This is a genomic window from Pseudomonas sp. FW305-96, assembly GCF_058783825.1.
The window spans coordinates 1-57,671 of record NZ_JBYSYW010000021.1 but is presented as its reverse complement, the minus strand read 5'-3'; the positions used below and the strand labels follow the sequence as shown (position 1 = coordinate 57,671).

General features: G+C 63.5%; 48 protein-coding genes and 2 tRNA genes (1 of these 50 running past the window's edge). 18 read left to right on the top strand and 32 right to left on the bottom strand.

Translation table 11 applies throughout. The features are described 5' to 3' along the window. On the top strand, positions 1-619 hold the 3' portion of the coding sequence (locus tag AC3WL2_RS16605; RefSeq protein WP_102683199.1) for an oxygenase MpaB family protein. It extends 251 nt beyond the left edge of the window; the window shows 619 of its 870 coding nt (coding positions 252-870); the start codon falls outside the window, past its left edge; its stop codon occupies positions 617-619. Positions 620-698: 79 nt separating this feature from the next. Continuing rightward, positions 699-3,635 carry a DUF748 domain-containing protein gene (locus tag AC3WL2_RS16600; protein WP_102683198.1) on the top strand — a complete coding sequence of 979 codons (2,937 nt, stop codon included), beginning with the start codon at positions 699-701 and terminating at the stop codon, positions 3,633-3,635. A 115-nt stretch (positions 3,636-3,750) separates the two neighbouring features. Here AC3WL2_RS16600 and AC3WL2_RS16595 read toward each other — a convergent pair whose 3' ends face one another. After that, on the bottom strand, positions 3,751-4,164 hold the full coding sequence (locus AC3WL2_RS16595) for a VOC family protein (RefSeq protein ID WP_046854071.1): 414 nt from the start codon (positions 4,162-4,164) through the stop codon (positions 3,751-3,753). A 60-nt stretch (positions 4,165-4,224) separates the two neighbouring features. On the opposite strand from AC3WL2_RS16595, the gene AC3WL2_RS16590 reads away from it, so the two are divergent. Next, positions 4,225-4,527, top strand: a complete 303-nt coding sequence (locus AC3WL2_RS16590; protein ID WP_102683197.1) for a heme-binding protein — start codon at positions 4,225-4,227, stop codon at positions 4,525-4,527. A gap of 95 nt (positions 4,528-4,622) precedes the next feature. Here the strand turns inward: AC3WL2_RS16590 and AC3WL2_RS16585 are convergent, their stop codons facing one another. The 16 genes from AC3WL2_RS16585 to rlmE form a co-directional block, all read right to left on the bottom strand. Then, entirely contained in the window at positions 4,623-4,973 is a 351-nt protein-coding gene (locus tag AC3WL2_RS16585; RefSeq protein ID WP_102683196.1) for a BON domain-containing protein, read from the bottom strand. A 260-nt stretch (positions 4,974-5,233) separates the two neighbouring features. Further along, positions 5,234-7,339 carry a polyribonucleotide nucleotidyltransferase gene (gene pnp / locus AC3WL2_RS16580; protein ID WP_023629334.1) on the bottom strand — a complete coding sequence of 702 codons (2,106 nt, stop codon included), beginning with the start codon at positions 7,337-7,339 and terminating at the stop codon, positions 5,234-5,236. A 248-nt stretch (positions 7,340-7,587) separates the two neighbouring features. Continuing rightward, positions 7,588-7,857: a 30S ribosomal protein S15 gene (gene rpsO, locus AC3WL2_RS16575; protein WP_023629335.1), complete on the bottom strand. Its 270-nt coding sequence runs from the start codon at positions 7,855-7,857 to the stop codon at positions 7,588-7,590. 150 nt (positions 7,858-8,007) lie between these two features. Continuing rightward, entirely contained in the window at positions 8,008-8,925 is a 918-nt protein-coding gene (gene truB / locus AC3WL2_RS16570; RefSeq protein ID WP_046854068.1) for a tRNA pseudouridine(55) synthase TruB, read from the bottom strand. A 3-nt stretch (positions 8,926-8,928) separates the two neighbouring features. Beyond that, positions 8,929-9,327 carry a 30S ribosome-binding factor RbfA gene (gene rbfA / locus AC3WL2_RS16565; protein ID WP_023629337.1) on the bottom strand — a complete coding sequence of 133 codons (399 nt, stop codon included), beginning with the start codon at positions 9,325-9,327 and terminating at the stop codon, positions 8,929-8,931. Positions 9,328-9,444: 117 nt separating this feature from the next. Continuing rightward, positions 9,445-11,976 (bottom strand): translation initiation factor IF-2, encoded by a 2,532-nt coding sequence (infB, locus tag AC3WL2_RS16560; RefSeq protein ID WP_102683195.1) that lies wholly within the window; start codon positions 11,974-11,976, stop codon positions 9,445-9,447. Between the two features lie 27 nt (positions 11,977-12,003). Next, positions 12,004-13,485, bottom strand: coding sequence for a transcription termination factor NusA (gene nusA, locus AC3WL2_RS16555; protein WP_038706865.1), 1,482 nt, complete (start codon positions 13,483-13,485; stop codon positions 12,004-12,006). Between the two features lie 59 nt (positions 13,486-13,544). Then, a complete protein-coding gene (gene rimP, locus AC3WL2_RS16550; protein WP_038707604.1) occupies positions 13,545-14,003 on the bottom strand; it encodes a ribosome maturation factor RimP in 459 nt (152 codons plus the stop codon). Between the two features lie 130 nt (positions 14,004-14,133). Beyond that, a tRNA-Met gene (locus AC3WL2_RS16545) sits at positions 14,134-14,210 on the bottom strand. Positions 14,211-14,308: 98 nt separating this feature from the next. Further along, positions 14,309-14,394 (bottom strand) — tRNA-Leu (locus tag AC3WL2_RS16540). Positions 14,395-14,414: 20 nt separating this feature from the next. Then, positions 14,415-14,807: a preprotein translocase subunit SecG gene (gene secG / locus AC3WL2_RS16535; RefSeq protein WP_046854066.1), complete on the bottom strand. Its 393-nt coding sequence runs from the start codon at positions 14,805-14,807 to the stop codon at positions 14,415-14,417. A 3-nt stretch (positions 14,808-14,810) separates the two neighbouring features. Further along, positions 14,811-15,566: a triose-phosphate isomerase gene (tpiA, locus tag AC3WL2_RS16530; protein WP_102683194.1), complete on the bottom strand. Its 756-nt coding sequence runs from the start codon at positions 15,564-15,566 to the stop codon at positions 14,811-14,813. Between the two features lie 66 nt (positions 15,567-15,632). After that, complete coding sequence (gene glmM / locus AC3WL2_RS16525; protein WP_102683193.1) at positions 15,633-16,973, bottom strand: phosphoglucosamine mutase; 1,341 nt, start codon at positions 16,971-16,973, stop codon at positions 15,633-15,635. Positions 16,974-16,989: 16 nt separating this feature from the next. Continuing rightward, positions 16,990-17,841 carry a dihydropteroate synthase gene (gene folP, locus AC3WL2_RS16520; RefSeq protein ID WP_102683192.1) on the bottom strand — a complete coding sequence of 284 codons (852 nt, stop codon included), beginning with the start codon at positions 17,839-17,841 and terminating at the stop codon, positions 16,990-16,992. A gap of 8 nt (positions 17,842-17,849) precedes the next feature. Further along, entirely contained in the window at positions 17,850-19,757 is a 1,908-nt protein-coding gene (gene ftsH / locus AC3WL2_RS16515; RefSeq protein ID WP_038706866.1) for an ATP-dependent zinc metalloprotease FtsH, read from the bottom strand. Between the two features lie 203 nt (positions 19,758-19,960). Further along, the gene (rlmE, locus tag AC3WL2_RS16510) at positions 19,961-20,587 is read right to left on the bottom strand and encodes a 23S rRNA (uridine(2552)-2'-O)-methyltransferase RlmE (RefSeq protein ID WP_011532133.1); all 627 of its coding nucleotides are present in this window, start codon (positions 20,585-20,587) and stop codon (positions 19,961-19,963) included. 102 nt (positions 20,588-20,689) lie between these two features. On the opposite strand from rlmE, the gene AC3WL2_RS16505 reads away from it, so the two are divergent. After that, positions 20,690-20,998: a YhbY family RNA-binding protein gene (locus tag AC3WL2_RS16505; RefSeq protein WP_102683191.1), complete on the top strand. Its 309-nt coding sequence runs from the start codon at positions 20,690-20,692 to the stop codon at positions 20,996-20,998. A 24-nt stretch (positions 20,999-21,022) separates the two neighbouring features. On the opposite strand, the gene AC3WL2_RS16500 is transcribed toward AC3WL2_RS16505, so the two are convergent. The 8 genes from AC3WL2_RS16500 to grpE all read right to left on the bottom strand — a co-directional run bounded on the left by AC3WL2_RS16500 (position 21,023) and on the right by grpE (position 31,345). Then, positions 21,023-21,460, bottom strand: a complete 438-nt coding sequence (locus AC3WL2_RS16500; protein WP_102683190.1) for an MFS transporter — start codon at positions 21,458-21,460, stop codon at positions 21,023-21,025. Beyond that, positions 21,438-21,920, bottom strand: coding sequence for a transcription elongation factor GreA (greA, locus tag AC3WL2_RS16495; protein WP_011532131.1), 483 nt, complete (start codon positions 21,918-21,920; stop codon positions 21,438-21,440). The genes AC3WL2_RS16500 and greA overlap by 23 nt, the downstream gene beginning before the upstream one ends. Beyond that, the gene (carB, locus tag AC3WL2_RS16490; protein WP_102683189.1) at positions 21,917-25,138 is read right to left on the bottom strand and encodes a carbamoyl-phosphate synthase large subunit; all 3,222 of its coding nucleotides are present in this window, start codon (positions 25,136-25,138) and stop codon (positions 21,917-21,919) included. The genes greA and carB overlap by 4 nt, the downstream gene beginning before the upstream one ends. A gap of 105 nt (positions 25,139-25,243) precedes the next feature. Further along, entirely contained in the window at positions 25,244-26,380 is a 1,137-nt protein-coding gene (gene carA, locus AC3WL2_RS16485; protein ID WP_102683188.1) for a glutamine-hydrolyzing carbamoyl-phosphate synthase small subunit, read from the bottom strand. 226 nt (positions 26,381-26,606) lie between these two features. Continuing rightward, complete coding sequence (gene dapB / locus AC3WL2_RS16480) at positions 26,607-27,413, bottom strand: 4-hydroxy-tetrahydrodipicolinate reductase (protein ID WP_102683187.1); 807 nt, start codon at positions 27,411-27,413, stop codon at positions 26,607-26,609. A gap of 13 nt (positions 27,414-27,426) precedes the next feature. Next, positions 27,427-28,551, bottom strand: a complete 1,125-nt coding sequence (gene dnaJ, locus AC3WL2_RS16475) for a molecular chaperone DnaJ (RefSeq protein ID WP_102683186.1) — start codon at positions 28,549-28,551, stop codon at positions 27,427-27,429. Positions 28,552-28,763: 212 nt separating this feature from the next. Next, a complete protein-coding gene (dnaK, locus tag AC3WL2_RS16470) occupies positions 28,764-30,689 on the bottom strand; it encodes a molecular chaperone DnaK (protein ID WP_102683185.1) in 1,926 nt (641 codons plus the stop codon). 101 nt (positions 30,690-30,790) lie between these two features. After that, complete coding sequence (gene grpE / locus AC3WL2_RS16465) at positions 30,791-31,345, bottom strand: nucleotide exchange factor GrpE (RefSeq protein ID WP_050706997.1); 555 nt, start codon at positions 31,343-31,345, stop codon at positions 30,791-30,793. A gap of 182 nt (positions 31,346-31,527) precedes the next feature. Between grpE and recN the strand changes: the two genes are divergently transcribed. Then, positions 31,528-33,201, top strand: a complete 1,674-nt coding sequence (gene recN, locus AC3WL2_RS16460) for a DNA repair protein RecN (RefSeq protein ID WP_102683184.1) — start codon at positions 31,528-31,530, stop codon at positions 33,199-33,201. A 198-nt stretch (positions 33,202-33,399) separates the two neighbouring features. On the opposite strand, the gene fur is transcribed toward recN, so the two are convergent. Further along, positions 33,400-33,804, bottom strand: coding sequence for a ferric iron uptake transcriptional regulator (gene fur, locus AC3WL2_RS16455; protein WP_028691268.1), 405 nt, complete (start codon positions 33,802-33,804; stop codon positions 33,400-33,402). A gap of 97 nt (positions 33,805-33,901) precedes the next feature. Here fur and AC3WL2_RS16450 point away from each other — a divergent pair, with 97 nt between their 5' ends. Continuing rightward, positions 33,902-34,420 carry an outer membrane protein assembly factor BamE gene (locus AC3WL2_RS16450; RefSeq protein WP_046854057.1) on the top strand — a complete coding sequence of 173 codons (519 nt, stop codon included), beginning with the start codon at positions 33,902-33,904 and terminating at the stop codon, positions 34,418-34,420. An 88-nt stretch (positions 34,421-34,508) separates the two neighbouring features. Here the strand turns inward: AC3WL2_RS16450 and AC3WL2_RS16445 are convergent, their stop codons facing one another. Continuing rightward, complete coding sequence (locus AC3WL2_RS16445) at positions 34,509-34,943, bottom strand: type II toxin-antitoxin system RatA family toxin (RefSeq protein WP_102683183.1); 435 nt, start codon at positions 34,941-34,943, stop codon at positions 34,509-34,511. Between the two features lie 161 nt (positions 34,944-35,104). Here AC3WL2_RS16445 and smpB point away from each other — a divergent pair, with 161 nt between their 5' ends. After that, positions 35,105-35,587: an SsrA-binding protein SmpB gene (gene smpB, locus AC3WL2_RS16440; RefSeq protein ID WP_023629355.1), complete on the top strand. Its 483-nt coding sequence runs from the start codon at positions 35,105-35,107 to the stop codon at positions 35,585-35,587. Positions 35,588-35,705: 118 nt separating this feature from the next. Here the strand turns inward: smpB and AC3WL2_RS16435 are convergent, their stop codons facing one another. Next, positions 35,706-36,473 (bottom strand): FCD domain-containing protein, encoded by a 768-nt coding sequence (locus tag AC3WL2_RS16435; protein WP_102683182.1) that lies wholly within the window; start codon positions 36,471-36,473, stop codon positions 35,706-35,708. 260 nt (positions 36,474-36,733) lie between these two features. Here AC3WL2_RS16435 and AC3WL2_RS16430 point away from each other — a divergent pair, with 260 nt between their 5' ends. From AC3WL2_RS16430 to AC3WL2_RS16380, 11 genes are all read left to right on the top strand, one after another. Next, a complete protein-coding gene (locus AC3WL2_RS16430; RefSeq protein ID WP_102683181.1) occupies positions 36,734-38,404 on the top strand; it encodes a lactate permease LctP family transporter in 1,671 nt (556 codons plus the stop codon). A 63-nt stretch (positions 38,405-38,467) separates the two neighbouring features. Further along, entirely contained in the window at positions 38,468-39,613 is a 1,146-nt protein-coding gene (gene lldD, locus AC3WL2_RS16425) for an FMN-dependent L-lactate dehydrogenase LldD (RefSeq protein ID WP_102683180.1), read from the top strand. Positions 39,614-39,684: 71 nt separating this feature from the next. Continuing rightward, on the top strand, positions 39,685-42,495 hold the full coding sequence (locus AC3WL2_RS16420; RefSeq protein ID WP_102683179.1) for an FAD-binding and (Fe-S)-binding domain-containing protein: 2,811 nt from the start codon (positions 39,685-39,687) through the stop codon (positions 42,493-42,495). Positions 42,496-42,751: 256 nt separating this feature from the next. After that, positions 42,752-43,630, top strand: a complete 879-nt coding sequence (prmA, locus tag AC3WL2_RS16415; protein WP_102683178.1) for a 50S ribosomal protein L11 methyltransferase — start codon at positions 42,752-42,754, stop codon at positions 43,628-43,630. A gap of 43 nt (positions 43,631-43,673) precedes the next feature. After that, complete coding sequence (locus tag AC3WL2_RS16410) at positions 43,674-44,993, top strand: DUF3426 domain-containing protein (protein WP_102683177.1); 1,320 nt, start codon at positions 43,674-43,676, stop codon at positions 44,991-44,993. 205 nt (positions 44,994-45,198) lie between these two features. Then, positions 45,199-46,212, top strand: coding sequence for a tRNA dihydrouridine synthase DusB (gene dusB / locus AC3WL2_RS16405; RefSeq protein WP_102683176.1), 1,014 nt, complete (start codon positions 45,199-45,201; stop codon positions 46,210-46,212). Next, positions 46,209-46,529, top strand: a complete 321-nt coding sequence (fis, locus tag AC3WL2_RS16400; protein WP_011535876.1) for a DNA-binding transcriptional regulator Fis — start codon at positions 46,209-46,211, stop codon at positions 46,527-46,529. The genes dusB and fis overlap by 4 nt, the downstream gene beginning before the upstream one ends. A 78-nt stretch (positions 46,530-46,607) precedes the next feature. Further along, positions 46,608-48,215 carry a bifunctional phosphoribosylaminoimidazolecarboxamide formyltransferase/IMP cyclohydrolase gene (gene purH, locus AC3WL2_RS16395; RefSeq protein ID WP_023630842.1) on the top strand — a complete coding sequence of 536 codons (1,608 nt, stop codon included), beginning with the start codon at positions 46,608-46,610 and terminating at the stop codon, positions 48,213-48,215. Between the two features lie 181 nt (positions 48,216-48,396). Further along, positions 48,397-49,689: a phosphoribosylamine--glycine ligase gene (purD, locus tag AC3WL2_RS16390; protein ID WP_038706875.1), complete on the top strand. Its 1,293-nt coding sequence runs from the start codon at positions 48,397-48,399 to the stop codon at positions 49,687-49,689. Positions 49,690-49,825: 136 nt separating this feature from the next. Next, positions 49,826-52,600, top strand: a complete 2,775-nt coding sequence (locus AC3WL2_RS16385) for a hybrid sensor histidine kinase/response regulator (protein ID WP_102683175.1) — start codon at positions 49,826-49,828, stop codon at positions 52,598-52,600. Between the two features lie 129 nt (positions 52,601-52,729). Beyond that, a complete protein-coding gene (locus AC3WL2_RS16380) occupies positions 52,730-53,326 on the top strand; it encodes a MarC family protein (RefSeq protein WP_023633040.1) in 597 nt (198 codons plus the stop codon). 12 nt (positions 53,327-53,338) lie between these two features. On the opposite strand, the gene cobJ is transcribed toward AC3WL2_RS16380, so the two are convergent. From cobJ to cobG, 4 genes are all read right to left on the bottom strand, one after another. Continuing rightward, positions 53,339-55,039 (bottom strand): precorrin-3B C(17)-methyltransferase, encoded by a 1,701-nt coding sequence (gene cobJ / locus AC3WL2_RS16375; protein WP_102683174.1) that lies wholly within the window; start codon positions 55,037-55,039, stop codon positions 53,339-53,341. Then, positions 55,027-55,761, bottom strand: coding sequence for a precorrin-2 C(20)-methyltransferase (locus AC3WL2_RS16370; protein ID WP_102683173.1), 735 nt, complete (start codon positions 55,759-55,761; stop codon positions 55,027-55,029). Before AC3WL2_RS16370 ends, cobJ begins: the two co-directional genes overlap by 13 nt. Beyond that, complete coding sequence (locus tag AC3WL2_RS16365) at positions 55,758-56,384, bottom strand: precorrin-8X methylmutase (RefSeq protein ID WP_046854044.1); 627 nt, start codon at positions 56,382-56,384, stop codon at positions 55,758-55,760. Before AC3WL2_RS16365 ends, AC3WL2_RS16370 begins: the two co-directional genes overlap by 4 nt. Beyond that, the coding region (cobG, locus tag AC3WL2_RS16360) for a precorrin-3B synthase (RefSeq protein WP_256583141.1) at positions 56,377-57,671 on the bottom strand (1,295 nt) is incomplete at its 5' end. The genes AC3WL2_RS16365 and cobG, both read right to left, overlap by 8 nt.

Genomic DNA, 57,671 nt, shown 5'->3' with positions numbered 1-57,671 from the left:
CCGCCTGCGGCGCACCAGCCAGTTCATCTCCGGCACCACCTTCGGTTCGACCCGTGATGCCGAGTGGCTGATCGACAAGGTCCGCACCATCCACCTCAAGGTGGTCGGCACCGCCGCCGATGGCCGCCCCTACGCCGCCAGCGACCCCGACCTGCTGACCTGGGTGCATGTGGCTGAAGTCAGCAGCTTCCTCGCCGCCCACCTGCGCTACCGCAATCCTGGCCTGGCGCGTAGCGCGCAGGACGCCTACTACAACGAGATAGCCCTGATCGCCGAGCGCCTGGGCGCGCGCGACGTGCCCCGCTCCTGTGCCGAGGTGGATGCCTACCTGCAGCGCATGCGCCCGCAGTTGCGGTGCGATGCGCGCAGCCTCGAGGTGGTCGATATCCTGCTCAAGGCCCCGTCCCCCAGCCGTCTGGCCGAACCAGTAGGCAAGCTGATGCTCAAGGCCGGCATCGACCTGTTGCCGGACTGGGCCAGCGCAATGCTCGGCCTGCACCAGGGCGCGGTAGAGCGGCACATGATCCGCCTGGGCCTGAGCAACACCGCGCCAGTGCTGCGCTGGGCCATGCGCAATGGCTCGGCCCAGCGCGCCAGGCGGCGCATGGGCGTCGAATGAGGTATTTTGGTCCGTTCATCGGAACCGATTTAACGTGCCATACTCCAAGCACTCCAGCCTGATACAGACGAAGCGACACATGCCCAAAGGATTGACCCGCGCCCTCGGCGCACTCGTGGCCCTCGTGGCCCTGTACAGCCTGCTCGGCTTTTTCATTCTCCCCGGCATCGCCCTGCGCATCGCCAACCAGCAATTGGCGCAGTACGCCACGGTGCCGGCACACCTGCAGCGCATCGAGCTCAATCCGTTCAGCCTCGAGCTGACCCTGTGGGGCCTGCAGATCGGCGAGCCAGGCAAGGAGCAGGTCGGCTTCGAGCGCCTCTACGCCAACCTGTCCCTCGACAGCCTGTGGACCAAGGCCGTGCGCCTGGACGCGGTGGAGCTGGACAAGCCGCGCACCGAGCTGCTGTTCGCCAAGGACGGCAGCCTCAACCTGGCCCAGCTGTTCAAGCTCCCGCCCAGCGAGCCCAAGGCCGAGGAACCGCCAAGCGACCCGTTCCCGCTGCGCATCGCCAGCATCAAGCTGAGCGAGGGCTACCTGCACTTCCAGGACCTGCGCCCGAGCGAGCCGATCGAGTTTCTCTACGACTCGATGAACCTGGAACTCAAGAACCTCAGCACCCTCCCCGACGACAACGCCGACATGACCCTGGTGGCCAACGGCCCGGCGGGTGGGCGCATCGACTGGACCGGCACTCTCAGCCTGACGCCGATCGCTTCCGAGGGCACGCTGAAAGTCACCGACGGCAAGATGAAGCTCTTCTGGCCTTACGTGCGCGACGCCGTGCCGCTGGTGCTGGAAGACGGCATGGTCAGTCTCGACACCCACTACAAGCTCAACCTTTCCAAGGAAACCGAACTGCTGCTGGACAACACTTCGGTGCGGGTCGCGCCCTTCGCCATAAAGGCCCCGGATGGTCGCCCACTGGCGCGCCTGGCCAGCCTGGAGGTGAGTGAAACCTCCATCGACCTGGCCAAGCAACTGGTAACCATCGGCAAGATCCGCAGCGACAAGCTGGAAACCTGGGCAGCCCTGGAGAAGGACGGCCAGCTCGACTGGCAGAAGCTGTTCGCCAGCCAGCCGGCCAAGGCCACGCCAAAGGAAAAGGCCGAGCCCGCCGCCGCCGAGCCAACCCCGGAAGAACAGGCTGCCAAAGAGCCGAGCAAGCCCTGGCAGGTCCTGCTCAAGGACGTGCAGGCGCGCAACTACATGGTCCACCTGGCAGACCGTAGCCAGAAAGAGCCCGTGGCCCTGGATGTCGGCCCGCTCAACCTCGACCTGCAGAATTTCGACAGCCTCAACCAGTCGCCCTTCACCCTCAAGCTCGACACTGGCGTGGGCAAGCAGGGCAAGCTGCAGGCCGCAGGCCAGGTCAACCTGGCACCGGTCTCGGCCAAGCTCGACGTTGCCACCCGCGATATAGACCTGCGGGTGGCGCAGGCCTACATCAGCCCGTTCATCCGCCTGGAACTGCGCAGCGGCATGCTTTCCAGCGACCTCAAGGTCGATCTGAAGAGTACCGAGCCACTGGCCTTCAGCATTACCGGCAAGGCCCAGGCCAACCAGTTGCATACACTGGACACCATCAAGAACCGCGACTTCGTCAAATGGCAGCAGGTCAACGTCGATGGCCTGTCGTACGTGCACGGCGACGCCCTGTCCATCGACAAGGTGACACTGCTGCAGCCCTACGCACGCTTTATCATCAACGAAGACCGCACCACCAACGTCGACGACCTGCTGATCCCGCAACCCGCTGACAAGCCTGCCACGGCCCCGAGCAAGCCCGCCGCTGCCGGTAGCGGCAAGGAACTGGGCATCCGCATCGGCCAGATCAGCATCAACGACGGCTCGGCCAACTTCGCCGACCTGACCCTGACGCCTAACTTCGCCACCGCGGTACAGCAGCTCAACGGCCAGATCGGCACCATCGACAACCGCAAGCCGCTCCCGGCCAAGGTCGATATCAAAGGCAAGGTGGACCGTTACGCGCCTGTGACCATCAAGGGTGCGCTCAACCCGTTCAACCCACTGGCCAGCCTCGACATTGCCACCAGCTTCAAGCGTGTCGAGCTGACAACCCTGACGCCCTACTCCGGCAAGTTCGCCGGTATGCGCATCCGCAAGGGCCGGTTGAACCTCGATCTGCATTACCTGATCACCAACGGCCAGCTCAAGGCCGAGAACAAGGTGGTGATCGAGCAACTGCAGCTGGGCGAGAAGGTCGACAGCCCGGATGCCGTGGACCTGCCGATCCGCCTGGCGGTGGCCTTGCTCAAGGATACCGAAGGCAGGATTTCCATCGAGCTGCCGGTGTCGGGCGACCTCAACAACCCACAGTTCAGCGTGATGCCGATCGTCTGGCAGACCCTGCGCAACCTGGTGCTGCGCGCGGCGCAGGCGCCGTTCAAGCTGCTTGGCGGGCTGGTCGCCGGTGGCGGCGCGGAAGATCTGGGCAATGTCTCGTTCGCGCCGGGCTCCAGCGACCTCACCCCCGACGTGCAAACATCCCTGGACAAGCTCGCCTCGGCCCTCAAGGAACGCCCCGAGCTGCGCCTGGAAATCGAAGGCACGGCGGCCCAGAGCAGTGACGGCCCGTTGATCGCCCAGCAGCGCCTGGAGCGTGAATACCAGGCCACCTGGTACAAGATCCTCCAGCGTCGGGGCGACAAGGTGCCGGCCAATGCTTCGCTGCTGGTGGTGGACGACAGCGACAAGCCGGCGATGCTCGAGGGCATCTACCGTACCCGCCTGAAACAGCAGCCCCCGGCTGAATGGCAGGACCTGGGCCGTGACGAGCGCAGCGCCAAGCTGCGCGAGGCGGTCATCAAGTCTTGGGCGGAAAGCGCCGTGTTGCTGCGCAACCTGGGCCAGGAGCGGGCCAGCAGCATCAAGGACTACCTGGTGGACAAGGGCCAGCTGGAAGATGACCGCGTGTACTTCATCGACACCAACCTCGGCCAGGCCGAGAGCGATGGCCGCGTGGTGACGCCGATGCACCTGGATGCCGAGTAAACCTTCTCCACCGAGTCGCCCTCATCGCCGGCAAGCCGGCTCCCACAGATACAGCACCGGACCTCTGTGGGAGCCGGCTTGCCGGCGATGAGGCCAGCGCAGGCGATCAATACCATCAGGCCAGCCGCTGCCCCGATACCGCCGGGTGATACAGCGGCTGCACCTTGTTCCCCGCCGGGTCCAGCAAATGGAAGCTGCGCGCGCCATCGCCGTGATTGAACGGGCGGTCCAGCAGCGTCACGCCATGGGCCTTGAAGTACTGGTACCAGGCTTCCAACTCCTCCACGCTGTCGACGATGAAACCATAGTGATCCAGGGTCTGCAGCCCGTTGGCCGCGCCTGCGCCGCGCCCGAGCGACAGGTTGTCGTTGCCGCAGGTGAGGTAGACCAGGTCTTCGTTGGCACGGTTGAGCACCTCCATGCCCAGCACATCCACGTAGAAGCGCTCGCACTCCTCCAGGTTGGGGACCAGCAGGGCGATGTGCCGCAGGCCATTAAGACGGCCTGGGCGGGCAGGTAGATCGGACATGAGCGCGGCTCCTTTTTTGTATACAATTCATAATAGAATTTAAAACAAAAGGAACGTCATGTGTACTGCCTATTTATCAAGACGCGCGTGAAACCCGGCACCGCCGATGCCTTCCTGGCAGCCATCAATGCCAACGCCGCAGCGTCGGTCGCCACCGAGCCGGGTTGCCTGGTATTCGATGTCTCGCAGGATCGGGAGAATGCCGATGTCATCTACCTGTACGAGATCTACCAGGACGATGAGGCGTACGAGGTGCATACCCGGACCGCGCATTTTCGGGACAGCCGCCCCTTGGTGGAGCCGCTGATCGAAGAGCAGGTGTGTTTCGAGAGCGATGTGATCGCCCGGAACCCGGTGAACTGAAGCCGCTTTCCTGAATGCCAATAGAAAAGCCCCGGCGATTGCCGGGGCTTTTGCTTGAAGGGGTGGCCAAATCCTTTTGGCCGACGGGACAATCCTTATTCGGCTTTCAGGCCATCAGCCGAGACGGCCTGTACGCCCTTGATCTTCTTGGCGATGGCAACCGCCATTTCCTTCTGCGCATCGGTAATGGCCACGTCCGAGGACAGGGACACTACGCCTTTGTTGGTTTCAACCTTGATGTCACTGCCCGGCACGCCTTTCTCGGTCATCAGGTCAGCCTTCACCTTGGTGGTGATCCAGGTGTCGGAAGTGGCTTCCTTGGCTTTGGTCACCTCACCGGCCGCAAGCGTCATCGGGGCCTGGGTGGACTGGGCAGCGAAAGCCGCATTAGCCATGGTCAGGGTCAGAGCGGTAGCAGTAGCGGCAGCAATGGCGAACTTCTTCATGTGGGTCACTCCTGTTTTTTCGAAAGGTCTGCGCCTTGGTTCCTGGCGTCAGGTAGGAAGGTAGTTGCAGGGGCTGTGCCAGTTTTAGAACGCCCTATAAAACCTTTAAAATCAATGAGTTAAGCAAATCGAAAAGAAGCCGTTACCGTGCATTTTGCAATCCCCGTAAAAAAGCCACGTGCAAGATGCATGCTCTCAACTATTTTGTGGCAGGCATAAAAAAAGGACCCCGAAGGGTCCTTCCTTTAGCCTCGAAAGGCTTAGACGCCCGATGCCTTGGCAGCGGCAACGTCCTTGATCGACAGCTTGATACGGCCGCGGTTGTCCACGTCCAGTACCAGTACTTCGACTTCCTGGCCTTCTTTCAGCACGTCGGTGACCTTCTCGACGCGAGCATCGCTCAGCATGGAGATGTGCACCAGGCCGTCCTTGCCCGGCAGGATGTTGACGAAGGCACCGAAGTCAACGATGCGCTCGACCTTGCCGACGTAGATCTTGCCGATCTCGGCTTCGGCGGTGATGCCCAGGATGCGCTGCTTGGCAGCGTCCGCGGCTTCCTTGGTTTCGCCGAAGATCTTGATCGAGCCGTCGTCTTCGATGTCGATCGAAGCCTTGGTCTCTTCGCAGATGGCGCGAATGGTGGCGCCGCCTTTGCCGATGACGTCACGGATCTTGTCGGTGTCGATCTTCATCGCGATCATGGTCGGCGCGTTGGCCGACAGCTCGGTACGCGACTCGCCGATGATCTGGTTCATCTGGCCGAGGATGTTCAGGCGCGCTTCCAGGGCCTGGCCCAGGGCGATTTCCATGATCTCTTCGGTGATGCCGTTGATCTTGATGTCCATCTGCAGCGCGGTGACGCCTTTGGCGGTACCGGCTACCTTGAAGTCCATGTCGCCGAGGTGGTCTTCGTCACCCAGGATGTCGGTCAGTACGGCGAACTTCTCGCCTTCCTTGACCAGGCCCATGGCGATACCGGCAACCGGCGCCTTCATCGGCACGCCCGCGTCCATCAGCGCCAGGGAGGCACCGCAGACCGAAGCCATGGAGCTGGAGCCGTTCGACTCGGTGATTTCCGATACCACGCGGATGGTGTACGGGAACACGTCAGCGGCCGGCAGCATGGCCTGTACCGAACGACGGGCCAGACGGCCGTGGCCGATTTCACGACGGCCAGCACCGCCCATGCGACCACACTCACCTACCGAGAACGGCGGGAAGTTGTAGTGCAGCATGAAGGGGTCTTTCTTCTCGCCTTCGAGGGTGTCCAGCAGCTGGGCGTCACGGGCGGTACCCAGGGTCGCGACGACCAGGGCCTGGGTTTCGCCACGGGTGAACAGGGCCGAACCGTGGGTCTTCGGCAGAACGCCGACTTCGATGTTCAGCGGGCGCACGGTCTTGGTGTCGCGACCGTCGATACGTGGCTTGCCGTTGACGATGTTTTCGCGAACGGTGCGGTATTCGATCTCGCCGAAGATGTCTTTGACTTCACCAGCCGATGGCTGGCCTTCTTCACCGGAGAACTTGGCGATCGCCTGATCGCGCAGCTCGCCCAGGCGCGCGTAGCGGTCGGCCTTGACGGTGATGGTGTAGCCCTGCGACACCGCTTCGCCGAACTCGGCGCGGATGGCGTTGAACAGTTCGGTGTTGGCAACGGCAGGTTTCCAGTCCCAGGTCGGCTTGGCGGCTTCGGCAGCCAGCTCTTTGACAGCCTTGATCACGGCCTGGAACTCGTCGTGGGCGAACAGCACGGCGCCCAGCATCTGGTCTTCGGTCAGCTCTTTGGCTTCCGATTCAACCATCAGTACGGCCGACTCGGTACCGGCAACGACCATGTCCAGGCTCGAGGCGGCCTGCTGCTCGTAGGTCGGGTTCAGCAGGTAGCCGGTGCTTTCGTGGAAGGCAACGCGGGCGGCGCCGATCGGGCCTTCGAACGGAATGCCCGAGATGGCCAGGGCAGCCGAGGTACCGATCATCGCAGCGATGTCCGGATCGGTCTTCTTGCTGGTGGAAACCACGGTGCAGACAACCTGCACTTCGTTCATGAAACCTTCAGGGAACAGCGGGCGGATCGGGCGGTCGATCAGGCGCGAAGTCAGGGTTTCTTTTTCGGATGGGCGGCCTTCACGCTTGAAGAAACCACCTGGGATCTTGCCAGCGGCGTAGGTCTTTTCCTGGTAGTGCACGGACAGCGGGAAGAAGCCCTTGCTCGGATCGGCATGCTTGGCACCGACCACGGTCACCAGCACGGTGACATCGTTGTCGACGGTGACCAGCACGGCGCCGGTGGCCTGACGGGCAATGCGGCCCGTTTCGAGGGTAACGGTCGATTGACCGAACTGGAATTGCTTGATTACCGGGTTCACGGTTTCCTACCTTTTTCAGTGGCTCTTGGGGGAACTGGTTCTTGCGAATTCTTGGGCAGAACGGGGAATCGGCCCCATTGACCGTCCAGATACAACACGAGGCTGGGAGCCTGGCGCCGGGCGGATAAACCGCTCGGCACACCAGGCTGCCAACCTCGCAGATCGCGCGGCGTGTCCGACGGCGACGCTGGCAGGCAGCGTTGCCGAAGAATGCGACACACCATGCAACACCACTGGCCAGGCCGCTATTAGCGACGCAGGCCCAGGCGACCGATCAGGGCGCTGTAACGAGTGGTGTCTTTACCCTTCAGGTAATCCAGCAGCTTACGACGCTGGTTGACCATACGGATCAGACCACGACGGGAGTGGTGGTCTTTTTCGTTGGCCTTGAAGTGGCCTTGCAGCTTGTTGATGTTGAAGGTCAGCAGGGCAACCTGTACTTCCGGGCTACCGGTGTCGCCGGCGGCTTGCTGATAGTCTGCAACGATCTGAGCTTTTTCTTCGACGCTGAGGGCCATTTGGCTTCTCCTGATAAACGGATCCCGCAAGCGGGGTCCAATAGGCCAGGGACTGGATCCCTGTATTAATAAAAAGAGTAATGACCGTGCCTACTGACAGCCATCCTCGAATCCGCAGGGCAAAGCGTTGACCTCGCCCTGTGGTATCGGTCATTCCGACCGAATCAGTCGACGCGGCGCAATGCGCCCGTCTTCGCTCACCTCACCGATACCGATGAAGCGGGCATTGTGATCCTGTACGCGGACCATGCCGAATTGCGGCGCGTCCGGCGCACGTACTGCCTGGCCATGTAGCCAATAGAACGCGCTGTGCTCGGACAATACCACCAATGGCCAGTCCTGCAAGCCGCTGTCCGAGGGCATCAGGAAGCGATCGAGCGCTTCGTTGCCACCTTCGGCGTGAGCCTGTTCCAGCTCTTCGAGCGTGACAGTCTGGGCCAGCTCGAAGGGGCCGGCCTGGGTGCGGCGTAGCTCGGCGACGTAGGCACCACAGCCCAACGCCTCGCCCATATCCTCCACCAGGGTGCGGATATAGGTGCCCTTGCTGCAGCCAACCGACAGGCGTGCCCGGGTGCCTTCGCACTCCAGCAGGTCCAGCCGGCCAATAGTAACAGAACGCGCCTCGCGCTCCACTACCTCTCCTGCGCGCGCCAGTTTGTACAGCGGCTGGCCGTCGCGTTTGAGGGCCGAGTACATCGGCGGCACCTGCTGGATTTCACCGCGAAAACGCGGGATGACCGCTTCGATGTCGGCGCGACCAACGGTCACGTCGCGGGTCTTCAGCACTTCGCCTTCGGCGTCCCCGGTGGTGGTGGTCTGGCCCATCTGCATCACTGTCTCGTAGCCCTTGTCGGAATCGAGCAGGTACTGCGAGAACTTGGTGGCCTCGCCAAAGCACAGCGGCAGCACGCCGGTGGCCAGCGGGTCGAGGCTGCCGGTGTGGCCGGCCTTCTCGGCGTTGAGCAGCCAGCGGACCTTCTGCAGGGCAGCGTTGGAGGTGAACCCCAGCGGCTTGTCGAGCAGGATGATGCCGCTGACGTTGCGGCGGATACGTTTGACCTGGGCCACCGCTTACTCCTTGGTGTCCGGCGCGTCGGCATCCTGGTGCTGGCGGTCTTCGGCCACCGCACGTTCGATCAGTGCCGACAGATGCACACCGCGGCTCACGCTTTCATCGAAGTGGAAATGCAGCTGCGGCACACTGCGCAGTTGCATCGAGCGCCCCAGGTGCAGACGCAGGAAGCTGGCGGCGCTGTTCAAGGCCTTGAGCGACTGCTTGACGGCGTCCGGGGTTTCTTCGCCCATGACGGTGATGAACACCTTGGCATGGCCGAGGTCACGGCTGACGTCGACGGCGGTGATGGTCACCAGGCCGACACGCGGGTCTTTGACTTCACGGCGGATCAGTTCTGCAAGCTCACGCTGCATCTGATCACCGATACGTTGGGTACGGCTGTATTCTTTTGCCATTCTTGCTACCTGTATCTTAAAGCGGCAAACGCCCGGTCAAGCTCGAAGCCTGACCGGGCGCTACCTTCAGAGGTTCAGGCAACCGCCCTGGGGCGGGGCCTGCACCACGCTCGGCCCTTACAGGGTACGAGCCACCTGGACTTTCTCGAACACTTCGATCTTGTCGCCGACCTTGACGTCGTTGTAGCTCTTGACGCCAATACCGCACTCCATGCCGTTGCGTACTTCGGACGCATCGTCCTTGAAGCGACGCAGCGACTCCAGCTCGCCTTCGAAGATCACCACGTCGTCGCGCAGAACGCGGATCGGACGGTTGCGGTACACGGTACCCTCGATGACCATACAGCCAGCGATGGCGCCGAACTTCGGCGAACGGAACACGTCACGGACTTCGGCGACACCCAGGATGTTCTCGCGAACATCGCTGCCGAGCATGCCGGTCAGGGCTTTCTTGACGTCTTCGATGATGTCGTAGATCACGTTGTAGTAACGCATATCCAGACCTTCCTGCTCGACGATCTTGCGCGCGCCGGCATCGGCACGCACGTTGAAGCCGAACAGTACAGCGTTGGACGCCAGCGCCAGGTTGGCGTCGCTTTCGGTGATACCACCGACGCCGCCACCGATGACGCGAACCTGAACTTCGTCGTTGCCCAGGCCGCCGAGCGAACCTTGCAGCGCCTCGAGGGAACCGCGCACGTCGGTCTTGAGGACGATGTTGAGGGTTTTCTTCTCTTCCTGACCCATGGTCTCGAAGATGTTTTCCAGCTTGCCGGCGTGAGCACGGGCCAGCTTGACCTCACGGAACTTGCCTTGACGGAACAGCGCAACTTCACGCGCTTTCTTCTCGTCGGCAACCACCGACATCTCTTCGCCGGCATCCGGCGTACCGTCCAGGCCGAGGATCTCGACCGGGATCGACGGGCCGGCTTCCTTCACAGGCTTGCCGTTCTCGTCGAGCATGGCACGCACGCGGCCATAGTTGGAGCCGACCAGGACCATGTCGCCCTGACGCAGGGTGCCGTCCTGAACCAGGATGGTCGCCACCGGGCCACGGCCCTTGTCCAGACGCGATTCGACCACGACACCACGACCAGGGGCGGTCGGGGTAGCCTTGAGTTCGAGAATCTCGGCCTGCAACAGGACAGCTTCGAGCAACTCGTCGACGCCGGTACCCATCTTCGCCGATACCTTGACGAACGGGGTATCACCACCCCACTCCTCGGAGGTCACGCCTTCGACGGACAGCTCGTTACGGATGCGGTCGAGGTCTGCACCTGGCTTGTCGATCTTGTTCACTGCAACGACCAGCGGTACGCCAGCTGCCTTGGCATGCTGTACGGCTTCGCGGGTCTGTGGCATCACACCGTCGTCCGCCGCCACCACCAGGATGACGATGTCGGTCGCCTTGGCACCACGGGCGCGCATTTGCGTGAACGCAGCGTGGCCAGGGGTGTCGAGGAAGGTGACCATGCCACGGTCGGTTTCGACGTGGTAGGCACCGATGTGCTGGGTGATACCACCGGCCTCGCCAGCAGCAACCTTGGCACGACGGATGTAGTCGAGCAGCGAGGTCTTGCCGTGGTCGACGTGGCCCATGACGGTCACGACCGGCGCGCGCGAGGTGGTCTCGCCTTCGAACTTCAGCGATTCGGCCAGGGAGTCTTCCAGGGCAGTGTCGCTGATCAGGGTGACCTTGTGGCCCAGCTCTTCTGCTACCAGCTGAGCGGTTTCCTGGTCGAGCACCTGGTTGATGGTGACCGGAGTCCCCATCTTGAACATGAACTTGACCACTTCAGCGCCCTTGACGGACATCTGGTTGGCCAGATCGGAGACAGTGATGGTCTCGCCGATCGCCACGTCACGGATAACCGGGCCAGTCGGGCTCTGGAAGCCATGCGCATTGCGCTTCTTGCCTTTGCCCTTGCCACCGCGACGACGGAAACCATCGCTTTCTTCATCGGTGGTACGCGGCGCGGCGCGCGGAGTCGGAGCCTTTTCCTTCTCCTTGACCTTGACCTTGACCGACATGCGCGGCGCTTCGCCACGGCCGGCGGTAGCTTGGCCACCACCGCGACGATCGTCATCACGGGTGCGGCTTTCGTTACGACGGGTCTCGTCCTTCTTGCGCTCGGCAGCACGCGCAGCGGCGTCTTCGGACACCGGTGCGTTGGCCACTACCGGGGCAGCAGCAGGTTCAGCCTTGGCCACTGGCGCAACGGCCGGAGTTTCAGCGGCCTGACGGCGTGCCTGCTCCTCGTTACGCTGGCGAACTTCGGCTTCAATTTTGTCGCGGGCTGCGTTTTCAGCCGCACGGCGCTCTTCCTGTTCGCGTTTCTGCTCAGCCTGGATCTCTTCCGGGCTGCGCTGCACGAATACCTTCTTCTTGCGTACTTCTACGCTGATGCTTTTGCTACCGGCGACACGCAGAGTGCTGGTGGTCTTGCGCTGCAAGGTAATCTTGCGCGGTTCTTCCGCCTTGCTCTTGTGGCTGCTCTTCAAATGAGTCAGCAGGGTCTGCTTCTCATTGTCGGTCACTACCTGACCGGCGTCGGTGTGCGGCAGACCTGCCTCACGCATCTGCTGCAGCAGGCGCTCTACCGGTGCCTCGACCTCTTGGGCCAGTTCTTTCACCGTGACTTGCGTCATGCACTTCTCTCCTCAGGCCGCGCCTAATTACTCGAACCAGTGGGCTCGGGCGGCCATGATCAACTTGCCGGCACGCTCTTCGTCGATGCCGTCGATGTCGAGCAGGTCGTCGATCGACTGCTCGGCCAGGTCTTCGCGGTTAACCACGCCGCGCACCGCCAGTTCCGCCGCCAGGTCCTTGTCCATGCCCTCAAGGGAGAGCAGGTCTTCGGCCGGATGGGCGTCTGCCAGTTTTTCTTCGGTAGCGATGGCCTTGGTCAACAAACGGTCCTTGGCTCGAGCGCGGAGCTCATTGACGATTTCCTCGTCAAAGCCATCGATGTTGAGCATTTCTTCCAACGGTACGTAGGCAATTTCTTCGAGGCTGGTAAAGCCTTCGTCGACCAGCACTTGTGCCAGCTCCTCGTCGACTTCCAGTTCCTCGACAAAATTACGCAGGATGTCGCCGGTTTCAGCTTGCTGCTTGGCCTGGATGTCCTTCTCGGTCATCACGTTCAGGGTCCATGCGGTCAGCTGGCTGGCCAGGCGGACGTTCTGGCCACCACGGCCAATCGCCTGGGCCAGGTTGTCCTCGGCAACGGCGATATCCATCGCATGGGCGTCCTCGTCAACGATGATCGCGGCAACCTCTGCCGGCGACATGGCGTTGATGACGAACTGCGCCGGGTTCTCGTCCCAGAGGACGATATCCACACGCTCACCACCCAGCTCGCCGGATACGGCCTGGACGCGCGAACCACGCATGCCGATACAGGCACCCTGCGGGTCGATGCGCTTGTCCTTGGAGCGGACGGCGATCTTGGCACGCGAACCCGGATCACGGGAGGCGGCCATGACTTCGATGAGGCCTTCGGCGATTTCCGGCACTTCGATGCGGAACAGCTCGATCAGCATCTGCGGCGCGGTGCGCGACAGGATCAGCTGCGGGCCGCGGTTCTCGGTGCGGATTTCCTTGAGCAGCGCACGCAGGCGCACGCCGACACGGAAGGTCTCACGGGGAATGATGTCTTCGCGCGCCAGCAGCGCCTCGGCGTTGTTGCCCAGGTCGACGATGACGTTGTCGCGGGTGACCTTCTTGACAGTACCGGAGATGATCTCGCCCACGCGCTCGCGGTAGGCATCGACCACCTGGGCGCGTTCGGCCTCGCGGACCTTCTGCACGATGACCTGTTTGGCGGTCTGCGCGGCGATGCGACCGAACTCGATCGACTCGATCTTCTCTTCGATCACGTCACCGATCTTGGCATCCGGGTGCGTGTCCTGGATCTTTTCCAGCCAGGTCTCGATCGCCGGATCGTCCAGGTCGTTTTCATCGACCACGGTCCAGCGGCGGAAGGTCTCGTAGCTACCGGTGTGGCGGTTGATTTCCACACGCAGGTCGACTTCGTCCTCAAAACGTTTTTTGGTTGCAGTGGCCAGGGCCACTTCCAGCGCTTCGAAAATGACGCCTGGCGGTACACCTTTCTCGTTGGATACCGATTCAACAACCAGCAGTACTTCTTTGCTCATCGTACGCCTCGCCTTGCGCAAGCCATTGGCCCCGGAACATCCGCCGGGCCCGGCACGTCTCAGTCAAAACTGGGAATAATATTGGCCTTGTCGATCGAGTCGATCGGCAACAGGAACTCGTGCTGGTCTACCTGCACCACCACATCCTGTTCCTCCACACCGCGGAGAAGGCCCTGGAAGTTACGACGGCCCTCGAAGGGCGTACGCAGCTTGATCTTCACCTGCTCGCCGGCATGCGCTGCAAACTGTTCTAAGGTGAACAGCGGGCGGTCCATGCCTGGAGAGGACACCTCGAGGGTATATTCAGAGCTGATCGGATCTTCCACATCGAGGATGGCGCTGGCCTGACGGCTGACGGCTTCGCAGTCTTCCACCAGGATGCCGCCTTCCTTGTCGATATAGATACGCAGTACCGAATGCTTGCCTTGGGAGACGTATTCGATCCCCCAGCATTGGTAGCCCAGGCCCTCGACAACCGGGGCCAACAAGGCCTGCAACTGTTCTAGCTTGCTCGACACCTGAACCCCCTCGTGCATGCTGTGCAAATAAAAAATGGGCGAAGCGCCCATCCCTGAAAGCGCCGTTGGACAACGACGCCTAAAACTGTTCGGCTAGCAAAAAGCCCCTGAAAAGGGGCTCTGCTGAAGCTGGTTGCGGGGGCTGGATTTGAACCAACGACCTTCGGGTTATGAGCCCGACGAGCTACCAAGCTGCTCCACCCCGCGACAAAGCTGGGGCGAAAGTATAAGACTGAACCCTTTGCTGGGTCAATCCGACCTCCACCTGCAAGAAAGCCCGCTAAAGCGGGCTCTCATGCTTCAATTGGTACCGAGAAGGGGACTCGAACCCCTACACCCTATGGGCACAACCACCTCAAGGTTGCGTGTCTACCAATTCCACCACCTCGGCAATACTACATTTGAAACCCGTTACTGCTGCTCTTTGGCTGGAGGAGGTACATCACCAGAGTTGGTGGTTTCACTCTTCTGCTGCTGGAGCACCGGTACATCATCATTGACTGCCGGCTTTTGCTCTTTGACTTCCAGCACTGCTGGATCTGGCAGACCAGCTTGAGTCAGCTGGTGAGCCTGCTGCTTGGCGAAGTATCCTAACCCAAGTGCAGTCAAAAAGAAAGTGGCGGCAAGTATAGCAGTAACTTTACTCAAAAAGGTAGCGGAACCTTGGCTTCCGAACACAGTATTTGAAGCACCTGCGCCGAAAGATGCACCTGCTTCCGCACCTTTACCCTGCTGCAACAACACCATGACTACCAGTGACAGTGCTGCCAACAGATGAAAAACAACTACGACTGTTTCCAGCATTTTTCAGTTTCCTGCGGCGCGACAAATTGCACCGAATTCGTCTGCATTCAGGGACGCTCCACCAATGAGCCCCCCATCGATATCCGGCATGCCGAACAGTTCGGCCGCATTAGCCGCCTTCACGCTGCCGCCGTAGAGAAGCTGCACCTTGCGGGCAACTTCGGCGTCCTTTTCCGCCAACTGCTTGCGGATGGCTGCATGCACATCCTGCGCTTGCTGGGGCGAGGCCGTCAAACCTGTACCAATGGCCCACACAGGCTCATAGGCAATTACTGCATTGGCAAAAGCGGTGATACCGAACGCGTCGATTACACTGCTTAGTTGACGCCCTACAACTTCGAGCGTCTTGCCTGCTTCACGCTCGGCGAGAGTTTCCCCTACACAGAGCACTGGCGTCAAACCACTTTTCTGTGCGGCTGCAAACTTTTGATTCAGCACTTCGTCACTTTCGCCGATAATCTGGCGACGCTCCGAATGGCCGATCAACACCAACTTGCAACCGACTTCTGACAACTGACTCGGTGCAACTTCACCGGTCAGTGCGCCCTGCTCGGGCTGTACCGCAGAATTCTGTGCTCCAACGATGATCCCCTTGCCTTTCAGCCCATCAACAACTTCATTGATGAACAGGGCCGGTGGAAACACCGCGACTTCGATACCGTCGGGAATGAGCATTTTGCCCAACCCCTGAGTCAGCTCAGCGACGCTGGCGCGGGTACCGTGCATCTTCCAGTTACCAGCTACCATGGGGCGACGCATGCTTTACCTCGTCGGTCAAAGTGGGCGCAGATCTTACCCAACCCGATCTGCGCTGGCAAGCCTCTTTCAGGCACAAACTTCTTCAACGAGTTTGGCCAGGGCTTCGGCATGGCCGCGCACCTGGGTTTCGTCGTCACCCTCTACCATCACCCGCACCAACGGCTCGGTACCCGACTTGCGCAGCAGCACACGGCCGCGACCCGCCATGGCCTCGGTCGCCTTGGCGCTGGCCTCCTTGACCAAAGGGTTTTCCAAGGGATCGCTCTTGCCCGCGGCGAAACGCACGTTGATCAGCACCTGAGGGCATTTGCGCACCGCCTGGCGTGCCTGGGCAAGGTTCTCGCCTCGGCGCTTGAGCGCCATCAGCACCTGCAGCGCGGCGATGATCGCGTCTCCCGTGGTGGTGTGGTTACCGCAGACGACATGCCCGGAATTTTCGCCACCCAGCAGCCATTCGCGCTCGAGCAGCTCGGCCATCACGTAGCGATCACCCACCTTGGCGCGCACGAACGGAATATCAAGCTCCTTGAACGCCAACTCCAGGCCCAGGTTGCTCATCAACGTACCGACCACGCCGCCTTGCAGCTTGCCGCGCTCCTGCAAGTCGCGGCCAATGATGAACAGCAACTCGTCGCCGTCGACGATAGTGCCGGTGTGGTCGACCATCAGCACACGGTCACCGTCGCCGTCGAAGGCGATGCCGATGTCCGCATGCCCGACCAGCACCGCGGCCTGCAGCGACTCGATATGGGTCGAACCACAGCCCTCGTTGATGTTCAGGCCATCTGGCGCTGCGTGCAGTACCGTGACTTCGGCACCGAGCTCACGGAACACGCTCGGCGCGACCTTGTAGGTGGCGCCGTGCGCGCAGTCCACCACGATCTTGAGGCCATCGAAGCTGGTGCTACTGGGCACGCTGCTCTTGCAGAACTCGATATAGCGCCCCGCCGCGTCGTTGATACGCGAAACCTTGCCCAGCTTGCTGGACTCGACAACGGTCATCGGCTGGTCGAGCAGTTCCTCGATCATCAGCTCGACTTCATCCGGCAGCTTGGTACCGGCGCCGGAGAAAAACTTGATGCCGTTGTCATCATGCGGATTGTGCGAGGCACTGATGACGATACCCGCTTCGGCATGGAAAGTGCGCGTCAGGTAAGCGATGGCAGGCGTGGGCATCGGCCCGAGCAGCATCACATCGGCGCCGGCCGCAGACAGGCCGGCCTCCAGCGCGGACTCGAACATGTAACCCGAGATACGCGTGTCCTTGCCGACCAGCACTCGGCAATTTCCCTGCTTGCGGAAGGCCATGCCCGCCGCCCAGCCGAGTTTCAGCATGAAGTCCGGGGTGATGGGGAATTGGCCAACGCGACCACGGATACCATCGGTACCAAAGTATTTTCTGCTCATAGTGACTCCAATGTTCTTATTCGGCGTTCTGCACGGCCGCGATCATGCGCACCACGTCGACGGTTTCCGCCACGTCATGCACCCGCAGGATGCTCGCACCCTTGGTCATGGCCAATGCCGCCAGCGCCAGGCTACCGTACAGGCGCTCACCAACGGGGCGACCCAGCGCAAGGCCGATCATGCTCTTGCGCGAGACGCCCACCAGAAGCGGCCTCCCGAGGCGATAGAGCGCTTCCATGTGTTTGAAAAGGCTGAGGTTGTGATCGAGGGTCTTGGCAAAGCCGAACCCCGGGTCGAGGAGGATGCGTTCAGCCCCGATGCCAGCCGCCGCGCAGGCGGCCATACGCTGTTCAAGATAGCGCGTAACATCGGCTGTCACATCTTCATACTGCGGATTGTCCTGCATGTTGCCCGGCTCGCCGCGCATGTGCATGAGACACACCGGCAAGCCGGTGTCCGCCGCCGCATCCAGCGCACCGTCGCGCTCCAGGGCGCGCACGTCGTTGATCAAGCCAGCGCCGAGGCGCGCGGATTCGCGCATGACCGCAGGCGTGGAGGTATCGACCGAGATGACCACGTCGAGCCGGCTGTTGATCGCTTCGACGATCGGCGCGACGCGTTCCAACTCCTCGAGCGGGGATACCGCTCGCGCACCAGGCCGGGTGGACTCGCCTCCGACATCGATCAGCGTAGCACCCGCTGAAACCATGGCTTCAGCATGACGCAGGGCCTCGTCGCGCTGATTGAAGCGCCCACCATCGGAGAACGAGTCTGGGGTGACGTTGAGAATACCCATGACATGGGTACGGGACAAATCAAGAACCCGGTTGCCACAAGGCAACCGGGCCGGGTACTGCTTAGAGCTCATAGATGCCCTTAGTGTTGAGCCGCTGGACCGCCGATCGGCGACTCCGGACGATCATCCTGGGAAGCCTGCTTGCCAGAGGTCCCGGCATCGTTGTCCCAGTCACGTGGCTCACGCGGAGTGCGGCCAGCCATGATGTCGTCGATCTGGTCGGCATCGATGGTTTCGTACTTCATCAATGCCTCGGCCATGGCGTCGAGCTTGTCGCGATTGTCGGTGAGAATCTGCTTGGCCGTGGCATAGCACTGGTCGATGATGCTGCGCACTTCGGAGTCGATCATCTTCGCCGTCTCGCCGGAAACGCTGGCATGCTGGCTACCCGCGCTGCGGCCGAGGAACACCTCGCCCTCTTCTTCGGCGTACATCAGCGGCCCGAGTTTTTCGGACAGGCCCCACTTGGTGACCATGTTCCGGGCAATCTGGCTCGCACGCATGATGTCGTTGGAGGCGCCAGTGGTCACACCGTCGAAGCCCAGGGTCATCTCTTCAGCGATACGACCACCGTAAAGCGAGCAGATCTGGCTGATCAGCGCACGCTTGGACAGGCTGTAACGGTCTTCTTCCGGCAGGAACATAGTCACACCCAGCGCACGACCACGCGGAATGATCGACACCTTGTACACCGGATCATGCTCGGGGACGACACGGCCGACGATGGCGTGACCAGCTTCGTGGTAAGCGGTGTTCTGCTTCTCTTTCTCGGACATGACCATGGTCTTGCGCTCGGCGCCCATCATGATCTTGTCCTTGGCCAGCTCGAACTCCTTCATCTCGACCACGCGCTTGCTGGAACGGGCAGCGAACAGCGACGCCTCGTTGACCAGGTTGGCCAGGTCGGCACCGGAGAAGCCAGGGGTACCGCGGGCGATGACCGCCGCGTTGACGTTCTCGCCGATTGGCACCTTGCGCATGTGCACTTTGAGGATCTGCTCACGACCACGGATGTCCGGCAGGCCGACCACCACCTGGCGGTCGAAGCGGCCCGGGCGCAGCAGCGCCGGGTCGAGCACGTCAGGGCGGTTGGTGGCGGCGATGACGATGATGCCATCGTTCATCTCGAAGCCATCCATTTCGACCAGCAACTGGTTCAGGGTCTGCTCACGCTCGTCGTGACCGCCGCCCATGCCGGCGCCACGGTGGCGGCCGACGGCGTCGATCTCGTCGATGAAGATGATGCATGGTGCGTGCTTCTTGGCCTGTTCGAACATGTCGCGCACGCGGCTGGCACCCACGCCGACGAACATCTCGACGAAGTCGGAACCGGAAATGGTGAAGAACGGCACCTTGGCTTCGCCGGCGATGGCCTTGGCCAGCAGGGTCTTACCGGTACCGGGCGGGCCGACCATCAGCACACCGCGGGGGATGCGGCCACCCAGGCGCTGGAACTTGCCAGGGTCACGCAGGAACTCGACCAGTTCGCCAACTTCTTCCTTGGCCTCGTCGCAACCGGCAACGTCAGCCAGGGTAGTCTTGACCTGGTCTTCGGACAGCAGGCGCGCCTTGCTCTTGCCGAAGCTCATCGGGCCGCCTTTACCACCGGCACCGCCCTGCATCTGGCGCATGAAGAACATGAACACGGCGATGATCACCAGAATCGGGAAGCTGGCGACCAGCAACTGGGTCCAGATGCTCTGCTGCTCAGGCTGCTTGCCTTCGACGGTGACGTGGTTATCGACCAGGTCGCCGATCAGGCCGTTATCCGTGATGGCTGGGCGGACGGTCTTGAAGTTGTCGCCGTCGGTGCGCTTGCCGGTAATGATGTAGCCGTCGACGGTCACGCGCTCGACCTTGCCATCCTTGACCTGCTGGATGAAGTCGGAATAGTTGAGGGTCTGCGGCTCGTTAGGGCTCGAGAAGTTGTTCATCACCGTCACCAGGACGGCGGCGATGATCAACCAGAGGATCAGATTCTTTGCCATGTCGTTCAATTCGCTACCCTCTGAGGCCGGCGCACGACGCAGCCGTGCCTCGCATGATATTCATCGCCCTAACTTACTACATTACCCACGCATCCGCAGGCACCGTCTGTAACCCTTTGTGAAAGCTAGACTACACGAAGTTCGGACGATCCAGACGGAGCCGCCGATTGGAAATAACTATCGGCAACCCCGCAGCACGCCTTTCACGCTCCCTTGAAACCCTTGCCCAACAGGTACTGTTCGCGGGAACGATCCCGCGAGGACGACGGCTTGCGCATCTGCACCTTGTCGAACTTGCTGCGCACGTCCTTCAGGTACATGTCGAAACCCTCGCCCTGGAAGATCTTGATCAGGAAATCCCCGCCGGGCTTGAGCACGCGGGTCGCCAGATCCAGGGCCAGTTCGCAGAGGAACATGGCGCGCGGCATGTCCACCGCGGGCGTACCACTCATATTGGGGGCCATATCGGAAATCACAAGGTCTACGTGCGAATCACCGACCGCCTGCAGGATCTGCTGCAGCACTTCGTCCTGGGTAAAGTCGCCCTGGATGAAGGTAACGTCCGGGATCGAGTCCATTTCCAGGATGTCCGAGGCGATCAACCGCCCTTGGCCGCCAATCAGACGACTGGTCACCTGCGACCAGCCACCTGGCGCTGCGCCGAGGTCGATCACGCTCATGCCGGGGCGGATCAGGCGATCTTTCTCCTGGATCTCCAGCAGTTTGTAGCTCGCACGCGAGCGGTAGCCATCCTTCTGCGCCTGTTTCACAAAAGGATCGTTGAAATGCTCTCGCAGCCAGTTGGCGCTGCTTTTGGAACGTTGTACCACGGGGCACCTCGATGATATGCGTCGTGTTTGACTGGGCGGAGCCAGGGGCCCTCGGGTAAAATGCCCGTCAATTTTACAGAATCAGACGAAAAGGGTCAGATTATGCCGCTCAATAACGAGCAGAAGAAGCAATACAAGTCCATTGGTCATGACCTGAAGCCGGTCCTGATCGTTGCTGGCAACGGTGTGAACGAAGGCGTCGCCGCCGAACTGGAGCGCGCCCTGGCCGATCACGAGCTGATCAAGGTCGAAATCCGTTCGGAAGACCGTGAAGAGCGCGCCGCTGCGATCGCCGAACTGTGCAAGGTCGGCCGCGCCGAGCTGGTGCAGACCATCGGCAAGAAGGCGCTGATCTACCGCAAGAACCCACAGCCGAACAAGCAGCTGTCCAACATCCACCGTTACAAGTAACGGTGGCGCCGATCAGTGGCGCGCCTAGCGCGCCCTGACCGGAACCGGCTGGGCCACCAGCACGATGCCGGAGAAGCCCAGCACCAAAAAGCAGAACATCTGCCAGCGCTCACCCACGGAGATCCCGTAGCGCAGGGTGTAGTAGCTGAGACAGGCAGCAAAGCCAAGCAGCAGCATCTGCCCACGGAACTGCCGCCACCAGGCCGCCAGGCCATCCACCCTCGCCAATACCGCCAGCTGGGTCAACAGCCCGAGCAGCGCCACGCCGATCAACCAACGGTCGATCTGCACGGCAATATCCTGCACCAGCAATGGCGCAAGGCCACTGACCTTGAGCGCCGGCACCAACCCCACGTGGAACACCCACAAGCCACCGACCCAGAAAACCTGGGCCAGCTGCCAGAGGATCCCCTCGAGGGATGGCGCCCGCAGGCGCCGGTCAGATGTGCTTGACTTCGACAATCTCGTACTCGACCGTGCCACTTGGCGTCTTGACGACGACAGTATCACCTTCTTCCTTGCCGATGATGGCACGGGCGATCGGCGCACCGCTGGAGAGCTTGCCCTGCTTCACGTCGGCCTCGTCCTCGCCGACGATCTGGTAGGTCACCTCTTCATCGGTCTCGGTGTTCGCCAGCACCACGGTGGTGCCGAAAATCACCTTGCCGGTGTGGGCGATGGTGGTGACGTCGATCACCACCGAGTTCTGCAGGCGGCCTTCGATATCGCGGATACGCGCCTCGACCATGCCCTGCTCCTCACGGGCGGCATGGTATTCGGCGTTTTCCTTGAGGTCGCCCAGCTCGCGAGCTTCGCCGATTGCCTGGCTCAGGCGCGGACGCTCGGTCTTGCTCAGGAACAGATGCTCTTCTTCCAGGGCGCGAGCGCCCTGGACGGTCATCGGATACTTGGTAATGCTCATGCTTTGAGTCCTGCATGCAGATCCTGCAGGCGACGAACGGTCTTTTCCGGACCGAATTTCAGCGCCTCGCAGATGGCTTCACCGGCCGCAATGGTGGTGGTGCAGTAAATCTTGTGCTGCAGCGCATTGCGACGAATCGAGTAGGAGTCGGCAATCGACTGGCGGCCTTCGGTGGTGTTGATGATCAGCGACACTTCGTCGTTCTTGATCATGTCGACCACGTGCGGGCGACCCTCAGTCACCTTGTTCACACGGCGTACTTTCAGGCCGGCCGCTTCGATAACCTTGGCGGTGCCTGCAGTTGCAACCACTTCGAAGCCCAGGGCGATCAGGTCGCGAGCAACCCCAGCCACTTGTGGCTTGTCGTCGTCACGCACGCTGATGAACGCGGTACCGCCGGTCGGCAGCACTTCGCTGGCGCCCATCTGGGCCTTGGCGAAGGCTTCACCGAAGCTGTCGCCGACACCCATGACTTCACCAGTGGATTTCATCTCAGGGCCGAGGATCGGGTCAACCCCCGGGAACTTGGCGAACGGGAAGACGGCTTCCTTGACGCTGTAGAAGTTCGGGATGATTTCCTGGGTGAAGCCCAGTTCTTTCAGGGTTTTGCCAGCCATGACGCGCGCGGCGATCATCGCCAGCGAGGTGCCGATGCACTTGGACACGAACGGCACGGTGCGCGAGGCGCGCGGGTTGACCTCGATCACGTAGATCTTGTCGCCCTGCAAGGCCAGCTGCACGTTCATCAGGCCGACCACGCCCAGTTCCAGGGCCATTTTCTTGACCTGTACACGGACTTCATCCTGCACTTCCTTGCTCAGTGAGTAAGGTGGCAGCGAGCACGCCGAGTCACCGGAGTGAACGCCAGCCTGCTCGATGTGCTGCATGATCGCGCCGATCACCACGTCGGTGCCGTCGCAGACCGCATCCACGTCCATCTCGATGGCGCAGTTGAGGAAGTGGTCGAGCAGCACCGGGCTGTCGTTGGACACTTGCACCGCTTCACGCAGGTAGCGCTTGAGTTCGTCCAGTTCGTAGACGATCTCCATCGCACGGCCGCCCAGTACGTAGGACGGGCGCACCACCAGCGGGTAGCCGATAGTGCCGGCCGCCTTGATGGCTTCGTCTTCGCTGCGCACGGTGGCGTTTGGCGGCTGCAGCAGGTTCAGGCGCTGAACCATCTGCTGGAAACGCTCGCGGTCTTCGGCGCGGTCGATGGCGTCCGGACTGGTGCCGATGATTGGCACGCCGGCTTCTTCCAGGGCACGGGCCAGTTTCAGCGGGGTCTGGCCGCCGTAGTGGACGATGACGCCCTTCGGCTTCTCGACGCGGCAGACTTCCAGCACGTCTTCCAGGGTCAGCGGCTCGAAGTACAGGCGGTCGGAGGTGTCGTAGTCGGTGGAGACGGTTTCCGGGTTGCAGTTGACCATGATGGTCTCGTAACCGTCTTCACGCAGTGCCAGCGCGGCGTGCACGCAGCAGTAGTCGAACTCGATGCCTTGGCCGATACGGTTCGGGCCACCGCCCAGGATCATGATCTTGTCGCGGGTCGACGGGTTAGCCTCGCACTCTTCCTCGTAGGTCGAGTACAGGTAGGCGGTGTCGGTGGCGAATTCGGCGGCGCAGGTGTCGACGCGCTTGTACACCGGGAACACTTCCAGCTTGTGGCGGTGACGGCGCAGGTTCTTGTCGGTGATGCCGAGCAGCTTGGCCAGGCGCTGGTCCGAGAAGCCCTTGCGCTTGAGGCGCAGCATGTAGTCCTTGTCGATTGCCGACAGGGCCAGGGTCTTGACCTTCTCTTCTTCCTTGATCAGGTCTTCCATCTGCACCAGGAACCACAGGTCGATGCCGGTCAGCTGGAAGATTTCCTCGATGGTCATGCCCGAACGCATGGCGTCGGCCACGTACCAGATACGCTCAGCACCCGGCACGGTCAGTTCGCGCTTGAGGATGCTGGCGGCTTCCGGGCCGGCCAGGTCGACTTTCGGGTCGAGGCCGCAGGCGCCGACTTCCAGGCCACGCAGGGCTTTCTGCAGGGATTCCTGGAAGGTACGGCCGATGGCCATGACTTCACCGACAGACTTCATCTGGGTGGTCAGGCGGGCGTCGGCCTTGGGGAATTTCTCGAAGGCGAAGCGTGGCAGCTTGGTAACGACGTAGTCGATCGACGGCTCGAAGGACGCCGGGGTACGGCCACCGGTGATGTCGTTCTGCAGTTCGTCGAGGGTGTAGCCGATGGCCAGCTTGGCGGCGATCTTGGCGATCGGGAAGCCGGTGGCCTTGGAGGCCAGGGCGGACGAACGCGAAACACGCGGGTTCATCTCGATCACAACCATGCGGCCGGTGTTCGGGCAGATGCCGAACTGCACGTTGGAACCGCCGGTCTCGACACCGATTTCACGCAGCACCGCCAGCGAGGCGTTGCGCATGATCTGGTATTCCTTGTCGGTCAGGGTCTGTGCCGGAGCCACGGTGATCGAGTCACCGGTGTGCACGCCCATCGGATCGAAGTTCTCGATCGAGCAGACGATGATGCAGTTGTCCTTCTTGTCGCGGACCACCTCCATCTCGTATTCCTTCCAGCCGATCAGCGATTCGTCGATCAGCAGTTCCTTGGTCGGCGACAGGTCCAGACCACGGGTGCAGATTTCTTCGAACTCTTCACGGTTGTAGGCAATACCGCCACCGGTGCCGCCCATGGTGAAGGACGGGCGGATGATGCATGGGAAGCCGAGCTTCTCGAGGACCGCATTGGCCTCTTCCATGCTGTGGGCGATACCCGAGCGCGGGCACTCAAGTCCGATGTCCTTCATGGCCTTGTCGAAGCGCGAGCGGTCTTCGGCCTTGTCGATGGTGTCGGCGTTGGCACCGATCATTTCCACGCCGAATTTTTCCAGAACGCCATGGCGCTCCAGGTCCAGGGCGCAGTTCAGCGCAGTCTGGCCGCCCATGGTCGGCAGGACGGCGTCCGGACGCTCTTTCTCGATGATCTTGGCCACCGATTGCCATTTGATCGGCTCGATGTAGGTGGCGTCGGCCATGGCCGGGTCGGTCATGATGGTGGCTGGGTTGGAGTTCACCAGGATGACGCGGAAACCTTCCTCGCGCAGGGCCTTGCAGGCCTGGGCGCCGGAATAGTCGAACTCACAGGCCTGGCCGATCACGATCGGGCCAGCGCCGAGAATCAGGATGCTTTTGATGTCTGTACGTTTTGGCATGGTGGTCACTCAAATCCGGGGTCAGTCGGCAAGCCGCTTTGAACAATCTGGGTCAGGCGCTTCCGGGCACGGCACAAGCCGGCCCGGGGCCTTGAAGCAGGATGCTCAGCGGCGCTTGGCCATGGCATCGGTGAAACGATCGAACAGTGGCGCGACGTCGGTCGGGCCCGGGCTCGCTTCAGGGTGGCCCTGGAAGCTGAACGCGCATTTGTCGGTGCGCTCGATACCCTGCAGGGTGCCGTCGAACAGCGACTTGTGGATGGCGCGAACATTGCCTGGCAGGGTGGCTTCGTCGACGGCAAAGCCGTGGTTCTGGCTGGTGATCATGACCACACCGGTATCCAGGTCCTGGACCGGGTGGTTGGCACCGTGGTGGCCGTGGCCCATCTTCACGGTCTTGGCGCCGGAGGCCAGGGCCAGCAGCTGGTGGCCGAGGCAGATACCGAAGACCGGAATCTCGGTCTCGAGGATTTCCTTGATCGCCTGGATGGCGTAGTCGCATGGCTCCGGATCACCAGGGCCGTTGGACAGGAACACACCATCGGGGTTGAGCGCGAGCACTTCGCTGGCCGGGGTCTGGGCAGGCACCACGGTGACGCGGCAACCACGTGCGACCAGCATGCGCAGGATGTTCAGCTTGACGCCGTAGTCGAAGGCAACCACGTGGTACGGCAGGTCGGCAGCATCGATGGTCGGGTGGCTGTCGGTCTTCAGCTCCCACACGCTGGAACGCCACTCGTAGCGCTCCTTGGTGGAAACGACCTTGGCCAGGTCCATGCCCTTCAGGCCCGGGAAGGCACGGGCAGCGGCGATGGCCTGCTCTTCGGTGATGTTGTCACCGGCGAGGATGCAGCCGTTCTGGGCGCCCTTTTCACGCAGGATACGGGTCAGGCGGCGGGTATCGATGCCGGCGATGGCGACAACGTTGTTGGCCTTGAGGTACTCAGGCAGCGACTGGGTATTGCGCCAGTTGCTGGCCAGCAGCGGCAGGTCGCGGATGACCAGGCCAGCGGACCAGACGCGGTTGGATTCGGCGTCTTCCGGGGTAGTGCCGGTATTGCCGATGTGCGGGTAGGTCAGGGTGACGATTTGCTGCGAGTAGGAAGGGTCTGTAAGGATTTCCTGGTAGCCGGTCATAGCGGTGTTGAATACCACCTCGCCAACGGTCTGACCGTCGGCACCAATGGCTTCACCGCGAAAAATACTGCCGTCGGCAAGGGCGAGTATGGCTGGCTTTGTCAAGAAGACCTCCCGTAAATCAAGCATGAAAGGGCGATCGCAGGTTGCAAAAAAGCGGAGTGACGTATGGACACGTCACCCCGCTTTTAAGTGCTGAATTCAATTCGCTGCGCGCTTTTAGTGGACACACTAAAGCTGTAGCTTACAGAAAAGTGCGTTTTCGGTCTACCGTAGATGTGTCTCTAAAACACATGGATGCGACAAGGGGCTGCCAGGCAGCCCCGCGGCATCAACGCAGCTCGAGCACGTCCTGCATGTCGTACAGGCCAGGCTCACGCCCTTCCAGCCACAGCGCAGCGCGCACGGCGCCCTTGGCGAACGTCATGCGGCTGGAGGCCTTGTGGGTGATCTCCAGGCGCTCGCCTTCGGCGGCGAACAGCACGGTGTGATCACCGACCACATCACCGGCACGCACGGTGGCGAAACCGATGGTCTTGCGATCACGAGCACCGGTCTGGCCTTCACGACCATAAACCGCCACTTCCTGCAGGTCGCGCCCCAACGCATTGGCAACCACTTCACCCATGCGCAGCGCGGTCCCCGACGGCGCGTCGACCTTGTGCCGGTGATGGGCCTCGATGATCTCGATATCCACATCATCGCCCAGCACCCGGGCCGCCATGTCCAACAGCTTGAGACTGAGGTTCACACCCACGCTGAAGTTCGCGGCGAAGACGATCGGGATCTCCTTGCCCGCCTCTGCCAGCAGCTCTTTCTCTTCCGGCGTGAAACCGGTGGTGCCGATAACCATGGCCTTGCCCGCCTTGCGACAGAACGCCAGGTTCTTCAGGGTCACCGAAGGATGCGTGAAGTCGATCAGCACATCGAACTCGTCGGCAACCTTGGCCAGGTCATCACAGATCGGCACGCCGATACGCCCCAGGGCCGCCAGCTCACCGGCATCAGCCCCGACCAGCGAGCTGTCCGGGCGATCGATCGCCGCCGTCAGGCCCGTCAGGGGCGCCTGCTGCTGCACGGCCTCGACGAGGGTCTTGCCCATCCGCCCCGCCGCGCCCATTACCGCAATACGTCGCATAGCCTGTTCCTTCTCAGAGATCGCCGAAGAAGCGCTTCATACCCTCGAACCAGCCACTGGCCTTGGGCGAATGGGAGCTGTCGCCCTCGAGCGAGTCACGCAGCTCTTCGAGCAGTTCGCGCTGGCGACGGCTGAGGTTGACCGGCGTTTCCACCGCCACGCGGCACAGCAGGTCGCCTGCCGCACCACCGCGCACCGGCGCCACACCCTTGCCACGCAAGCGGAACTGCTTGCCGGTCTGGGTGCCTTCGGGAATTTTCAGCTTCACGCGACCATCGAGGGTCGGCACTTCCAGCTCGCCACCCAGGGCGGCGTCGGTATAGCTGATCGGTACTTCGCAGTAGAGGTGCTTGCCGTCGCGCTGGAAGATCGGGTGCTCGCGCACATTGACGACCACATACAGGTCACCGGTCGGACCGCCATGGGCACCCGCCTCGCCTTCGCCGGACAGGCGGATGCGATCGCCGGTATCGACGCCAGCCGGCACCTTGACCGACAGGGTCTTGTATTCCTCGACACGACCTTCGCCGTGGCACGAGCCGCAAGGGTCGGTGATGATCTTGCCCTGGCCATGGCAGCGCGGGCAGGTCTGCTGCACCGCGAAGAAGCCCTGCTGCATGCGCACCTGACCGATACCGCCACAGGTCGGGCAGGTCGACGGGGTCGAGCCCTTCTTGGCGCCGGAGCCGTCGCACGGCTTGCAGTTGACCAGCGTAGGGACGCGGATATTGACCGTGGTACCGCGCACCGCCTCCTCGAGATTGAGCTCGAGGGTGTAGCGCAGGTCACTGCCACGCTGGGCGCCGCCACGACCACCACCACGGCCACCGCCGAAGAAATCACTGAAGACATCACCGAAGATATCGGAGAAGTTGGCACCACCGAAACCAGCACCGCCGCCACCCATGCTCGGGTCGACGCCGGCGTGGCCGTACTGGTCGTACGCCGCACGCTTGCTGGCATCCGACAGCACTTCGTAGGCCTCGTTGGCTTCCTTGAACAGGTCTTCCGACTCTTTATCACCCGGGTTGCGGTCAGGGTGGTACTTCATCGCCAGACGGCGGTAGGCCTTCTTCAGATCACCTTCACTGGCGCCACGCTCGACACCCAGGACTTCATAAAAATCACGCTTTGCCATAGGTCATTTGCACTCTTGGGGGCGTTCGGCATACCTCTGCGCATCGGTGCGCCATGCCGTCAGCACCTGCCGCCATACGCGAATGCGCCCAGACAGATGCTGTAAATAATTCTCGTGTTCCAGACACGCCAACGCGGGAGCAAGCCCCCGCGCGGCGACATCCTACCAGCTCACCGGCAAACGACGGTGAACTGGGCGACAACATGCAGGACTTACTGCTTGTTGTTGTCTTTTACTTCTTCGAACTCGGCGTCAACCACGTCGTCGTGCTTGGCTTCCGGTTCGGCCTGCTGGGCGCCGCCCTGCGGTTGCTCGGCCTGTTGCTCGGCGTACATCTTCTGGGCAACAGGGGCCGAAACCTTGGACAGCTCCTCGACCTTGGCGTCGATGGCAGCCTTGTCGTCGCCCTTGACGGCGGCCTCCAGGGCAACCACGGCGGCCTCGATGGCAGTCTTCTCTTCGGCGGTGACCTTGTCACCCGCTTCAGTGACCATCTTGCGGGTCGAGTGGACCAGCGCATCACCCTGGTTACGGGCGGCGGCCAGCTCTTCGAACTTGCGGTCTTCCTCGGCGTTGGCCTCGGCGTCACGCACCATTTTCTCGATTTCTTCGTCGGACAGACCGGAGTTGGCCTTGATCACGATCGACTGCGCCTTGCCGGTAGCCTTGTCCTTCGCACCGACGTGCAGGATGCCGTTGGCGTCGATGTCGAAGGTCACTTCGATCTGCGGCACGCCGCGTGGAGCCGGCGGGATGTCAGCCAGGTCGAACTTGCCCAGCGACTTGTTCTGCGAAGCTTGCTTGCGCTCGCCCTGCAGCACGTGGATGGTCACGGCGCCCTGGTTGTCGTCGGCGGTCGAGAACACCTGCGACTTCTTGGTCGGGATGGTGGTGTTCTTCTCGATCAGCGCGGTCATCACGCCACCCATGGTTTCGATACCCAGGGTCAGCGGGCTGACGTCCAGCAGCAGCACGTCCTTCACGTCACCGGCCAGAACGGCACCCTGGATGGCGGCACCCATGGCAACGGCTTCGTCCGGGTTGACGTCCTTGCGTGCTTCTTTACCAAAGAAGTCGGCAACGGCTTTCTGCACCATCGGCATACGGGTCTGGCCACCGACCAGGATCACGTCGTCGATCTTGCTGGCATCAATGCCGGCGTCCTTCAGGGCGATGCGGCATGGCTCGATGGTACGGTTGACCAGGTCTTCGACCAGCGACTCCAGCTTGGCGCGGGAGATCTTCACGTTCAGGTGCTTCGGACCAGTTGCATCTGCAGTGATGTACGGCAGGTTGACGTCGGTCGACTGAGCCGAGGACAGCTCGATCTTGGCCTTTTCAGCGGCTTCTTTCAGGCGCTGCAGGGCCAGGGGATCGTTCTTCAGGTCCATGCCGGACTCTTTCTTGAACTCGTCGACGAGGTAGTCGATCAGGCGCATGTCGAAGTCTTCGCCACCCAGGAAGGTGTCACCGTTGGTGGCCAGCACTTCGAACTGGTGCTCACCGTCGACTTCGGCGATTTCGATGACCGATACGTCGAAGGTACCACCACCCAGGTCATAGACGATGACGGTATGGTCGCCCTTGCCCTTGTCCATGCCGTAGGCCAGCGCGGCGGCGGTCGGCTCGTTGATGATGCGTTTTACGTCCAGGCCAGCGATGCGGCCGGCGTCCTTGGTCGCCTGGCGCTGGCTGTCGTTGAAGTAGGCCGGCACGGTGATGACCGCTTCGGTGACCGGCTCGCCGAGGTAGTCTTCGGCGGTCTTCTTCATTTTCTTCAGGACTTCGGCGCTGATCTGCGGCGGAGCCATCTGCTTGTCGGCAGCCTCGACCCAGGCGTCACCATTGTTGGCCTTGACGATCTTGTAAGGCACCAGCTTGATGTCTTTCTGTACGACATCTTCTTCGAAGCGGCGGCCGATCAGACGCTTCACCGCGAACAGGGTGTTGTGCGGGTTGGTGACCGCCTGGCGCTTGGCCGACTGGCCAACCAGGATCTCGCCGTCGTTGGCGTAGGCAATGATCGAAGGCGTGGTGCGCGCGCCTTCGGCGTTCTCGATGACCTTGGCAGTGCCGTTTTCCAGCACGGAGACGCAGGAGTTGGTGGTCCCCAGGTCGATACCGATGATTTTACCCATGTTGATTCTCCCGAAACTTGAATTTGGTAGCAGCGACTGCTTTGGCCAACTGCGCTAATACTTGAAGGCTTGACACCTAGATGGGGGTGCCGGAAAAGATTTCAAGCCTTTTCGTTGATCGAAGGCTGCGGGGCGCTCGGCGCCTTGCTGACCACCACCATGGCGGGGCGCAGCAGGCGGCCATTGAGCAGGTAGCCCTTCTGGAACACGTTCAGCACGCTGTTCGGCTCGACATCAGCACTTTCCTGCATGGCCATCGCCTGGTGGTGCTCGGCGTTGAATGGCTGGCCGTGCGGCTCGATGGTCTCGAGGTTGTAGCGCTTGAGGGTGTCCTGGAACATCTTCAGGGTCAGCTCGATGCCTTCGCGCATCGGCTTGATGGTCTCGTCGTCGGCGCTGGACAGCTCCAGACCACGCTCCAGGCTGTCGATGATCGGCAGCAGGTCGCCGGCGAACTTCTCCAGGGCGAACTTGTGGGCCTTCTCGACATCCTGCTCGGCACGGCGGCGGATGTTCTGCAGGTCGGCAGCGGCGCGCAGGGACTGGTCCTTGGCGGCGGCCAGCTGCTCCTCGAGCTCCAGGACACGGGCATCGGCATTCGCGGCGCCTGCTTCTTCGGAATTCAGGTTCTTCTCATCCAGCTGTTCGTCAGCCATTGGGTTTCTCCTCCACGATTTCTGTCGTGCGAGCCAAGCTCGCCATGTCTTGCCGGCTATATGGGGTCGGAAAAACCAGGTTCAAGGGGGAAGGTGCTTTTCCACATTCGTCGACCGGCTATTGGCAGACTCGCGAAAAGCACTGTATAAATATCCAGACAAGACCCTTCGGGAGCCGCCCCATGCTGGTGCACCTGTCCATTCACAACTACGCCATCGTCGAACACCTCGACCTCGAGATCGCCCGCGGCATGTCCGTCATCACCGGCGAAACCGGGGCCGGCAAGTCGATCATGCTTGATGCCCTCGGCCTGGCCCTGGGCGACCGCGCCGACAGCGGCGTGGTGCGCCCGGGCACCGACAAAGCCGACATCCTCGCCACGTTTGACCTGGTCGACATCCCCGAGGCGCACGCCTGGCTCGCCGAGCGCGACCTGGAAAGCGACGGCCCCTGCATCCTGCGCCGGGTGATCACCGCCGAGGGCCGTAGCCGCGGCTACATCAATGGCACCCCTTGTCCGCTGGGCGACCTCAAGGCCCTGGGCGAGCTGCTGATCGATATCCACAGCCAGCACGAACACCAGTCACTGCTGAAAACCGACACCCACCGCCGCCTGGTGGACGAGTACGCCGGCGCCACCGATCTGGCCCGCCAGGTGCAGCTGGCCGCCAAGCGCTGGAACCAGACGCGCCAGGAGCTGGAGCGCCTGAGCAACTCCGGCGACGAGCAGCGGGCGCGCCACCAGTTGCTCAGCTACCAGCTGGAGGAACTCGACAACCTCGGACTGGGCGAAAACGAACTGGAGCAGCTTGAGCAGGAGCACAAGAACCTGACCAACGCCGAGGCACTCTTCGGCATTTGCCGCCAGGTCATCGAACAGTGCAGCGAAAGCGATTCAGGCAACGTGCTGAGCGCCCTGACCATGAGCCTCAACCGCCTCGGCGCGGTAGGCAATGCACCCAAGGCACTGGGCGAGGCGGTCAACCTGATTGCCAGCGCGCAGATCCAGGTGGAGGAGGCCGTTGGCGAACTCAACCGCTTCCTCGATAACTTCGACGCCGACCCGATGCGCCTGCAGAGCCTTGAAGAGCGCCTGGACACCATCTACACCCTCGCCCGCAAGCACCGCGTGCATCCCACTGAACTGCCGCACCTGCAACAGCGCCTGATGGAAGAGCTGGAAGGGCTGAACGCCAGCGACGAATCGATCGAGCGGCTGGGCGAGGAGCTCGCGGCCTTCGCACAGCATTATAAAGAGAAGGCCATCGAGCTCAGCACCCTGCGCCGGCAGGCGGCCAAACAGCTGGCCACCGCCGTGGAGCAGGAAATCCAACGCCTGGGCATGCCCGGCGGACGCTTCTGCATCGAACTCACCCCCTTCGAAAGCACGGACCTCTCACCCCATGGCCTGGAGCAGATCGAACTGCTGGTCAGTGCCAACCCGGGCCAGCCACTCAAGGGCCTGGCCAAAGTGGCCTCGGGCGGCGAACTGTCACGCATCAGCCTGGCGATCCAGGTGATCACCGCACAGACCTCACGCATTCCAACCCTGGTATTCGACGAAGTCGACGTTGGCATCGGCGGCCCGACCGCCGAGATCGTCGGCCAATTGCTTCGCCGCCTCGGCGAGCGCGGCCAGGTGCTGACCGTGACCCACCTGCCACAGGTCGCAGCCCAGGGGCATCACCACCTGTTCGTGCACAAGGTGCGCAACAGCGACACCACGCATACCGCCGTGGCCAGCCTGGGCAAGCGCGAGCGGGTCGAGGAAGTGGCGCGGATGCTTGGCGGTATCGACCTCACCAAGGAGTCGCTGGCCCATGCGCGCAAGATGGTAGTGAGCGGCAAGGCCTGAGCCCTACGCGTCACCTCACAATCCCTATCGCCGGCAAGCCGGCTCCCACATGGATCGCGCCGCCCTCAAAGCCATCGCCACACCTGTGGGAGCTGGCTTGCCAGCGATGAGGCCAGCAAAGCCAGCGCCTTCGTCAGCCCCCTACAAAGCACAAAGGCGACCCGAAGGTCGCCTTTGTCGTCAGTAACGATTAAATCGTTACTTCTTTTTACGCACGTACAGCACCAAATTGTGGTCCACCAGTTCGAAGCCATGCTCGGCAACGATCTCTTTCTGGCGCTTCTCGATTTCGGCATCGAAGAATTCAATGACTTCACCGCTGTCCACGTTGACCATGTGATCGTGGTGCTTACCATCCGCCAGCTCGAACACCGCGTGGCCGCCATCAAAGTTGTGGCGTTCCACCAGGCCCGCCGCTTCGAATTGGGTCAGTACGCGGTACACGGTCGCCAGACCGACATCTTCGCCAGCTTCCATCAGCGCCTTGTACACATCCTCGGCACTCATGTGACGCTGCTCGGCGGAGTCGAGCATCTGAAGAATCTTTACTCGAGGCAGGGTTACCTTGAGGCCCGCTTTGCGCAATTCGCTATTTTCAACCATGGTCAGCTTTCTCGCCGATGCTGCTTCGCAGCTTCTCTTAATACGGGTATGATCGGGGTTTACGTTGTCCAGCCAAGATAGTGGAAGTCGCCCACCGATGCAAAACACCAAGCTCTTGCTAACCAGCCTCACCCTAGTGGGACTGCTCGCACTCGCCGGTTGCTCGTTTCCCGGGGTTTACAAAATCGACATCCAGCAGGGCAATGTCGTCACGCAGGACATGATAGACCAATTGCGCCCGGGAATGACCCGCCGACAAGTAAGGTTTATCATGGGCAACCCCCTGCTGCAGGATACCTTCCACACCAATCGCTGGGATTATCTCTACAGCCTGCAGCCTGGCGGCGGCCAGCGCCAGCAAGAGCGCATGAGCATCTTCTTCAACGAGAACGATCAACTGGTCAACCTTTCTGGCGACTTCATGCCAGGCGTCAGCCGCGACCAGGAAATCCTCGGTGGCAGCGGTGACACCACGGTCAACCCGGACAAGCAGCCGAGCCAACCCGAGAAGCCAGCCAAGCCAGGCTCGCTGGAAGACTCGCTGCAAAAGGAAATCGACAACGTCGAGACCACCCCGGTGCCGACACCAGCACCGCTGGAAACTTCGCCGCAGTAAATGCGCCGATACTAAAAAGCCCGGAGCTTGTCCGGGCTTTTTATTGCCTGCATGAATGGCGGGGCTTGCTCACCTGCCACGCGCGCCCTCAACCATTGAGCTGCTTGGCCCGCTGGCAGAAGGCATCGACCATCGTGTTGGCCGCCTGGTTGAACAGCGGCCCCAAGGTGGCCCGCACCAGGGCACCTGCGTAGTCGAACGACAGGTCGAGGCTGATCTTGCAGGCCTTCTCTCCCAACGGCTTGAACACCCACAGCCCGTGCAACTGGGTGAACGGCCCCTCCTCCAGGTTCATCTCGATCGACTGCCCCGGCACCAGCACATTGCGCGTGACGAACTGCTGGCTCATGCCCCCCTTGGCCACTTCCAGCCTTGCCCGCATGTGCGTGTCACTGGTCTCGAGCACCGTGGACGCCGAGCACCAGGGCAGGAACTCCGGGTAGCTCGCCACATCGTTGACCAGGTCGTAGAGCGCCTGGGCAGGGTACGGCAGCAGAGCGGAGCGTTGAATATGGGTAGTCATCCAGGCGTCACTTCCAAACTGGGCGGCAGCGCTTGTCAGCGCCTTGAAAACGGCTCTGCGCGGCAGAGCGTGGGTTGCATTGTCCGGGATTCACACAACAGGCTCAAGCGCAGCTAAACCCCGTAGCCGAGGACGCGGCGACTGCCTATAATGCCGCCCCTATGGCTAAACAAAAGAAGCATCCGACCGGGACCATCGCGCAGAACAAAAAAGCGCGACACGATTACTTCATCGAACACAAGTTCGAGGCCGGGCTGGTCCTGTCCGGTTGGGAAGTAAAAAGCCTGCGGGCCGGCAAGGCGCACCTGACCGACAGCTACGTGCTGCTCAAGGATGGCGAAGCCTGGCTGTTCGGCAGCCACATCACCCCGCTGAACACCGCCAGCACCCACGTCATCGCCGACCCCATCCGCACCCGCAAGCTGCTGCTGAACAAGCGCGAGCTCGAGCGCCTGGAAGCGGCCGTGGCGCAGAAGGGCTACACCTGCGTGGCGATGTCGCTGTACTGGAGCAAGCACCTGATCAAGTGCGAGATCGCACTCGGCAAGGGCAAGAAGGAGTTCGACAAGCGCGATACCGTGCGCGAGCGCGACTCCAACCGCGAGCTGCAGCGCACGATGCGCAACAAGGGCAAGGAAGAGTAGGGCTCGGCCTGACCTTTCCCGTGGGAGCGGGCTTGCCCCGCGATAGCGCCAGGCCAGGCAGTACTGCTGCCCCTGCTAGCGCGATCGCGGGGCAAGCCCGCTCCCACGAAGTCCAGAATCAGCGTCCGCTGCGCCGCTCCGCACGCGCCACCCGCTGCGCTTGCTGCTGCGCCTCCTGCAGCACCTCCTGCACATACAGGATGTGCCGGCTGGACACCTCCCGCGCGTCCTCCGCGCGCCCCTCGACAATCGCCAGATACAACTCGCGATGCTGGCTGATCAGCATGTCGCGGGTCTCCGTGCGTTGCTGGTACATGCCGCCAATGTTGGTCACCACATTGCGCTTGAGCAGGTCGAACAACCCGCGAATGGTGTGCAACAGCACGGCGTTGTGGCTGGCCTCGGCAATGGCCAGATGGAAGCGCGCATCCGCCGCGCCCTCCTCCGCCCGGTCCACTTCACCGACACGGTTGTAGCAGTCCTGCAAGGCGTCGAACGCAGTCTTCAGCCGCTCGCGATCCGGCTCGGTGGCGCGCTGCGCCGCGTAGTAGGCGCAGGACGCCTCCAGCGTATGACGAAACTCCAGCAGGTCACGCTGCGCCTCGGGACTGGATTCGAGAAGTTTCAGCAAGGGGTCGCTGAAGGTCGAGCCCAATGACTCGGCCACATAGTTGCCGCCGCCCTGGCGACTGACCAGCAAGCCCTTGGCCACCAACTTCTGGATCGCCTCGCGCAGCGACGGGCGCGACACGCCGAACTGCTCGGCCAGGGCGCGCTCGGCCGGCAGGCGCTGACCCGAGGTGAGGGTGCCTTCGAGAATCATCCCTTCCAACCGATCGACGATGTCGTCGGACAGGCGCCGCTGGCGGACCTGATCAAAAACCATCACATGCTCTCCACGAACCCCGGGGATGCGAATCCGGGGGCGCCTATTCTGCGCCTATCCGGCTTGCGCCGACACCCATCAGGCGGCGTTTTTCCCAGCTATTCAGATGCCCGCTCATCGGCGTCCGACCAAAGTTTCCCCCAGGACAAATTGACACACCCGCTGCTGCGCTTTTAACCTAGCGACCAGCCATTGTAAATTGGTCTTACCAATTATCCAATGCCAGTGCCTTGACCAACAACAATTAGGGGCCACCCCATATGCAAACCTGGCAACAACTCTATACCCCGCTTGGTAGCCTTGGCCTGTCCGCGCTGGCGGCGGTCATCCCAATCGTGTTCTTCTTCCTTGCCCTCGCCGTGTTCCGCCTCAAGGGCCACGTCGCCGGCAGCATCACCCTGGCGCTGTCGATCCTGGTGGCGATCTTCGCCTTCCAGATGCCTGTCGACATGGCCCTGGCCGCTGCGGGTTACGGCTTCCTCTATGGCCTCTGGCCAATTGCCTGGATCATCGTTGCCGCGGTGTTCCTCTACAAACTCACGGTCAAGAGTGGCCAGTTCGAGGTCATCCGCAGCTCGGTGCTGTCGATCACCGACGACCAGCGCCTGCAGGTGCTGCTGATTGGCTTCTGCTTCGGCGCCTTCCTCGAAGGCGCGGCCGGCTTCGGCGCACCGGTGGCCATCACCGCCGCGCTACTGGTGGGCCTGGGCTTCAACCCGCTGTATGCCGCCGGCCTGTGCCTGATCGCCAACACCGCCCCGGTGGCCTTTGGCGCCCTGGGTATCCCGATCATCGTGGCCGGGCAGGTAACCGGCATCGACGCCTTCCACATCGGCGCCATGACCGGACGCCAGCTGCCGCTGCTGTCGCTGTTCGTGCCGTTCTGGCTGGTGTTCATGATGGACGGCGTGCGCGGCGTGAAAGAGACCTGGCCTGCCGCCCTGGTGGCCGGCCTGAGCTTCGCCGTCACCCAGTACTTCACCTCCAACTTCATCGGCCCGGAGCTGCCCGACATCACCTCGGCCCTGGCCAGCCTGATCGCCCTGACCCTGTTCCTCAAGGTCTGGCAGCCCAAGCGCGCGTTCGCCGAGGCCAAGGGCAGCGTCGGCGCCGCCGTCGTGCAGTCGAGCGGCAGCCAACCGAGCCCGTACAGCTTTGGCGAGATCTTCAAGGCCTGGTCACCCTTCCTGATCCTCACCGTGCTGGTCACCATCTGGACCCTGAAACCATTCAAGGCAGCCTTCGCCCCGGGCGGCGCGATGTACAACTTCGTGTTCAACTTCGCCATCCCGCACCTCGACCAGCTGGTGGTGAAGACCGCACCAATCGTCACAGCGCCCACCGCCATGCCGGCGGTGTTCAAGCTCGACCCGATCTCCGCCACCGGCACCGCGATCTTCCTATCGGCACTGATCTCGATGTGGGTGTTGAAGATCAACTTCAAAACTGGTCTGACCACTTTCAAAGAAACCTTCTGGGAACTGCGCTGGCCGATCCTGTCGATCGGCATGGTGCTGGCCTTCGCCTTCGTCACCAACTACTCGGGCATGTCCTCGACCATGGCCCTGGTGCTGGCCGGCACCGGCGCGGCGTTCCCGTTCTTCTCGCCGTTCCTCGGCTGGCTGGGCGTGTTCCTGACAGGCTCGGACACCTCGTCCAACGCCCTGTTCAGCTCGCTGCAGGCCACCACCGCGCACCAGATCGGCGTCAGCGACACCCTGCTGGTGGCGGCCAACACCAGCGGCGGCGTGACCGGCAAGATGATCTCGCCGCAGTCGATCGCCGTGGCCTGCGCGGCCACCGGCCTGGTCGGCAAGGAATCCGACCTGTTCCGCTTCACCGTCAAGCACAGCCTGTTCTTCGCCACCATCGTCGGCCTGATCACCCTGGTGCAGGCTTACTGGCTGACCGGCATGCTGGTTCATCACTAAAGTGAAAGGGCCCGGGCGCCACTGCGCGCCCGGCATCTCCTTCAACCCACGCTGCGAGAATCCATGATCATTTCCGCCTCCACCGACTATCGCGCCGCGGCCCAACGCAAGCTGCCTCCCTTCCTGTTCCACTACGCCGACGGCGGCGCCTACGCCGAGCACACCCTGCGCCACAATGTCTCGGACCTTGCCGGCATCGCCTTGCGCCAGCGCGTACTGAAGAACATGTCCGAGCTGAGCTTGCAGACAAAACTGTTCGACGAGACCCTGAGCATGCCCGTGGCCCTGGCCCCGGTCGGCCTCACCGGCATGTACGCCCGTCGTGGCGAGGTGCAGGCGGCACGCGCAGCGGCGGCCCATGGCATTCCGTTCACGATGTCGACGGTATCGGTGTGCCCGATCGAAGAAGTGGCCCCGGCCATCGACCGGCCAATGTGGTTCCAGCTGTATGTCCTGAAAGACCGCGGCTTCATGCGCAACGCCTTGGAGCGTGCGAAAGCGGCCGGCGTGAAGACCTTGGTGTTCACCGTCGACATGCCCGTGCCCGGCGCCCGCTATCGCGACGCCCACTCCGGCATGAGCGGCGCCAACGGCCCGCTGCGCCGCGTGCTGCAAGCCATGACCCACCCGCAATGGGCCTGGGACGTCGGCGTGATGGGCCGCCCCCACGACCTGGGCAATATCTCCGCCTACCGCGGCAACCCCACGGGCCTTGCCGACTACATCGGCTGGCTGGGCAACAACTTCGACCCGTCCATCTCCTGGAAAGACCTGGAGTGGATCCGCGAATTCTGGGACGGCCCGATGATCATCAAGGGCATCCTCGACGCCGATGACGCCCGCGACGCGGTCAAGTTCGGCGCCGACGGCATCGTCGTCTCCAACCACGGCGGCCGCCAGCTCGACGGCGTGTTGTCCAGCGCCCGTGCGCTGCCGGCCATCGCCGACGCGGTGAAGGGCGATATCAAGATCCTCGCCGACTCCGGCATCCGCAGCGGCCTCGATGTGGTGCGCATGATCGCCCTGGGCGCCGACACCGTGCTGATCGGCCGCGCCTTCCTCTATGCCCTGGCGACCCACGGCGAGGCCGGGGTGAAGAACCTGCTGGAGCTGTTCGAGAAAGAAATGCGCGTGGCCATGGTGCTGACCGGCGCCAAGTCCATCGGCGAGATCAGCAAAGACTCGCTGGTCCGCGAACTGGGCGCCTGAGCGCGCCCGCCAACGCCTGATTACCCGGGGCACGCCGCGCACCAGACGCCGCGGCCCCGCGAGGAGACTGCATGAGCCTGCCCGCCGCGTTCCTGCGTGATGCCGAGCGCCTGATCCCCGCCGAGCGCCGCTTCGACGACCCGACTTCGACCCTGGCCTTCGGCACCGACGCCAGCTTCTACCGGCTGATCCCCAAGCTGGTGCTGCGCGTGGAGTCCGAGGACGAAGTGGTCGCGCTGATCCAGCTGGCCCAGCGTGACCGGGTAGCGGTGACTTTCCGCGCTGCCGGCACCAGCCTGTCCGGCCAGGCCATCAGCGACTCGGTGCTGATCGTGCTCGGCGACAACTGGAATGGCCGGGAGATTCGCAACCACGGCGAGCAGATCCGCCTGCAGCCCGGCGTGATCGGCGCCCAGGCCAATGCCTGGCTGGCCCCCTATGGGCGCAAGATCGGCCCGGACCCGGCGTCGATCAACGCCTGCAAGATCGGCGGCATCGTCGCCAACAATGCCAGCGGCATGTGCTGCGGCACCGCGCAGAACACCTACCACACCCTCGCCGGTCTGCGCCTGGTGCTGGCCGATGGCACCCGCCTGGACAGCGAAGACCCGGCCAGCGTCGCCGCATTCGAGCAAAGCCACGCCAGCCTGCTGGACGAACTGGCCCGCCTTGGCCGCGAGACCCGCGCCAACACCACGCTGGCTGAGCGCATCCGGCACAAGTACCGGCTGAAGAACACCACGGGGCTTTCGCTTAACGCACTGGTGGACTACGACCAGCCGCTCGATATTCTGCAACACTTGCTGGTCGGCTCCGAGGGGACCCTGGGTTTCATCAGCGCCGTCACCTACGACACCGTGCCCGACCACCCGCACAAGGCCAGCGCGCTGCTGGTGTTCCCCAGCGTCGAAAGCTGCTGCCGCGCCGTGACCGTGCTCAAGCGCCAGCCCGTCTCCGCCGTGGAGCTGCTCGACCGTCGCAGCCTGCGCTCGGTGCAGGAGATGCCGGGCATGCCGGCGTGGGTCAAGGACCTGTCGGCCAACGCCTGCGCCCTGCTGATCGAATGTCGCGCGGCCAGCCAGAGCCTGCTGCACGAGCAACTCGAGCAGGTAATGGCGTCCATCGACGACTACCCGCTGGAGCAGAAGGTCGCGTTCAGCGAAGACCCGGCGGTGTACAACCAGCTATGGAAGATCCGCAAGGACACCTTCCCCGCCGTCGGCGCCGTGCGCCAGACCGGCACCACGGTGATCATCGAGGACGTGACCTTCCCCATCGAGCAACTGGCCGAAGGCGTCAACCGCCTGATCCAGCTGTTCGACAAGCACCGCTACGACGAGGCGATCATTTTCGGCCACGCCCTGGAAGGCAACCTGCACTTCGTCTTCACCCAGGGCTTCAACAGCGCCGAGGAAGTGGCGCGCTACCAGGCCTTCATGGACGACGTGGCGCAGCTGGTGGCAGTGGAATTCGGCGGCTCGCTCAAGGCCGAGCACGGCACCGGGCGCAACATGGCGCCCTTCGTCGAACTGGAATGGGGGCATGACGCCTACCAGCTGATGTGGAAGCTCAAGCGCCTGCTCGACCCCAACGGCATACTCAACCCCGATGTGGTGCTGAGCGAGGACCCCGACATTCACCTGAAGAACCTCAAGCCGCTGCCGGCCGCCGACGAGATCGTCGACAAGTGCATCGAGTGCGGTTTCTGCGAGCCGGTATGTCCGTCGAAAGGGCTTACCTTGAGCCCGCGCCAGCGCATCGTCATGTGGCGCGACATCCAGGCGAAGAAACGCGCCGGCGTTGATACCCGCGAACTGCTGCGCACCTACCAGTACCAGGGCATCGACACCTGCGCCGCCACCGGCCTGTGCGCCCAGCGCTGCCCGGTGGGCATCAACACTGGCGAGCTGGTGAAGAAGCTGCGCGGGCAGGCGGCCGAGCACGGCAAGGCCGCCGACTGGCTGGCCGAACATTTCCACGCCACCCTGCGCGGTGCCCGCTTCACGCTGGCCGCCGCCAATAGCGCGCGCAAGCTGCTCGGTGCCCCACGCATGAGTCGGCTCAGCGCCCGCCTGAGCAAGGCCAGCAAAGGCCGCCTGCCACAGTGGACACCCGCCATGCCACAGCCGTTGCGGGCCGTCGAGCTCCGCACTGCAAACCACGACGACCGCCCTCGCGTAGTCTATCTGGCCGCCTGTGTTTCGCGGGTGATGGGCCCGGCCTATGCCGACCACGAGCAAAGCTCGCTGCTGGACAAGACCCGCGCCCTGCTGGAGAAGGCCGGCTATCAGGTAGTGTTCCCGGACAACGCCGACAGCCTGTGCTGCGGCCAGCCGTTCGCCTCCAAGGGCTACCCCGAACAAGCCGAGCACAAGCGCCAGGAACTGATCAACGCGCTGCTGCACGCCAGCCGTGGCGGCCTCGACCCGATCTACTGCGACACCAGCCCCTGCACCCTGCGCCTGGTGCAGGACCTGGGCGAATCGCGGCTGGACCTGTACGACCCGGTACGCTTCATCCGCACCCACCTGGTCGACAAGCTGGAGTTCACCCCCCAGGACGAGCCCGTCGCGGTACACGTGACCTGCAGCACCCAGCACCTGGGCGAAAGCCAGGCGCTGATCGACCTGGCGCGGCGCTGCAGCAAGCAGGTGGTGATCCCCGAAGGCATTCATTGCTGCGGCTTCGCCGGCGACAAGGGCTTCACCACACCGGAGCTCAACGCCCATTCGCTGCGCACGCTCAAGGACGCGGTGCAGTATTGCAGCGAGGGGATCTCCACCAGCCGCACCTGTGAGATCGGCCTGTCGAGCCACAGTGGCATCGACTATCACGGGCTGGTCTACCTGGTGGACCGGGTGACGCGGGCGCGCAGTCTCTGAGGGCAGGGCTTTCTCGCACCGGCCTCTCGCCGGCAAGCCGGCTCCCACCCCGACCGCGCTAGCCCAAAGCAATGTGCCATCCTGTGGGAGCCGGCTTGCCGGCGAGAGGCCGGTACAGGCAAACAAGCCAGTTGCTCCTACAGGTATGGCGCATGCCGGCATGCGACTTCTGCACAAACCCCACGCACTCAAGTAAACTGGCGGCCTTTTCGCGCAGCCTCGGGCTGCCCCTGTCGATTTACCAAAGGTGCCCGCCATGCCCTGGCTGCAAGTACGCCTGGCCATCAGCCCGGAACAAGCCGAAACCTACGAAGACGCCCTGCTTGAAGTGGGTGCTGTCTCGGTGACCTTCATGGACGCCGAAGACCAGCCGATCTTCGAACCGGACCTCAACACCACCCCGCTGTGGTCGCACACGCACTTGCTGGCGCTGTTCGAGGCCGATGCCGAGCCCGAGCAGGTGTTCGCCCACCTGCGCCTGCTGACCGGCGCCGAGCTCCCCGAGTACCACGCCGAGGTGATCGAGGACCAGGACTGGGAGCGCAGCTGGATGGACAACTTCCAGCCGATGCGTTTCGGCCAGCGCCTGTGGATCGTGCCGAGCTGGCACGAAGCCCCGGAAAAGGACGCGGTAAACCTGCTGCTCGACCCGGGCCTGGCCTTTGGCACGGGCACCCACCCGACCACCGCGCTGTGCCTGGAATGGCTCGACGGCCAGCAGCTGCAAGACACGCAAGTGCTCGACTTCGGCTGCGGCTCGGGCATCCTGGCCATTGCCGCGCTGCTGCTCGGCGCCCGCCACGCGGTCGGCACCGACATCGACGTGCAGGCTATCGAGGCCTCCCGTGACAACGCCCAGCGCAACGGCATTGCCGACGACACGTTCGACCTGTACCTGCCCGAGCAGATGCCGGCGATGCAGGCCGACGTGCTGGTGGCCAACATCCTGGCCGGCCCGCTGGTAGCGCTGGCGCCGCAGCTGTCCGGCCTGGTGCGCCCCGGCGGCCTGCTGGCGCTGTCGGGCATCCTCGCCGAACAGGGCGAGGAAGTGGCCGCTGCCTATGCCGCCGACTTCGACCTGGACCCGATCGTCGTGCGCGACGGCTGGGTACGTATCAGTGGTCGCCGCCGCTAAGCGCGCCTAGACTCATCTCCTGCACAGCTTCCCGGACAGCCGCATGACCGACAGTTTCGTCACCCAGTGCCCGCATTGCCAGACCAGCTTTCGCGTCACCCATCACCAGTTGAGCGTGGCCCGCGGCGTGGTGCGCTGCGGCCAATGCCTGCAGGTGTTCAACGCGGCGAAACAACTGCTGGAGCAGAACCGCGCCGCGGCGGGCGAAGGCGATACCCGTGCGCCGGTGCCGGCAGCCGAGCCGGCCGTGCCAGCGCCCGTAGCCGTGCAGCCGGAGGCCGCCCCGCCGGCACCGAGCGAGGACAACTGGACGGTGACCGCCGAGGAACTGGATGCCCTCGACCTCGACCAGGAACTGGCGCGCCTTGAACGGCGCAGCCCGGGTGATCGGCGCGCAGCCCCGGCCAAGGGCATGCTGCAGGCCCGCCGCGACGATCAGCTCGGTGATGGGCCTGGCGATGAACCGTTCGGCACGGCCACTGACGGCGACCGTGAGCCGGCGCAGGAGCGCGAGGACGCGCCGATGCTGGTCGAGCAGGAGCCGCTGGACCTGGCACCGGCCGCCGACGAGCGCACCGAGCCCACCCTCGGCACCACCCGCCTCGAGCTGGACGATGGGCCGCCAGTGCGCGATCAGCCACTCGACGAACCCTCGCAGCAACTGCCCAGCCATGACGAACCCTTGCCGGAAAAGGGCCTTTCGGCGCTCGACGACGAGGTGCACGGCGCGCCGTTCTCGGCCCGCGACGATGACCCCGACGAACATCCCGGACAGCGCCTGGAACCGAGCCTGGCCGCCAAGCCCGAGCGCTCGCGCAAGGAGCCGTTGGTCGACGTGGTCGACGACCCGTTGCAGCTGGGCTGGGAAAAGCCAGCCCCGAACTGGGGCAGGCGCCTGTTGTGGGGTCTCCTGACCCTGCTGGCCGCGGGCTTGCTGGCATTCCAGTACATCTGGTTCCACTTCGACGAAATGGCCCGCCAGGACCAGTACCGCCCCTGGTTCCAGCAGCTGTGCCCGATGTTCGGCTGCCAGGTGCCGACCCGCGTCGACATCTCGCGGATCAAGAGCAGCAACCTGGTAGTGCGCAGCCACCCGGATTTCAAAGGGGCGCTGATCGTCGACGCGATCATCTACAACCGTGCGCCCTTCGCCCAGCCCTTCCCGCTGCTCGAGCTGCGCTTCGCCGACCTCAACGGCCAGTTGATCGCCAGCCGGCGCTTCAAGCCCAGCGAGTACCTGTCGGGCGAGCTGGCCGGGCGCGGCGAGATGCCCAGCCAGACGCCGATCCACATCGCCCTGGACATCCTCGACCCTGGGCCGAAGGCGGTGAACTACAGCCTGAGCTTCCGTTCGCCGGAATAAGCGACAGGCGGCAAGCTTCAAGCCGCAGATAAAAGGCTGTCTGCAGGCCTCTTGCAGCTTGAAGCTCGCCACTTGGCACTGGGTGTCATAACGCCGCAACTGTTCAGATTTTATCCAGATTCATCTTTATCCGGTCATCGAGAGCGGGTATCATGCCATCCCTTTTTCGAACTCCAATGATTCGGCCCCACAACAGGGAACACCTATGTCGGCGGTACGCATCGGCCCTTACACACTGCAGAACAACCTGATCCTGGCCCCCATGGCCGGCGTCACGGACCAACCTTTCCGAACGCTGTGCAAACGCCTTGGCGCGGGCATGGTGGTGTCGGAGATGGTTTCCAGCGACATGCGCCTGTGGAACAGCCGCAAGTCGAGCCTGCGCCGCATCCACGAAGGTGATCCCGAGCCACGCTCGGTGCAGATCGCCGGTGGCGACGCGCAGATGATGGCCGAGGCGGCCCGGGCCAACGTCGAGGCCGGCGCGCAGATCATCGATATCAACATGGGTTGCCCGGCGAAAAAAGTCTGCAACAAGGCCGCAGGCTCTGCTTTATTGAGAGATGAAGCCTTGGTCACCGAAATCCTCCATGCCGTCGTCGGCGCCGTGGACGTACCGGTGACGCTGAAGATCCGCACCGGCTGGGACCGGGCGAGCAAGAATGGCCTGAACGTGGCGAAGATCGCCGAACAGGCCGGCATCCAGGCGCTGGCGGTGCATGGCCGCACACGCGCCGACCTGTACACCGGTGACGCCGAGTACGACACCATCGCCGCGATCAAGCAGGCGGTGTCGATCCCGGTATTCGCCAACGGCGACATCACCTCGCCGGAAAAGGCCCGGGCGGTGCTGCATGCCACCGGCGCCGACGGCCTGCTGATCGGCCGTGCCGCCCAGGGGCGGCCGTGGATTTTCCGCGAGGTCGAGCATTACCTGCGCACGGGCGAGCACCTGCCCGCCCCGGCGCTGGACGAAGTAGAACGCATTCTGCTGGAGCACCTGGCCGCGCTGCATGCCTTCTATGGCGATGTGATGGGCGTGCGGATCGCCCGCAAGCACGTTGGCTGGTACCTGGCAACCCGACCTGGCGGCAAGGAGTTCCGCAGCCAGTTCAACGCTTTGCAAGACACACAAGCGCAGTGCGCCAACGTTCAGGCGTTTTTCGCCGAACGTCGACAGAGCCTTGGGACAGAGGACGAACAAGGGGTGGCCGCATGACGATGATGACCGAGACATTAGTGAGTGGAACAACGCCCGTGAGCGACAACGCCAACCTCAAGCAGCACCTGAACACGCCGAGCGAAGAGGGCCAGACCCTGCGCGACAGCGTCGAGAAGGCACTGCACAACTACTTCGCCCACCTGGAAGGCGCTACCGTCACGGACGTGTACAACCTGGTGCTCTCGGAAGTCGAGGCGCCGCTGCTCGAATGCGTGATGAACTACGTCAAGGGCAACCAGACCAAGGCCAGCGAGATGCTCGGGCTCAACCGAGGCACGCTGCGCAAGAAGCTCAAGCAGTACGATCTGTTGTAAGGCCAGAACCCCAACCAAAAAGGCGCTCATGCAAAGAGGCGCCTTTTTTGCTGACTCCACCGCGTTATGGAATCTGAAATGACCGACCAGACTACCCGCCTGCCGATCCGCCGCGCCCTGATCAGCGTCTCCGACAAGACCGGTATCCTCGAATTCGCCCGTGAGCTGCAACAGCTCGGTGTCGAGATCCTGTCCACCGGCGGCACCTACAAGCTGCTCAAGGACAACGGCGTCAACGCGGTGGAAGTGGCCGACTACACCGGCTTCGCCGAAATGATGGACGGCCGGGTCAAGACCCTGCATCCGAAGATCCACGGCGGCATCCTGGGCCGTCGCGGCACCGACGACGCCATCATGAACGAGCATGGCATCAAGCCGATCGACCTGGTCGCGGTCAACCTGTACCCGTTCGAAGCCACCATCAGCAAGCCGGGCTGCGACCTGCCGACCGCCATCGAGAACATCGACATCGGCGGCCCGACCATGGTCCGTTCCGCGGCGAAGAACCACAAGGACGTGGCCATCGTGGTCAACGCCAGCGATTACGCCGGCATTGTCGAAGGCCTGAAAGCCGGCGGCCTGACCTACGCCCAGCGCTTCGACCTGATGCTCAAGGCCTTCGAGCACACCGCCGCCTACGACGGCATGATCGCCAACTACATGGGCACCATCGACCAGGCCAAGGACACCCTGTCCACCGAAGACCGCAGCGAGTTCCCGCGCACCTTCAACAGCCAGTTCGTCAAGGCCCAGGAAATGCGCTACGGCGAGAACCCGCACCAGAGCGCGGCGTTCTACGTCGAGGCCAAGAAAGGCGAAGCCAGCATCTCCACCGCCATCCAGCTGCAAGGCAAGGAGCTGTCGTTCAACAACGTGGCCGACACCGACGCCGCGCTGGAGTGCGTGAAGAGCTTCGTCAAGCCGGCCTGCGTCATCGTCAAGCACGCCAACCCGTGCGGCGTGGCCGTGGTGCCTGAAGACGAAGGCGGTATCCGCAAGGCCTACGACCTGGCCTACGCCACCGACACCGAGTCGGCGTTCGGCGGCATCATCGCCTTCAACCGCGAGCTGGATGGCGAAACCGCCAAAGCCATCGTCGAGCGCCAGTTCGTCGAAGTGATCATCGCCCCGAAAATCTCCCAGGCCGCCCGCGAAGTCGTGGCCGCCAAGCAGAACGTGCGTCTGCTGGAGTGCGGCGAGTGGCCAGCCGAGCGCGCCGCCGGTTGGGACTTCAAGCGCGTCAACGGTGGCCTGCTGGTGCAGAGCCGCGATATCGGCATGATCACTGCCGACGACCTGAAGATCGTCACCAAGCGTGCGCCGACCGAGCAGGAAATCCACGACCTGGTGTTTGCCTGGAAAGTGGCCAAGTTCGTCAAGTCCAACGCCATCGTCTACGCCAAGCAGCGCCAGACCATCGGCGTCGGCGCTGGCCAGATGAGCCGCGTCAACTCCGCGCGCATCGCCGCGATCAAGGCCGAGCATGCCGGCCTGCAAGTGCAGGGCGCGGTAATGGCCTCGGATGCGTTCTTCCCGTTCCGTGATGGCATCGACAACGCGGCTAAAGTGGGTATCAGCGCCGTGATCCAGCCAGGTGGCTCGATGCGCGATGCCGAAGTCATCGCCGCCGCCGACGAGGCCGGTATCGCCATGGTATTCACCGGCATGCGCCACTTCCGCCACTGATTATGGCAATCGGCCGCACTGAAGCAGGCATCTGCTGCGTTGGGGCCGGTTCCGCTGATGCTCATTGCCATAAGGCAACTGCGCTCATCGGAACCGTCCCCGCCTTGCATCTACCTGTTTCAGTGCGACCTCGTACAGCGAGGGGCGCTGCCTCTCGTTCGACAGATTTCGAGGTTTTGACATGAAAGTTTTGATCATCGGCAGCGGCGGTCGTGAACACGCCCTGGCCTGGAAAGTCGCCCAGGACCCACGGGTCGAGAAAATCTTCGTGGCGCCGGGTAACGCCGGCACCGCCAGCGAAGCCAAGTGCGAGAACGTCGCCATTGACGTCACTGCCCTGGAGCAACTGGCCGACTTCGCCGAGAAGAACGTCGACCTGACCATCGTCGGCCCGGAAGCGCCGCTGGTCATCGGTGTCGTGGACCTGTTCCGCAGCCGTGGCCTGGACTGCTTCGGCCCGACCAAGGGCGCGGCCCAGCTGGAAGGCTCCAAGGCCTTCACCAAGGACTTCCTGGCCCGCCACAAGATCCCGACTGCCGACTACCAGAACTTCACCGAGATCGAGCCGGCCCTGGCCTACCTGCGTGAGAAAGGCGCGCCGATCGTGATCAAGGCCGACGGCCTGGCCGCCGGTAAAGGCGTAATCGTCGCCATGACCCTGCAGGAAGCCGAAGACGCCGTGCGCGACATGCTTGCCGGCAACGCCTTCGGTGAAGCCGGTTCGCGCGTGGTGATCGAAGAGTTCCTCGACGGCGAGGAAGCCAGCTTCATCGTCATGGTCGATGGCCACAACGTGCTGCCAATGGCCACCAGCCAGGATCACAAGCGTGTCGGCAACCAGGACACCGGCCCGAACACCGGCGGCATGGGTGCCTACTCCCCAGCGCCAGTGGTCACCGCCGACGTGCACCAGCGCGTGATGGACCAGGTGATCTGGCCAACCGTGCGCGGCATGGCCGAGGAAGGCAACGTCTACACCGGCTTCCTGTATGCCGGCCTGATGATCGACAAGGCGGGCAACCCCAAGGTCATCGAGTTCAACTGCCGCTTCGGCGACCCGGAAACCCAGCCGGTCATGCTGCGCCTGGAGTCGAGCCTGGTGCTGCTGATCGAAGCAGCCTTTGCCAAGGCCCTGGACAAGGTCGAAGCGCAATGGGACCCGCGCCCGAGCCTGGGCGTGGTGCTGGCCGCCGGTGGTTACCCGGGCGACTACGCCAAGGGCGCCGTGATCAGCGGCCTGGACGCCGCCGCCAAGCTGGAAGGCAAGGTGTTCCACGCCGGCACCGCACTGAAGGACGGCCAGGTGGTCACCGCCGGCGGCCGCGTGCTGTGCGCCACCGCCATGGGCGACACCGTCGAGGCTGCCCAGCAGCAGGCCTACCGCCTGGCCGAGCAGGTCAAGTGGGACGCCAGCTTCTACCGCAACGACATCGGCTACCGGGCCATCGCCCGCGAGCGCGGTGAGCAGCAGTAAAAGTGCAGCCGACGGTCGTGGCGCTCCCGGCGCACGGCCTTCGGCTCGTCGTCAAGGCCCCGCCGGGGCCTTGCCTTCGCCTTGGCGCGCCGCGCATAGTGGTTATCCGGCACATTAGCTAAGAAGGGATTTCGTCGTGCGTCGGCTTCGGATTGCCATAGCCCTGTTCGTCAGTCTGCTGACCCTGCTCTGCCTGCTCCCGGCGCACGCCGAACAGGCCGCGGGCTGGTCGGCGCTGCTCGATGAGCAGGCCAACCTGCAGCTGTCCGACGTGCGCTCCGAGCGCTACCGCAACCAGTTCAGCCCATTGGCCCTCGAAGAACTGGATGCCGCCCTCCCCGACCAGGCCCTGTGGTTGCACTACCGTCTGGATCCGAGCGACCAGGAACAACTGGTTCGTATTTTCGCCCCCGACCTGTCACGCCTGGACCTCTACGCCCTGGAAGGCGGCAAATTGCTGCGCCAGTTGCACCACGGCCGGCAGGGCGACGGCCTCAGCCCCACCCTGCGCGGCAGGGACCACGTGCTGCCACTGCCGCACAGCAACCAACCGCTGGATATCTACCTGCGGCTGGTTTCCGAACACCAACTGCGCCCGGCCATCACTGTCGAGACCACCGCCCACGCCGCCGCCGACCAGCGCCAGTCGTTGCTGTTCGGCCTGTTGTTCGGTGGCCTGGTGATGCTGATCCTGCACAACCTGATCCGTTTTGCCTACACGCGTTCCAGTACCACGCTGGTGCTGGCGCTGTACCACGGCCTGATGTTGCTCAGCGCGCTGATCCTGCTAAACCTCAGCGGGCCATGGTGGCACCTGTGGCACAGCGCGCAGACCCCGGCGGCCTACCTGACGCTGGTGCTGGCAGGCCTGGCCGGGTTGTATTTCACCCTGCACTTCTTCTCCCCCTGCAGTTCGGCGCGGCTCAACCGCCTGCTGCACCTGGAGATGCTGGTGGCCGCCGTCAGCGGCCTGGTGTTGCTGTTCGTCGACACCCTGCCGCTGAACCTGATGACCTACGCTTTGCTCGCCCTGGGCAGCGTGAGCATGCTGCTGGTCAGCGGCTATCACTGGTACAAGGGCTACGGCCCGGCGCGCCTGTTCGCCGTGGCGATGCTGGTGTTCAACCTCGGCGGCCTGGTGCTGTTGCCGGCCCTGCTGGGCCTCACCCGCACCTCCACGCCTTGGTTGCTGTGCATCCTCATGGCGCTGACCGTGGTCAGCGGCCTGCTGCTCAACCTCGCGGTCAGCGAGCGCCTGCGCCGGATCAGCGAGGAGCGCTTTCGCGCCAGCCGCGCCCTGGCCGCCAGCGATGCCGAGATCAACGCCAAGGCCGAGTTCCTGGCCAAGATCAGCCATGAGATCCGCACCCCCATGAACGGCGTGCTGGGCATGACCGAGTTGCTGCTGGGCACGCCGCTGTCGGTCAAGCAGCGCGACTATGTGCAGACCATCCACAGCGCCGGCAACGAACTGCTCACCCTGATCAACGAAATCCTCGACATCTCCAAGCTCGAGTCGCGGCAGATCGAGCTGGACGACGTGCAGTTCGACCTCAATGCCCTGATCGAGGACTGCCTGAACATCTTCCGGGCCAAGGCCGAACAGCAGAACATCGAGCTGATCAGTTTCACCCAGCCCCAGGTGCCCCGGGTCGTCAGCGGCGATCCGACACGCCTGCGCCAGGCCTTGTCGAGTCTGCTGGACAACGCCCTGAAGAACACCAGCCAGGGCGAGATCCTGCTGGTGGTGGCCCTCGACCAGCGCGGCGACAGCCCACGCCTGCGCATCGCCGTGCAGGACAGCGGCGAGCCCATGCCGCCGGCCGAGCGTGACGCCTTGCTGCAGGCCGAGCTGCACAGTCGCCACTTCCTCTCCAGCAACAAACTCGGTGGCCACCTTGGCCTGGTGATCGCCAAGCAACTGATCGGCCTGATGCAGGGCGAGTTCGGCATCAAGACCAGCACCAGCATGGGCAACACCCTGTGGCTGACCCTGCCGCTCGACCCGCTGCGCCTGGAGCAGCCGCCCACCGACCTCGACGGCCCGCTGCGCGATGCCCGGGTACTGGTGGTGGACGACAACGACACCTGCCGCAAGGTGCTGGTGCAGCAATGCAGCGCCTGGGGCATGAACGTCAGCGCGGTGCCGTCGGGCAAGGAGGCGCTGGCCTTGCTGCGCACCAAGGCGCACCTGCGCGATTATTTCGACGCGGTGCTGCTCGACCAGAACATGCCCGGCATGACCGGCATGCAACTGGCAGCGAAGATCAAGGAAGACCCGAGCCTGAACCACGACATCCTGGTGGTCATGCTCACCGGCATCAGCAATGCGCCGAGCAAGATCATCGCCCGCAACGCCGGGGTCAAGCGCATCCTCGCCAAGCCGGTGGCCGGCTACACGCTCAAGACCACCCTGGCCGAGGAGCTCGCCCTGCGCGGTCGCGAGCAGGCCGCGCCGCCGCTGCCGGTCGGCACCCCGGTGCCGTTGGACCTTCCCGGCGACTTCCGCATCCTGGTGGCCGAGGACAACAGCATCTCGACCAAGGTCATCCGCGGCATGCTCGGCAAGCTCAACCTCGAACCCGATACCGCCAGCAATGGTGAAGAGGCCTTGCAGGCGATGAAGGCCAAGCACTACGACCTGGTGCTGATGGACTGCGAGATGCCGGTGCTCGATGGTTTCTCCGCCACCCAGCAGCTGCGCGCCTGGGAAAGCGCCAACCAGCGCCCGCGTACCCCGGTGGTGGCATTGACCGCGCACATCCTCAACGAACACAAGGAACGCGCGCGCCTGGCCGGCATGGACGGGCACATGGCCAAGCCGGTGGAGCTGTCGCAGTTGCGCGAGCTGGTGCAGTTCTGGGCGGGGCAGCGGCAGGCGGTGTCCGACGACACCACGCAGATCCTGTAGGCGCTACCTCAGCCGCGAGGTAGCCACCACAGAATCTGGCACCCGCTTCGCGGGTGATCGCGGCTGAAGCCGCTGCTACAGGTTCCGTGCTATACAGGTGCCACCCATTCCCGCCGCGGACCCAGCGCCATGCTCCATGAGTTGTTCAGCGTTTACCTGAAAATGCTCGTGCTCTACAGCCCGTTCTTCGTGCTCTCATGTTTCATCGGCCTGACCCGCGGCCACTCCAGCAAGGAACGCAAGCAACTGGCCTGGCGGGTAGCCATTGCCACGCTGGTCGCCAGCGTGCTGCTGTACCTGTTCGGTCGGGTGATCTTCGGGGTATTCGGCATCACCGCCGACGCCTTCCGCATCGGCGCAGGCTCGGTGCTGTTCATCTCGGCGCTGGGCATGGCCCAGGGCAAGTCGGCGGTGCAGACCGACAACGTGCAGCAGGACGTGACCATCGTGCCGCTGACCATTCCGCTCACCGTCGGCCCCGGCACCATCGGTGCATTGCTGGTGATGGGCGTGGGCCAACCGCACTGGGACGACAAGCTGCTGGCCATCGTCAGCATCGCCCTGGCCAGCTTCACCGTGGGCCTGGTGCTGTACCTCTCGCACCGTATCGAGCGGATCCTCGGCGACCAGGGCCTGCAGATCGTCAGCCGCCTGATGGGGCTGTTCGTCTGCGCCCTGGCGGCGCAGATCATCTTCACCGGGATCAAGGGCTACCTGCTGCCCTGACCCCGGCTCCGCTCAGGGCTTGGCGGGGTACCAGCGCGGCGTGTACACCCACTGGCCGCCATCGGTACGGGGGAAGGTGCAGGTGGTCGAGGAGCCGACCAGCACCATGGTGCGCATGTCGACCATCTCCGGCAGCAGCTCGCCCAAGGTCACCACGCGCAGGGTCTGCCCTGGCCGGCCGATATCACGGCCCAGCACCACGGGGGTGCCTGCACCGCGATGGCGGCGTACCACCTCCAGCGCCATACCCAGCTGATGAGGGCGGGCCTTGGAGATCGGGTTGTAGAACGCCAGCACCAGATCCGCCTGGGCCGCCAGGTCGAGGCGCTTCTCGATGATCGACCAGGGTTTGAGGTTGTCCGACAGCGACATCACGCAAAAATCGTGGCCCAGTGGCGCCCCCGCCTGGGCGGCGGTAGCCAGCGAGGCCGAGACGCCAGGCAGGATCTCCAGCTCGACGCGCTGCCAGGCCGGGTCACTGGATTCGTGGAGCGCTTCGAGCACCGCGGCGGCCATGGCGAACACGCCCGGATCGCCCGATGACACTACCACCACCGAACGCCCTTGCGCCGCCAGCTCGAAGGCATGCCGAGCACGCTGCATCTCTTCGCGGTTGTCGGTGCAGTGCAGCACCTGATCGTCGCGGAAGGGGCCGGCCATGCGCACGTAGGTTTCGTAACCCAGCACATCCTGCGCACGCGCCAGCTCCGCCTTGACCGCCGGCACCATCAGCTCGGCGGCACCAGGGCCCAGGCCGATCACGGCCAGGCGACCACGGCGACGGCCAACGCGGTCGATGTCGACAGGTGCTGCGCAAACACCGTGGGCGAGCCCCGCCGACGAACCTACACGCGCTTGCGGCACTGCATCAGCCAGCATTCGCTCCAGGCTTTCGGCAGCCGGGGCGAAGCGCAGGGCAACATTCAGTGCCCGTGCAGCTTCGTGCAGGGCCGGCTCCGCCATCTCGGCTTCGCTCGCCAGCAGGCAGGCCAGCGCGGGCTCGGCGATGTTCGCCCGCAGCAGTTCCTCGCGTACCTGGTGCGCCAGGTCGGCGCTACCGGCCGTGACCGCCACCACCACGCAACGCGCATGGATCAGCAGTTCGTCACGGCTGGCCGGACGCAGTGCGCTGCCCACGTGGATAGTGCGCTGCGCCTCGTCACTGGCGGGCAGCTGCGCGTGTTCGAGCCACGGCGCGTCACCTTCGACACGCACCGCCTCGCCCGCCAGCAGGTCGGAGACGAAGCGCTTGCCCTGCTCCAGGTCCGCCAGTGCGTAACCCTCGGGCGGGTTGAGCAGACAGGTGCCGAAGCGCAGTTCGCCACTGGTGGTGATCGCCGCGCTCACACCCAGCGCCTCACCGATCTCTCGTGCCATGATATTGACCCCACCCAGGCCACCGAGCAGCGGCACCACGGCGCTGCCGTCCTCGGCCACCACCAGCACCGGTGGCTCCACGCCTTTTTCGCTCAACAACGGCGCCAGGGTGCGAATGACGATACCCGCCGCGCACAGGGCGATGATCGGTGTGTCCTGCTGGTACAGCGCACGCAGGGTGTCGCCAAATGCTGCGTAGTATACGTCGGCCCCTTCCACGCGCCCTTCCAGGCCATGGATCAGCGCCTGTGGATAACAGGCCTGGATACGCCGCGCGGTGGCCAGGCTGCCCGGGCCGAGAATGACGATTGCCGGAGCCTTGTTCATCCCTGCCATTTCTCACCCGGCACGATGATCAGCGAGAAGTATGGCGAGGACTGTGGGTCGACCTCGTCCAGCGCGACGATCTTCTGGTTGGCCATGGTCGCCCGCTCCACGTACAGCGCACGGCTATCCATGCCCAGCTCGGCGAGCACCTGGCGCACCTTGGGGAAGTTGCGTCCCAGTTTCATGATCACTGCGGCGTCGGCATCGGCCAGACGGCGCTTGAGTTCCTCATGGGGCAACACGCCGGAAAGCACGGTGAGGGTCTGGTTGCGATACACCAGCGGCGCTCCGAGCACCGAGGCGCCGCCGAGCATCGAGCACACGCCCGGGATCACCTGGGCCTCATAGCGCGAGGCCAGGCGATCATGCAGATACATGTAGGAGCCGTAGAAGAACGGGTCGCCCTCACAGATCACCGCCACGTCACGGCCGGCATCCAGGTGTTCGGCCACCTGCACGCTGGCTTCGTCGTAGAAGTCGCTGATCACCTGTTCATAGGACAGTGGTGCCGGCAGCGCCTCGGTGGTCACCGGATACACCAGCGGCAACAAGGTCTGTTCGGCTTGCAGGTGCGCCTCGATGATGCCGAAGGCGTTGCCGCGCTTGCCCTTGGCGACGAAGTACGCCACCACCGGCGCCTCGCGCAGCAGGCGCAAGGCCTTGACCGTGATCAGCTCGGGGTCGCCCGGGCCCACGCCCAGGCCCAGCAGTCGTCCGCGTGCCTGCATCATTCCACCTCCGTGGCCAGGGCGTTGACTGCCGCGGCGGCCATCGCGCTGCCGCCCAGGCGGCCCTGCATGATCACGAACGGCACGCCGCGGCTGTCGGCAGCAAGCATGGCCTTGGATTCGGCGGCGCCGACGAAGCCGACCGGGAAGCCGAGGATCAACGCCGGTTTCGGTGCGCCGGCATCGAGCATTTCCAGCAGGTAGAACAGCGCGGTCGGCGCGTTGCCGATCACCACCACGCTGCCTTCCAGATGCGGGCGCCACAGCTCCAGGGCCACGGCGGAACGGGTGTTGCCTTCGGCCTTGGCCAGGTCCGGCACGCTCGGGTCACGCAGGGTGCAGATCACCGGGTTGTTGGCCGGCAGACGGGCGCGGGTGATGCCTTCGGCGACCATGTGCGCGTCGCAGAGGATCGGCGCGCCCTTGGCCAGGGCCTCGCGGCCGGCACTGCCGGCGCCTTCGGAGAACTGCAGGCCATCGATGGCTTCGACCATGCCGCAGGCATGGATCACGCGCACGGCGAGCTTTTCAAGATCGGCGGGGATCCGCTCGAGCCGGGCTTCCTCGCGGATGATGCGGAAGGAATTGCGATAGATCTCCTGACCATCGCGGATGTAGTCAATCATCAAGGTGCTCCGTCGGCAGGTCGAGCATGGCGCCTGCTTCTTCTGGGGTGAGGTCGGCGCCGCGCAGCCTGCCGAAGCCCGGCTGGCGCGCATCGCGCAAGTAAAGGTCATAGCGGCCCGGGGCGCGGGCCAGCAGGGTGGCCGGGGCCGTGTGGGCCATGGCGCAGGAACGTGGGCAGGCGCACAGGTGCACGCTGCCTGGGGCGCCGTGGTGCAGCAAGCCGGCCAGGGTCACGGCATCGGCCTTGGTGTCGGCCTGGCCCTTGGCGCAGCCGCCGGAGCCGGTGCAGGCGACGACCCGCGCCAGCGGGTGCTCGCTGTGACACAGCAGGCCCAGGGCTGCAAGGTGTTCGCGGGCAGGCTCCACATGGGCCGGGTTCAGGTTGGTCAGTACCAGGCTTTGCCAAGGCGTCAGGCGCAAGCTGCCATCGCCCCATTGGCGGACGACATGGGCGGCGCCGCGCAGCATGGCCGGGGTCAGGCGTCCGAGGGGCGGCGCGACGCCAAAGGCCACGCCCTGGCGCTGGGGCAACAGGCCCAGCCAGGCACTTGTCGTTGCCGGGCGCTGCCAAACCAGCAATGAGGTGTCGATTTTCAGGGGCAGCCCTTCAAGGAAGTGCCCCAGCGGGCACACCTGCAGCAATTGACGCATGCGCGACTGCTCGGGCGTCGCCAGGTCGAGGAAGCGCTCCAGCACCGCGCGCACCAACGCCAGCCCCTGCTCCACCGGCACCGCGCCCAGCGCCTGGCTATTCGACAGGCTGCTAGCGAGCCCGAACCGCAACCAGATCCGTCCTTCGCGTTGCATCGCGGACAGCCACAGATCATGGGCGTGCTCGAGCATCGCCAGCGCTTCGCCGCCATCGAGTTGCATGGCGAACTTGGCCGACAGCTTGTGGAACCTGGGTGTACTTTCCAGCAGGTCGAGAATCTGCCCGGCCAACGGTCGGGTGTCGAACACCATCGCCGGATCGAGCCCGGCCAATGGGCTGAGCATGAGATTGCGCACATCGTCACCGGCCGCATCACGCGGGCCGAGCCCTGCGGCCAGCAGATGCTCGACCAGGCCCCGGTGATCATCACCGATGCCGCGAATCTGCAGATTGGCTCGGTTGGTCGCCTCGATCACGCCTCCGGCAAAACGCTCGGCGGCGTCGGCCACGGCATCGGCCTGGTCGGCCAGCAGCAGGCCACCGGGCAGTTTGATCCGGCAGATGCCACCATCGCGCGCGGCGACGATGCGCCACAACCCCGGGCAGGCCGAGGGACGGGGCGAAACTTCGGGGG

Bases quoted from the DNA above. Each gene is read 5' to 3' on its own strand.
- AC3WL2_RS16595 (WP_046854071.1), bottom strand. From the start codon at position 4,164: ATGTCCGATCTACCTGCCCGCCCAGGCCGTCTTAATGGCCTGCGGCAC.
- AC3WL2_RS16380 (WP_023633040.1), top strand. From the start codon at position 52,730: ATGCTCCATGAGTTGTTCAGCGTTTACCTGAAAATGCTCGTGCTCTAC.
- AC3WL2_RS16450 (WP_046854057.1), top strand. From the start codon at position 33,902: ATGCAAAACACCAAGCTCTTGCTAACCAGCCTCACCCTAGTGGGACTG.
- secG (WP_046854066.1), bottom strand. From the start codon at position 14,807: ATGCTGGAAACAGTCGTAGTTGTTTTTCATCTGTTGGCAGCACTGTCA.
- fis (WP_011535876.1), top strand. From the start codon at position 46,209: ATGACGATGATGACCGAGACATTAGTGAGTGGAACAACGCCCGTGAGC.
- dusB (WP_102683176.1), top strand. From the start codon at position 45,199: ATGTCGGCGGTACGCATCGGCCCTTACACACTGCAGAACAACCTGATC.
- folP (WP_102683192.1), bottom strand. From the start codon at position 17,841: ATGAGCTCTAAGCAGTACCCGGCCCGGTTGCCTTGTGGCAACCGGGTT.
- tpiA (WP_102683194.1), bottom strand. From the start codon at position 15,566: ATGCGTCGCCCCATGGTAGCTGGTAACTGGAAGATGCACGGTACCCGC.
- AC3WL2_RS16435 (WP_102683182.1), bottom strand. From the start codon at position 36,473: ATGGTTTTTGATCAGGTCCGCCAGCGGCGCCTGTCCGACGACATCGTC.
- fur (WP_028691268.1), bottom strand. From the start codon at position 33,804: ATGGTTGAAAATAGCGAATTGCGCAAAGCGGGCCTCAAGGTAACCCTG.
- cobJ (WP_102683174.1), bottom strand. From the start codon at position 55,039: ATGGCAGGGATGAACAAGGCTCCGGCAATCGTCATTCTCGGCCCGGGC.
- AC3WL2_RS16370 (WP_102683173.1), bottom strand. From the start codon at position 55,761: ATGATGCAGGCACGCGGACGACTGCTGGGCCTGGGCGTGGGCCCGGGC.
- AC3WL2_RS16585 (WP_102683196.1), bottom strand. From the start codon at position 4,973: ATGAAGAAGTTCGCCATTGCTGCCGCTACTGCTACCGCTCTGACCCTG.
- nusA (WP_038706865.1), bottom strand. From the start codon at position 13,485: ATGAGCAAAGAAGTACTGCTGGTTGTTGAATCGGTATCCAACGAGAAA.
- smpB (WP_023629355.1), top strand. From the start codon at position 35,105: ATGGCTAAACAAAAGAAGCATCCGACCGGGACCATCGCGCAGAACAAA.
- AC3WL2_RS16365 (WP_046854044.1), bottom strand. From the start codon at position 56,384: ATGATTGACTACATCCGCGATGGTCAGGAGATCTATCGCAATTCCTTC.
- greA (WP_011532131.1), bottom strand. From the start codon at position 21,920: ATGAGCATTACCAAGTATCCGATGACCGTCCAGGGCGCTCGCGCCCTG.
- infB (WP_102683195.1), bottom strand. From the start codon at position 11,976: ATGACGCAAGTCACGGTGAAAGAACTGGCCCAAGAGGTCGAGGCACCG.
- lldD (WP_102683180.1), top strand. From the start codon at position 38,468: ATGATCATTTCCGCCTCCACCGACTATCGCGCCGCGGCCCAACGCAAG.
- AC3WL2_RS16505 (WP_102683191.1), top strand. From the start codon at position 20,690: ATGCCGCTCAATAACGAGCAGAAGAAGCAATACAAGTCCATTGGTCAT.
- rbfA (WP_023629337.1), bottom strand. From the start codon at position 9,327: ATGGCAAAAGAATACAGCCGTACCCAACGTATCGGTGATCAGATGCAG.
- glmM (WP_102683193.1), bottom strand. From the start codon at position 16,973: ATGAGCAGAAAATACTTTGGTACCGATGGTATCCGTGGTCGCGTTGGC.
- ftsH (WP_038706866.1), bottom strand. From the start codon at position 19,757: ATGGCAAAGAATCTGATCCTCTGGTTGATCATCGCCGCCGTCCTGGTG.
- dnaJ (WP_102683186.1), bottom strand. From the start codon at position 28,551: ATGGCAAAGCGTGATTTTTATGAAGTCCTGGGTGTCGAGCGTGGCGCC.
- purH (WP_023630842.1), top strand. From the start codon at position 46,608: ATGACCGACCAGACTACCCGCCTGCCGATCCGCCGCGCCCTGATCAGC.
- dnaK (WP_102683185.1), bottom strand. From the start codon at position 30,689: ATGGGTAAAATCATCGGTATCGACCTGGGGACCACCAACTCCTGCGTC.
- recN (WP_102683184.1), top strand. From the start codon at position 31,528: ATGCTGGTGCACCTGTCCATTCACAACTACGCCATCGTCGAACACCTC.
- AC3WL2_RS16410 (WP_102683177.1), top strand. From the start codon at position 43,674: ATGACCGACAGTTTCGTCACCCAGTGCCCGCATTGCCAGACCAGCTTT.
- carB (WP_102683189.1), bottom strand. From the start codon at position 25,138: ATGCCAAAACGTACAGACATCAAAAGCATCCTGATTCTCGGCGCTGGC.
- AC3WL2_RS16420 (WP_102683179.1), top strand. From the start codon at position 39,685: ATGAGCCTGCCCGCCGCGTTCCTGCGTGATGCCGAGCGCCTGATCCCC.
- purD (WP_038706875.1), top strand. From the start codon at position 48,397: ATGAAAGTTTTGATCATCGGCAGCGGCGGTCGTGAACACGCCCTGGCC.
- AC3WL2_RS16600 (WP_102683198.1), top strand. From the start codon at position 699: ATGCCCAAAGGATTGACCCGCGCCCTCGGCGCACTCGTGGCCCTCGTG.
- AC3WL2_RS16445 (WP_102683183.1), bottom strand. From the start codon at position 34,943: ATGACTACCCATATTCAACGCTCCGCTCTGCTGCCGTACCCTGCCCAG.
- dapB (WP_102683187.1), bottom strand. From the start codon at position 27,413: ATGCGACGTATTGCGGTAATGGGCGCGGCGGGGCGGATGGGCAAGACC.
- rpsO (WP_023629335.1), bottom strand. From the start codon at position 7,857: ATGGCCCTCAGCGTCGAAGAAAAAGCTCAGATCGTTGCAGACTATCAG.
- grpE (WP_050706997.1), bottom strand. From the start codon at position 31,345: ATGGCTGACGAACAGCTGGATGAGAAGAACCTGAATTCCGAAGAAGCA.
- prmA (WP_102683178.1), top strand. From the start codon at position 42,752: ATGCCCTGGCTGCAAGTACGCCTGGCCATCAGCCCGGAACAAGCCGAA.
- AC3WL2_RS16430 (WP_102683181.1), top strand. From the start codon at position 36,734: ATGCAAACCTGGCAACAACTCTATACCCCGCTTGGTAGCCTTGGCCTG.